Genomic DNA, 56618 nt, shown 5'->3' with positions numbered 1-56618 from the left:
AGTCATAGATGCACCGGAAATATTTCTGCGGCCATTCACCGCTATTGCCCAGATCTTCAAAACCCGACAATTCCATGACATTCAGGCCAAGATCCTGGATGACCTTGTTCTGATAACCGATGCAGATGCCGGAAAAGCGCTCCACGAAGCCGCCCAGGATCGCGTCGAGCCGCGCCGCAATCTGTTCCTGCGTCAGGCGGGGTTTCAGCGGCGGCTTGTCCAGCCGTTCGATGGCGAAGCGCGCATCCACGTCGACGCCCCAGTCATAGGCGAACTGGCGGATCATGATGTCGCCCGCCTGAGCATCGAGATAGCGCCAGTCGCCGGTCCAGTCCTTTGGCCGTTCGGTGCTGAATATCACTTCGAAATAGCCGTCCTTGCCCAGCGTCAGGCCATCCGCGTCATAATTGTTGAAGCCGGGTTTCGGGTCTTGCGTGCCGAACATGCCCCGTCCGACCGCGAAACCCATCACCTTGTTGGTGCCGCGATAGCCGCTGATCCTGTAAACGCCATCGCCGCTGACAGGCGCGATATGGTAAATCGCGTCAGGATTGGGTTGCAGCAGGAAGATGCTGTTTTCAAAAGGCATCCAGTCGGGATGTTCGGGCGTCGACTGAAAATACCAGATATAGGATTGCGCGATGTTCATCACCAACTGGCGATAGAGTTCGGCGCGAATCTGGTCGTCCTGCGGAAAACCCGTGCGTTCGTTGAGCTTGCCCGCCGGTTTCAGCAGATCGACATAGGCACTCCAGTCCTTGAGCGCGGCTGCGGGGGCGGCGCCGCTGTTCATGACTGCACCTGTTGCCGATGCCGGCAACAGGCCGCCGACCGTCGTCCAGACGGCGGTGCCCAGAAGGCCCCGGCGCGACAGTATAAAGTCGTTCCTATCCTCACCCGACACTCTCCTTCTCCATATCGTCCATTTCCCCGGCGCGGTTCATTCCGGCCCGATTTCTCAGCTTGCGTGCCTGCGTCCGCCCGATACCTCGATTCCGCGGCCGGTGATCATCGATGCATCGTCGCTGGACAGGAACAGCACGGCATTGGCGATTTCGCGCGGATCGACGGCGCGGCGGATCACCTGATTTTCACCCGCAATCTCGGCCTGTTCCTCGGCCGTGAACATGGACGCGATCTGCGGCGTGGCGGTCAGGCCCGGCAGCACGGCGTTCACGCGGATATTGTCGTCCGCATAGGCGCAGCTCGCATGATGGCTGAGATGGATGACGCCCGCCTTGGCCGCTGCGTAGGAACAGGGCGCGGACGGCGTGTAAAGCCGCGCCGCCATGGATGCGGTGTTGACGATGGTGCCGCCGCCATTGGCCTTCATCACCGGAATCTCATATTTCATCGCCAGGAAGGTGCTGGTCAGCGAAATGCCGATGGTCCAGTTCCAATCCTCCAGGCTCATTTCCTCGATGCTGCCGGGGCGCGACATGCCGATATTGTTGAAGGCATGCGCGATGGGGCCGTGCGCTTCGTTGGCGGCGGCAATCGCGGCCCTGACCGAAGCCTCGTCCGTGGCGTCGGTGGCGACGAATATCGCCGTGCCGCCCTTTGCGCGGATGGCGTCGCGCACTGCCTCCCCCTTGGCCGGGTCCAGTTCGGCGATCGTCACCTTCGCGCCTTCTTCCGCAAAGGCATGCGCCGTCGCTTCGCCGATGCCCGATCCGGCGCCGGTGATGAAAACCGATCGCCCTTCGAAACGCCGCCTGTCGCTCATTCTCGCTCTCCTTTTATCTGTCGGTCAATGCGCCGGTTGATCGGTCAGGCAGCTGATGTCCTGCCCGTCCACCTCCGCCCAGAAGGGCGCCCAGCTATCGAAATGCTGCGGCAGGTCGGGCGGATTGTCATGCGCCGCCCAACCGGTGAAGGGCGCCGCGGGCCGTTCCTGCCAATCGGCCGAATACCAATGTTTTTCCCGCCGCCGGACGAAAAACCACTCGCCGTCGCGCCGTTCGTAGCTGTCGAAATAGGCGATCGCCATGACCACCCATTTGCCGTCATCCTCATGCTCGGCACGGCAATAGACCACGCCATGCGCATGATCGGCATCGTCGAATTCGACCCGATGCCCGCAAATCTGGTGGATGGAACGATAGAAAGTCCTGACCGCAGGCGTGATGATGGATTTAAGCACCTCCCGCCCGCTGCCGCGCCGTCCGCAATGTACATCGGGAATGAACAGGTCGACCCAGCCGTCCATGTCGCGACTGTCCACCGCAATCGCGTAGCGGATCGGAAGCTGCTGGATCGCCGCCAGCGATTCCAGCCGGTCGATCCGCGCTTCCAGTGCGTTCATGCCAGCCGCTCCAGATTGGCGGGATCGAACGACAGGAAGGGTTCGTCCCGCTTCGCCTTGCCGAACCAGTCGGGGTCGTTGAGGATCGCCCGGCCGACGCCCACCAGGTCGAACTCGCCCTTTTCGAACCGTTCGATCAGCAGCGGCAGGTTGTTCACCGACTGCTGGCTGTCATCGATATGCCTGGCCTTGCCCTTCGCCTTGTCCAGCGCAACGCCGCCCACGGTCATCGACGCCCTGCCGGTCAGCTTCTTCGCCCAGCCCGCCAGATTGAGCGGCGATCCTTCGAAAATCGGCGTGTCGAAATAGCGCTGGCTGGCGTCGAACAGGTCGACGCCCGCATCCGCCAGCGGGCCGAGCAACGCGCCCAGCCCGTCCGGCGTGTCGGCAAGCATCGCGCGATAATCCTGCATCTTGAACTGGGAAAAGCGCAGGACGATGGGCATGTCCTCGCCAATCTCGGCGCGGATCGCCTTGACCACGGCCACGCCGAAAGCGGCGCGTTCGCCCCACTGGTCTTCGCGCCGGTTGGTATAGTCCCACAGGAAACTGTCGATCAGATAGCCATGCGCGCCATGGATGGCGATGCCGTCCACGCCCAGCGCCACCGCGTTGCGCGCCGCCAGACGATAGGCCGCGATGACGTCCGCGATGTCGCCGTCGCTCATCTGCGGCACAGGGGTCAGGCTTTCCACCCGTCCTTCTTCCCGGAAGGAAATAATGCCGTCCGGCGGACCCCATATGCCCGAAGGCCGCATCGGATTGCCGGTGCCGGTGCCTGCATATTCGACATTCCACATCGGCCCCTGATGCCAGAGCTGGGGAATGATCCGCCCGCCCGCGTCATGTACGGCGTCGACCAGCTTGCGCCAACCGGCCAGCGCATCGGCCCCATCGATGCGCGGTATGTCCGGATGATCGGCGGCGGCATAATGCGGCAACGCCACCCCCTCGGTCAGGATCGCGCCCAGCCCGGTCGCGGCGCGGCGGCCATAATAGCTCGCCACTTCGTCCGTGGGCACGCCCATCGGCGAGCGGTACCGGGTCATCGGCGCCATCACCACGCGATTGGGCAGGGTCAGGCCGCGCAGGGTGAAGGGGCGCAGCAGAGGATCGATCAGGCTCATCTCACTCCCCCTTGAACAGGGGCTTGCGCTTCTCGATGAAGGCATTGCGCTTCTCGGCGGTATCGGCCGTCGACTGGCTCATGAAGATGGCGCGGTTCTCCATTTCGATCGCCGCCTCCAGGCTGGGCGCGTCGACATTGAACTGAAGCGAGCTTTTGGTGACGGCAATGCCGATCGGGCTGTTGACCATCACCGCCTCGGCCAGCCTGAGCGCCTCGTCCATCAGCGCATCGTCGTCGACGCAGCGCAGGATAAGGCCGATGCGCTCGGCTTCCTCCGCCATCACGGGGCGGCCGGTCAACATCAGTTCGGCGGCGCGCTGCAATCCCACCAGCCGGGGGAGCAGATAGGAAAAGCCCATTTCATGGCCCGTCCCCGCATTGTGGAAGGCGTTGACGAATTTGGCGGAGCGCGCCGCGACCGTCATGTCGGCGGCGATCGCGATGGGATAGCCCGCGCCCGCCGTCACGCCGTTCACCGCGCAGATCACAGGCTGCGGCAAAGCGCGCATCAACACGGGAATTTGCCCCAGCTTGGCCATGACGCGCTGCTGAAACTGGGCCTTGCCCAGCCCCTCCGCCACCCAGCCGGGCTTGCCCGCGCCCCTTATGTCATGCCCCGCGCAGAAACCGCGCCCCGCGCCGGTCAGCAGGACGACCCGCACATCATGGTCGTATCGGACGGCCTCCAGATGATCGACCAGTTCGGCATACATGGCGAAGGTCAGTGAATTGAGCGCATCGGGCCGGTTCAGCGTCAATCGGCAGACGCCTTCAAGCGGCGCGTCTCGCAAGATATCGCCCATCTGGCGTCTGTCCTTTTCTTTCATTCCGTTTCGCCGGATCATAGTCGACCGAAAAACGAGGGAAGCGGAACCCCTGACAGCCTTCGACGATGCGCATATCATGGTTGTGAACAGGCGTGCCCCGCACTTGTCATCATGCCCGCCGATGTCATGGCAACAGGGTATTTTCAGCAAGGTGATCCATGGCCAGACTTCCGCTTGAAAAGATCCGCGTGCTTGACCTGACCCGCGTTCTGGCGGGTCCGTTCGGGTCGCAGGCGCTGGCCGACATGGGCGCCGACGTCATCAAGGTCGAACGGCCGGTCGTGGGCGACGACGCCCGCATTTTCGGCGAACCCTATCTGCGCGACGCGGAGGGCAGGCCGACGCGGGAAAACGCCTTCTACATGTCGGTCAACCGCAACAAGCGTTCGGTCGCGCTCAACATCGCCAGCGCCAGGGGGCAGGAACTGATCCGCGAACTGGTAAAGTCCTGCGACGTGGTGATGGAAAATTACAAGGTCGGCGATCTCAAACGCTATGGCCTCGACTATGAAAGCCTGAAAGCGGTCAATCCGCGCATCATCTATTGCTCCGTCACGGGCTATGGCCAGAACGGGCCGCTGGCGAGCAAGCCGGGCTATGACGCCGTGTTCCAGGGCGAATGCGGCCTGATGAGCGTCACCGGCGTGCCGGAGGGAAAGCCGGGCGCGGGACCGATGAAGGTCGGCCCCAGCATCATCGACCTGTTCACCGGGCTGAACGTCGCCAACGCGATATTGGCCGCCCTGTATCACCGCGACGCCGCTGGCGGCGAAGGCCAATATATCGACATCGCCCTGCTGGACTGCGGCGTGTCGGCGCTGTCCCATTATGCGCAAATCTACCTGACGTCGGGCGAAGTGCCGGTGCGGCGGGGCACGCAGGGCAATGGCGGCATGCCGACCAGCATGTTCCCGTGCAGCGACGGCGCGATCATGATCACGTCGGGCAATGACAAGCAATATATCGCGCTGTGCGATGCGGTCGGCCACCCCGAATTGAAGGATGATCCGCGCTTCTACACCAATGTCGAGCGCGTGAAGAACCGCGACGAGATCACCGAGGTGTTCAACGCGATCTTCCGGGCGAACAGCGTCGATTACTGGCTGGACAAGCTGGGGGCCGCCGGCATCCCCAGCGGGCCGATCAACGATCTGGAACAGGTGTTCGCCTATCCGCAGGCCGTCCACCGGGGCCTGCGCGTGCGGGCGCCGCATCCGTTGAAACCCGATCTGGACGTGATCCGCAGCCCGCTCAATTTTTCGGAAACGCCGATCACCGATTATCGCGCTCCGCCGATGCTGGGGGAACATACGCGCGACGTGCTGGCGCGGGAACTGGGGCTGGACGCGGCGGCGATCGACCGTCTGGCCGAAGACGGGATCATCTGAACCATAGCACGGCGGCCCATCCATGAAGGGGGCCGCCGCGCAATATCCGTCAGATATAGCCGCGCCGCGCGCGATAGGCGGCAAACCGCTGCTCCATCCCCTCGCGGGTCAGGCCGAAATCCTCCGGCTTATGCTTCGGCCCCTTGCCCGGCTTATGGGGATGCGCATCCAGCCAGGCCTGCATCGCACCCTCCGTCCCGGCCGTCAGCGTCAGGCCGAGCTGGTCGTAGATGGAGCGGATCGTCGCCATCTGGTCGCGGGTGAAGTCGCGAAATTCGACATCGATGAACGTCGCGTCGCTCCTGGCGCGCACCGACTCGGCGCGTTCCAGCGCCTGCGCCCACATCTCCGCCTCGCGCCGTCCAACCTGCGCCCGATCGGCCTTGTCGCCGCAGAAGGCACGACGTGCCGAGAAGATGAGGTTGCTGACCGAAGGGGTCGAATCCACCGGATCGCGATGGGTCTGGATGATCTTCGCGTCGGGAAAGACGTTCAGCACTTCCTGCAGCGAAAAGAGGTCGGTCGGGTTCTTCAGCAGCCAGCGGCGATCGTCGCCCGCGCCGATCAGGCGCAGCACGTCGGCCAGCCAGCGATAGCTGCCGGTATCGTCGCGGCCGCGATACCAGCGATCATAATTGGGCACCTCCCACATGGACGGCCACATGTTGCTGGCAAAACCGGAACCCAGGATGAAGAGGGATTCCTCGATCCCCTCCGCCGTCATCATATGGTCGTCGGCGGATTCCGGCGATGCCTGAAGATAGGCGTCCAGCGATGCCTTTTCCGTCCTGTATTCGGGAATCTCGTCCCATTTTTCGCGGGGCGGACGCGGCATGGGATAGACGGTCAGCCAATGTTCCGGTCCCTGGAACTGCGGGTCCAGCGACATCAGCAGGTGCAGCGCGGTCGTGCCGGAACGGACAAGACCGGCGATGATGATCGGCTCCGCAATCGGCCTTTCCAGCACCTCTGGCCGTTCCCTCAGGCCCTTCACGGCCAGGGCCCGCGTGTCGAGCGACTGGCCGATGCGCCATGCGGTCGCCTGCACGCAGGCCGGATCGAGGTCGAGGGCGCGAATGTCCGACAGCAGCAGGTCCAGCCCCTCGCGAAAAGCCGGATCGCCGAAATCGTTCAGGCCCGTGCGCGCCGTCGATGCGGCCAGCAGGGCGTCGAGGGTCAATATCCGCTGGTCTTGTGCGATAGCTTGCATGCTCATCAGTCGGCGCTCCACGGATCGACATGGACTTTGGTTTCGTTGGCGCCCGCGCGCAATTGTTCGAACAGATCGGGGAAGGCGTTCAGGCCGACGGTCTTCGACACCATCAGGCGCGGTTCGACATGACCGGCGTCGAGCGCATTGGCGCTATGTTCGAATTCCCGCAGATCATAGGCGAAGGAGAATTTGATCGTAACCTGCTTCCATGTGGCGAGGGAGGGCAGGATGGGGTCGGGCGAGGTGCAGAAACCCAGCGAGACGACCGTGCCGCCGGGCGCCACCAGTTCGACCGCCTTCTGCGTCATGCCGACCGCGCCGACGCATTCCAGCACGATGTCGGGCATGCCGCCCAGCGCGGCGGAGACGCGCTCCACCTCCCCTTCGCCCAGCGCCTCGAAGCTGTTGGCACCCATCTGAATCGCCAGATCGGCGCGCCGCGCCGAACGGGAAATGGCCACGATCTTGCCGGCGCCCAGCAGCCGCGCCCAATAAATGGCGGCAAGGCCGATCGATCCCGCGCCCAGCACCGCGACCTTCGCCCCCGGCGGCATCTGCGCCAGCCGCACGCCCCGCAGGCCCACGGCCAGCGGTTCGACCAGCGCGCCATCGGCAGGCGTCAACGTGTCGGGCAGCACGACCGAACTGGCTGCCGCGATCCGCATATATTCGCCAAAGCCGCCGACCAGGCCCTGCATCTGCGCGCATGCCATCGGATAGCCGGCCAGGCAGGGCGCGCACCGGCCGCAGCCCGCCACCGGCATGGCGGTGACGAACTGCCCGACCTTCAGATTTTCGACCCCCTTGCCCAGAGCGACGACCTCCCCGCAATATTCGTGGCCGATCACGCTGTTGACGGGGAAATCATTGCCGTGCCCGGACGTCATGTGCAGGTCCGTGCCGCACACGCCGCAGCGCGTGACCTTGATCACCGCTTCGCCCGCGCCCGGCTGGGGATCGTCCAAGGTCTCCACGACCAGCGGCGTCCCCGCGCCCTTGAATACCGCAGCCCTCATCGCTCTCTCCTAAATCTCATTGCATGTTATTATAGCTACTATTAAGTACCTAAATTGACAAGTTGGCGGGACTGACATGGTCGGCCTGCGGCCGAAACTGCCCATTGCGGCAAGAGGTGTGAAGAGCGGCGGCGAGGGATCGCAGACATGATGTCCGTGCCGGTGAACCGGATAAACGCTTTCCCATCGCGCCGGGCCGGTTCAAAGGGAAATACCATGGTCCACGTCACCTTCATCACCCCTTCCGGGGTCGCGACCACGCTGGACGGCGATGTCGGCCAGTCGGTGATGGACATCGGCAAGCGCGCGGGCGTGGAGAATATCATCGGCGAATGCGGCGGCAGCGCCGCCTGCGCGACCTGCCATGTGCATGTCGATCCGGCGTGGATCGATCTGGTCGGTCCCCCATCCGACGACGAATGGGACATGCTCGATTTCGCCCATGGCAAGCGGGCGGATTCCCGGCTCTCCTGCCAGATCCGCTTGCGCCCGGCGCTGGACGGCCTGATCGTCCATACGCCCGAACGGCAGGGTTGATGGCATCGTAACGCTCTAAGCGAAGCGTCAGCCCAGCGCCCTGAGCGCAGCGACCGCCGCCGCTTCTCCCTCGACGCCCGGCCCCTTCGGCATCAGTTCCGCCTCGACCAGCCCGTCCCAGCCGATCCTTCGCAGCGCGGCCATGATCGGCGCGAAATCGATCACGCCCGCGCCGGGTTCCACGCGGCCGGGCATGTCGGCGATCTGCACCGCCCGCAGGATATCCGCCTGCGCCAGAATCGCCGCCGCCATGTCGTCGCCAGCGCAATGGCAATGGCAACTGTCGAGGATCAGCCCCACGCCCGCCGACCGGGCAATGGCGGCAACCCCGGCCACGCCTTCCACCAGGGCCAGCGGCACCCGCTCCCGACTCACCATCTCGACCGCCAGCGCCACGCCCCGCTCCGCCGCCAGCGTCGCGGCGGCAGCGAGATTATCGACCGCCCGCGCAAGCTGCTCCGCCAACGGCGCGCCGCAATCCAGCAGGATCGCGTTGATGCTGCCGCCGCCCACATGCTCCGCCGCCGCCAGACTGGCCGCCATCGCCGCTTCCATGTCGGAAACCGGCGCGCCCCAGAAGAAGGGCGGCTCTACCCCCGGCATATCATGGGTGAAGCTGCCCATCTCCATCCCATGATCGCGCAGCGCCAGACCCATGCGCTGCCGCACCTCCGGCGCGCGCGCTTTCAGGCCATTATCGGTGATGCCCGCAAAGCCCAACCGCGCCGCGCAGTCTATCTGCGCGACCGGATCGACCGAACCAGCCGTCGCCGCCAGCAACGGCGCGTCAGGATCGGCTATGCCAAGATGCGCCGCGAACCGCATGGATGCGCCTGTCAGCCCCCCGTCCATAGCTTCAAAACGGCGTCCGCATCCGTGCCAAGCGGCGGGTTCACATCGCCGATCCTGCCCGGCGTTGCCGACAGGCGCGGCGTCGGCGCGGCCAGCGCCAGATCGCCCAGCACCTCATCCGCCACATGGACCAGACTCCCGCGAGAACGCACATGCGGATCGGCCAGCATATCGTCGATGCTGTTGACCGGCGTCACCGGAATGCGCCGGACAGCGAGTTGCTCGACCAGCGCCGCCTGCGGCACGGTGGCGATCCAGGCCGCGACGCGCGCATCCTGATCGTCGCCTTCCCCGCCCGCCAGCGCCACCAGATCGGCGGCGTGCCGCGCCGTGCTGGCGGAGATGGCGACATATCGGCCGTCAGCGGTGCGATAGACATTGCGCAACACGCCGGGCAACCGCGACCCGCATCGTTCGGGCGAACGGCCCGGCTCCCATCTTTGCGCCGCATGGGCGACGATCTGTAGGATGGGTTCGTATAGGCTGGCGTCCACCTGCTGCCCCTGCCCATTGCGGTCGCGCCAGTAGAGGGCGGACAGGGTGCCGATCACCGCGCTCATCGCGCCCACGGCGTCGCCCAGCGCGACCGAAGGCAGCATCGGCGGTCCGTTGCTGGTCCCCATCAGCGCGGTCAGGCCGCCAAAACCCTCGCCAATCGTCCCCGAACCCGGCCGATCCCTATAAGGGCCGGTTCCGCCGAAGCAGGACACGGAAAGCATGACGAGGCGCGGGTTGATCGCGGACAGAATATCCCACCCGATGCCGCGCTTCGCCAGCACGGCGGCGGGATAATTTTCCACCAGCACATCGGCCTGCGCCACCAGTGCCTTAAGTCGCCCGATCCCCTCTTCCGAACGCAAATCCAACGCCAGGCAACGCTTCCCGCGCGCGACGACCGGCCACATCTTGCTGTCGCGAAACGGATCACCCTCCGGCGGCTCGATCTTCAGCACGTCGGCGCCGAAATCGGCCATGATCGTCGCGGCCAGCGGCGCGGCATAGAGCGACGCCATATCGATGACCTTCAACCCCGCCAGCGCGCCGGGCGGGATCGCTCCCTTCCCCTGTCCGTTCATGCGTCAATGCGCTCCTGTCTGCGGCGCCAGGTCGGGAAAGACGACGAGCCGATATTCGAACTCTCTGTGCAGCGCAGGTCGTCGATGGCCATGTCATGCGCCTCTATGACGACGCTGTCGACCGGCGTGCCGGCGGGTGGATCGACATACCATGTCGTCGGGGCCGGCGCGTTGCGGTCGATATAGTTGATCCGTCCCATCACGGTCATGGCGTCCTCTCCCCTTCCCATTCAGGCTGGCCCATTCAGGCTGGCGCATTCGCCAGGAAATTTTCCCGCAATCGCCGCTTCATGATCTTGCCCGTCTCCTCGCGGGGCAGATATCCGCTCACAACCACATGACGCGGCACCTTGTACCCCGCGATCCGCTCGCGCAGGAATGCCTTCACCGCATCGGGGGTCAGCGCCGCGTCGGCCTGGACATGCGCGACCAGCGCCTCGCCAAATTCAGGGTCGGGCACGCCGAACACGGCGCAGTCCCCCACCCCCGGATGTTCCAGCAGGGCCGCCTCGACCTCAGCCGGGTAGATGTTGACCCCACCGGATATCACCATGTCGACGCGCCGGTCGCACAGGAACAGATAGCCCTCTTCATCCAGCCAGCCTATGTCGCCGCAAGTGATCAGTCCGTCATGTTCCACCGCGGCCCGCTTTCCGGGATCGCCGTGAAAGGTGAAGTCGGGCGTGCCATGGATGCGCAGATAGACGTCGCCCGTCAGTCCCGGCCCGGCCCATTGGCCGCCTTCATCCCGAATACGGACTTCCCCGGTCAGCACCGGCCGCCCGACGCTGCCGGGTCTGGCCAGCCATTCTTCAGGACTTATCTTGGTGACGACGCCGGTTTCGGTCGATCCATAGGTTTCGTACAGGACCGGCCCCCACCAGTTCAGCATCGCCCTTTTGACTTCGGGCGCGCAGGGTGCGCCGGAATGGACGACATGCCGAAGGGTGGAAAGATCGTATCGCGCCTTCACCTCTTCGGGCAGGCGCAGCAGCCTGACGAACAATGTGGGCACCAGCGCACTGTGGGTGACGCCATGCTTCTGGATAAGGCGCAGGCACTCTTCGGGATCGAAGCGCTCCATCACCACCACCGTGCCTCCCGCGCCGAAGGTCGCCATCAGGATCGCCTGGCTGAACAGATGATAGAGCGGCCCCGTCACCAGCGCGACGTTGCCCGGCGCGGTATCGTGAATGACGGACAGGACGCGCGCGCGCTGCGCCGATTCCTCGCCGGTCGCGGGCAGGCGCTTGACCGCCTTGGGCTTGCCGGTGGTGCCTGACGTATAGACCATGGAGGAACCCAGGCCGTTGCCATTGCCCGCATAGGAGGGATGCGCGGCGATCCAGCCGTCATAATCCTGCCGCTCGCCCGTTCCACCGATGGCGATGACGGGCAAATCATCCGGAATCTGGCCCCTTATGCCGTCGAGCAGGTCGGCATGGCCGATCAGCAGCCGGGGGGCGGCGTCGCGCAGCACATAGCCTATCTCCGCCCCATGCCAGTGCCAGTTGATCGGCACGCCATAGGCGTCCAGCTTGCGCACCGCCAGATTGGCCTCCAGCACGGCGAAATCGTTGCGCAGCAGCAGCGCCACCGCGTCGCCCGCACCGACGCCCGCCGCCGCCATCGCGCTCGCCAGCCGCGCCGCCCGGTCGAGCAGTTCGGCCCGCCCGCGAACGCGATCACCGATGATCATGTCACCTCTCATGCCGTCACTTCTCATACCGTCACTGGCCGCGTGACGGTAAGGCAGGTCCCCCAGCTATGCAGCATGGCGGCATGCAGCCCGCCTTCGCCCCCCGCGACCATGACCAGCACGTCGTCGGGCATCGGCACCAGATGGACGCGGCCATCGGGCTTGATCCGGCCCAGATTGGCGATGGGATCGCGATATTCAGGCCGGAACCAGTCGATCGGCAGGGCGCATTTGTCCCAGAGATAGGCCTGCACATCCTCGATCCGGGGATAAGTCTTCGCGATCACCTCCGCCCAGATCGGATTGATCGCGCACAACGTCTCGGCAAAGGCGGAGGACGGCAGGAAGCCGTTCGCCCCCGGATAGGCCATGGACTTGGCGATCATGTCCAGAAAGCCGTCGGCGCTGTTCGCCACCACATCGCAGATATTGGCCGTGCCCATCGCGCCATAGGCCGTGACGGCATCGCCCGGCACGCCGCGCCGTTCCGCCAGCGGCGCCCAGGGGGAGCGTTCCTCCCACTCGCCGAAGACGATGCCCGCGACGCGCCCCGGCGTGCCATAGACGCTTTGGGAGGTCGAACCGATCAACTGGCCCGCGACATTGCGCATGATCAGCCGGATGGCCCGGCCGATGGCCACGGCCGGGCTGGCCACCCCGCCCAGGCAACCGGCCTGATAGGGAATGTCCAGCCGGTTGCGGATCGGCCCGTTGACGATCAGCGCGGGCACCACCGACCCGGTGGTGGCGTTCAGGCCCGCAAGGTCGAATTTGGAATCCGCCATCGCCCCGATCGCCGCGCACAGCAGCGGCATGGCATCGCCCGTGCAGCCCGCCATGACCGCATTGATCGCGATCTTTTCCACCGTGCATTCGGCGCGCAACGGCGGCAGCACGGCGATCAGCTCGTCGGGAAAGCGCCCGCCCGCGATCAGGAAATCCTGCACCCGCTCCTGCGTCGGCGGGATCAGCGGCAGCCCGTCGCCCCAGCCCTGCGCCATGGCGAAATTGTTGAAGGCGACGATGTCGTCGTCGACCTCATGCCGCCGACTGCTCAGCCAGTCCGCTTCGCACCCCGAAATTCCGCAGGAACGATCGATAGTGGTTTCTTGCAATGTCATGGACCTGCTCTTTTGGAAGAATGTCGAGAGGATAGGGAAGGACGTGAAGCCGCAGGCCGGAACGGCCGCCGCGCTTCGCCAGATTATTGGCCAGCCCTTCGAAATGGGCGGTGGCGACCGCGATGGTCGGTATGCCGGTGGCGGCCGCCGTCAGCGCGTCGGCGATGGTCCAACTGGTGCAGGAGCCGCAATTGCCCAGGCCCACAATGGCCATGTCGCTTTGCGCCAGCAGCGCGCCATATTCGCGGTCGGCCTGTTCGCCTTCCTCACCGGTGCGGCCGCAACTGCGCCAGAAGGTCACCTCCGCCCCCTCCGCCCGCAGCGCTTCGGCCCAGATTTCACTGACCCAATCCCAACTGCGCCACAGCATGTCGATGCGGATCGCAATCTTCCTGCCCGCCAGTTCGCCCGCGTCGGGGCCGGGATCGGCAATGTCGTGCGCCAGCGATGCGCCAGGGTCGAGAATTATCGTCATATCGTCACCTCGCGACTCTATTTGCATGTTGCATGCAACATTGCAATGTTCTTTTACGCCTAGAAGCGATAGGTCGGCTCGGCAATTCCTCTGAAACCCGTCTCGATCGCGAACACGCCTCCCGCCTGCTCGCCCAGCGGCTGGTCGCCGGGAAGGTGCCGGTGCCCGGCCGAGGTGAGGTAAAGCGTCCCCAGGTCGGGCCCGCCAAAGGCAAGCTTGGTGGGTTGCAGCACGGGCACCGGGATTTCCCCGTCAAGCCTGCCGTCCGGCGTGTAGCGCGCCACGGCTCCCTTCATCAGTAGGCAGACCCAGTAACCGCCTGTCGCATCCACTTCCGCGCCGTCGAAAATCCCGTCATCGCGGTCCCGCTCCACGAAGACGCGGCGGTTGGACGGGGTGCCGGTCGCAATGTCATAATCGAAGGCGTAAACCACCCCCGCCGGGGAATCCGCCAGATACATGGTGCGCCCGTCCGGGCTGAACGCCATGCCATTGCTGCAGGTGATATCCCCGATCACTTCGGTCAGCCCGGAACCATCCAGCCGGTAGACGGCCGCGCCTCCTGGCACTTTGGTCTGAAAATAGGAAAGGTCGACCGATCCGATCAGATAACGGCCCTGCCGGTCGCACCGCCCGTCATTATAGCGGTGGGTTTCGACAGGATAGGGCGGCGGCGCGGCGATGGGATGGAGCGCGCCGCTGGCCCGGTCGAAATCGAACAGCCCGGTACGCAGCGCCACGACGATCCGCTCTCCCGCGCCGCGCAGCGCGAAACTGCTGACATGGGCGGGCATCCGCCAGCTTTCGTTGATCCCGCCGACCGGGTCGAAGCCGTTCAGCCGGTGCGCTTCCTGATCCACCCAGAACAGCTTTCGTTCAGCGACGGACCAGACTGGGGTTTCCCCCGATTCCGCCTTGATATCCAGCACGCAGCGCACCGATGCATCCATCCCTCGCACCTTCTTTCTCCTTCGTCAGATGCCCGGCACCAGCGCATGTGCAGGTCCGGCCATGCGATCAGCGGTCATAAAATGCGCGGCCCCCGTCCACATGCAGCGTGCGGCTGGTGATATATCCCGCGCCCTCGCTGCCCAGGAAGACGATCAGCCCGCCGACATCCTGTTCCCCATTGCCCATGCGGCGCATCGGGATCATCGAAAGCTGATGTTCGCGTTCGGCCTCGCTCAGGCTCTGCCACCATGTATCGAACAGCGGCGTCGCTACCATGGGGCAGACGGTGTTGACGGTGATCCCATATCGGCCCCAGCCGGTCGCCGCCGTCTTGGTCAGGCCGCGCACGCCCTCCTTGGCGATGGCATAGGCGCCGACTTCCGGCAGGCCCATGGTCGCCCCGCCCAAACCGAAATTCACGATCCGCCCGCCCCGCTCCTTCATCGTCGGAAAACAGGCTTGCATCATATAGAGCGACCCGTGGATCGAGGATCGCAGGACAAGGTCCAGATTGGCGTCGTCCACCTCCTCGATGGGCCGGTTGTCGGTCGAAACGGCATTGTTGACCAGCAGCCAGATGGGGCCGAGTTCCGCCTGCGTCCGCGCCACGGCGGCGTCGACCTGCGCCCGGTCGGTGATGTCGCACGGCGCGACGATGGCGCGGCCCCCGGCCTCCTCGATCTGCGCCCGCGTGCGCTCCAATGTTTCCGCCGTGCGGCCCACCAGCGCCACCGCCGCGCCAGCCTTCGCAACCGCGAGCGCGATGCCCACGCCCATGCCCGACCCGCTGCCGGTTATCAGCGCGACCTTCCCTTCCAGCGGCCTTTCCATATCTCGTCCTTCTGCCAGTTCAGAACAGGCCGGCCTTGCCGCCCGTCCATGGGATGTGCGCGAAATAGCGCTCGGTCTGCGCCCAAAGCGTGGGGATGATGGTGGGTTTGCTCAGGTCGCGGATCAGGTCGATGTTCGCGGCTATGCTTTCCGGCGTGATCGCGGGATCGAACAGCCCGTCATTGTCGAAAATGCCCAGCCGCGCGACGCGCCCGCCGCCCACATTGAACACCTCCCCGCTGAAATCCAGTTCCTCGCTGCTGAGATAGGCGATCAGCGCAGATACTTTCTCCGGCTGGAAATGGGTGCGATACCAAAGCGCCAGATCCTCCTGCGACGTTTCCGTCAGGCGGGACGCGCCGGTGGGGAAGACGCCGTTCACCAATATATTATGCGCCCGCCCGTCAAACGCGGCATCATGGGTCAACCCCAACAGCCCGGCCTTGCCCGCCGCATATGGCCCCAAATGTCCCGCGCCCAGAACAGCCGACGACATGATGTTGACGATCCGCCCGAACCCCTGGTCGCGCATCAACGGCCAGACGCGGCGCAACAGCATATAGGGACCGATGAAGTTGGTCCGCAGCACGCCCTCTATCTCTTCATCGGTGAACGCATCGGGTTCGCCGATCAGCGATCCCCCCGCATTGTTGATCAGAATATCGACGCGCCCGAACGCATCCAGCGCATGGTCGACAATGGCGCGCGCGGCGTCGCCCGTTCCCACCATTTCCGCGTCCGCCACGGCTTCGCCCCCGGCCGCCCTGATTTCATCCACCACGGCCTGCGCATGGGATATGGTGCCCGGCTCCAGGGTAGACTGCGCGCCGCCATAATCGTTGACGACGACCTTCGCCCCCCTCGCCGCCAGCAGAAGGGCATGGGTCCGCCCCATGCCGCGCCCGGCGCCGGTGACGATCGCGATGCGCCCATCCAGCCGAATCATCCTGCCATCCTCCTTTCCCTCGGACGGCATTTATACATGCAACATGCAGATCATCGATGCCGCGCATGGCCTGCGCGCCAGACATCACCTATCCATTATGTGGGATGATCGACCGGGCAGGCTCAGTCCTGCGCGACCGAGCGCAGTTGGAATGCGCGGGTACGCTCTATATGCGCCCGCATATGCCGTTCGGCGGCATCGGGATTGCCGGCTTCGATCGCGTCGATGATCGCCTTGTGATCCCGCAGGACGGCCCGGCCGCTCCAACCGCTGGAGCGCGAAAGCCGGCTGTTCAACACGCGCAATTGCTGGTCGATCTGCACCAGTTGGCGCGCCAGCCGCATATTGCCCGCGCCATCGCGGATCACGCCGTGAAAGGCCGCGTCCAGCTCGACATGCGCCGCCAGATCGCTGTTTTCCACCACGGTCTGATGCTGCGCGAACAGCGTCCGGAGCCGCGCCACGCCTTCCGCGTCCATCCGCTCCGCCGCGCGGCGCACGGTCATGATCTCCAGCCCCTCGCGAATATCCAGCAGATCGAGAATATCGGGCGTGCCCCCCGCGATCACCGCCACGCCGGTCTTGGCGCGGGGTTCGACCAGCCCTTCACGCTCCAGCGCGATCAAGCCTTCGCGCGCGGGCGTGCGGCTGACTCCCAACTGCCGGGCGATTTCAGGCACGCTCAAATGGGTGCCGGGCGCCAGCAGGCCCGTCAGGATTGCGTTGCGCAGCCGCTCCGTGACCATTTCGGTCAACGCCTCCGGCCGGGTCAGCGGCTCGAAATGCCCCGACGCCTCCAGTTCCGCGCCGCCATATGCCTGTTCATTCTGCATGCAACGCTCCATGCCCTCAATCGACGCCCGTTTCAACGCAATCCGCGCCGCAGGCTTCAGATAGGCGATGGCGTCCTGCACCCTGTCGGATTCTTTTGTTTGCTGCAACGCGGCATGGTAGCGCGCGCGGGCAAACAGATAAGAGGCATATATGAAATATATTTTTGCTCTGGCGGCTGCCCTGTCCTTCTCCAGCCTGGCGGTCGCGCAGGACGCCCCCGTCATCAAGGCCCGCACCATGGTCAAGACGGCAGACGGCGTCCGCATCGGCTTCATCGACCGCGTCTATGCGAATGCCGAAGGCGCCGCGACATCCGTGCAGATCATCTACCGGGGCCGTTTCGTGTCGATTCCCGCGGCAACCCTATCGAGCGGTGAAAAGGGCCTGGTCACCAGCCTGACCGCCGACGACCTCAAGAAGCTCTAAGGACCGGCATTCCCCCGCACCCGCGGGCAACCGGATTTAAAGATGGCATGGCCCGTCATGCGCGCCATGCCATCGCCTGCCTTATTTCGCCCCGGTCATCGTGCGCGGCACAGCGCCAAAAAACGCCTTGCCCCCCTCATCCAGACGAATGAATTCCGACCACATGCCCAGGTCGCACCGCGTGTCGGCATAGCTATAGTCCAGCACCCCCGCCATCGATCCGGCCATCGGCACATCATATCCCATGCCCTTCAGCCGATCGAGCATCGCCTGATGGTCATCGATCAGATAGCCGAAATGATGCAGCCGGATCGGCCCCTCGGCAGTGGGCACATGATCGTCATAGATGGTTTTCTGCATGGGGTCCGGCTCGATGATCTCCGTCATCACATCGTCGATCCAGGCCAGCGCAATGCGCCGCGTCGGCGCCGCCTGTCCGTTGATCGCGGGGGGTTCGTTCACAGCGAACTCGACCGGGCCGAACTTCTCGCGAAACGTGGCGACGGCCGCATCCACGTCCCGCGTCACGTAACCGAACTGGAAAAAGCCCTTGAAAAAATTCTGCACCCTACCCTCCGCATCAGATGTTCTTCTTGTCATTATAGATACGCAAAAGAACCTATAATGACAAGCAAACGGGCAGCCTGCCATCGCCAGCGGATCACGCCTGACCCATGGCCGCAAGGATCGCCATGCCCTCCATCGCCAGCCCCTGATCCAGCTCCGCCGCCAATCGCGCCTTGATATCGCGGCTAAGCAGGACACGGGTATAGCGATTGGCGATGGCCGGGCGGGCCGCGATCGTGCGCGCCAGTTCCCGCGCGCGCGGCATCAGCGCGTCAGGCGCCAGCACCTCCCCCACCAGCCCCAGCGCCAGCGCTTCGGCCGCGCCGATTTCCTGCCCCGTCATCAGGAAATAGCGCCCACGGTTCGGCCCCAGCAGCATCGGCCAGATGCTGTGCACGCCGTCGCCCGGCACCACACCGGCCAGCGCATGCGGCTCGTCGGCAAAGACAGCCCCTTCCGCCGCCAGCACGACATCGGCGAGCAGCGCGATCTCCGCATGGATGAAGGCCGGTCCATTGACGGCGGCCACCACCGGAATCTCGATCGCCAGCAGGTTGTTGAGCAGCGCCCTGCCCTCTCGGAAGATCACGTCCCATGTCGCGGCGCTCATCTGCGGCGCCTCGCCATCCATGTCGAATTCCGCGCAGAAACTGTCGCCCGTACCGGTTATCAGCAGCAGGCGGGCGTCGGGATCGGCGGCGACTTGCGCGAAGGCGATGCCCAATTCCTTGTGCAACCCGCCCCAGAGCGCCCATTTGGCCGGGCCGCCACGATGGTGGATGCGCAATTCCACGATCCCCTCATCCTGCGTCATTATGATATTTTCGAACGCTTCGCCCATCTCTCTTTCCCTCGTCCCAATCCATGCTATCAAGCACACACTTGATAGCTGGCATCGAAGCCATGGCAAGCGGGAAAGGCGATTGGAAGGATGACGAAGGTCAACGACGCGGTGCAGGAAGTGCTGGACCGGCTTGTCGCGGAGGGCAAGGAAATCGGCATTCAGGTCAGCGCCTGGCTGGGTGAGGATCAGATTGTCGACTGCTGGTCGGGCGTCGCCGATCCCACAACGGGCAGGCCGGTCGACGGCGACACGCTGTTCAACGTCTATTCCGTGTCGAAGGCGGTGACCGCCACCGCCCTGCATATCCAGGCGGAACGCGGCCTGGTCGAATATGATGCGCCGGTCGCGGCCTATTGGCCCGAATTCGCGCAGGCCGGGAAGGGCGACGTCACCGTCCGCCACGTCCTGTCCCATGTGTCCGGCGTGCTGCGCATGCCGCCTGACGTGACGCCCGAACTGATGACCGACTGGGACTGGATGTGCCGCCGCATCGCGGAGATGGAGGGGGTCTATCCCGCAGGCAGCCGTTCCTCCTACCAATCCATGACCTTCGGCTGGATGGTGGGCGAAGTGGTGCGCCGGACCGATCCCGAACGCCGCCCCTTCGGCCAGTTCGTCAAGGAGGAGATTGCCGACCTGCTGGGCGCCACCGACCTGTGGATGGGCATCCCCGATGCCGTCGAGCCGCGCATCGCGAAGCTGGACGCCGCCGCAGTCTATGTCGCCCCCGACAATAATATGATGCGGCAGGCCCAGCCCCTGATCGTCGACCTGATGCCCGATCCGTTCGAACGCCCCTATGTGCGCCGCGCCTGCATCCCGGCCGTCGGCGGCATCTTCAGCGCGCGCAGCAACGCCCGCTTCTGGGCGATGCTGGCCAATGGCGGGCAGTTCAACGGCGTCCGCCTGCTGTCGGAGGAGCGCGTCGCCAGCTTCGCCGCCCCCCGCCCCCATTTCGAGGATGCCGATCCCGTCTTCTTCGGCATGGTCGTGCCCATCGCCTGGTCCGGCTTCTGGCTGGGCGGCGCGGAAAACCCGCCCGTATCCGCCCCGCGCAACATGCGCGCGCTCTGCCATCCGGGCATGGGCGGCAATATCGGCTGGGCCGACCCGGACAGCAAATTGGCGGTCGGCATCTGCCACAATCGCATGTTCGACACGATCGACATAGCGGAAGACAGCCGCACCATCATCGGCGACGTCATCCGGGCGACCCTGTGATGACCTATGATTATATCATCGTCGGCGGCGGTTCGGCCGGTTGCGTGCTGGCCGACCGCCTGTCGGAAAATCCGTCGAACAGCGTTTTGCTGCTGGAGGCGGGACCGGACGACCGCAACCCCTTCATCCACATGCCGCGCGGCGCCGCCAAGCTCTACACCGACCCCCGCCATGTCTGGTATTTCCAGACCGAAGGACATGAAGCCATTCCGTCCGAAACCTGGATACGCGGCAAGATGCTGGGCGGCTCCTCCTCGGTCAACGGCATGATGTATTTTCGCGGCCAGCCCGAAGATTATGACGGGTGGGAAGCGCTGGGCGCGAAAGGCTGGGGCTGGAACAGGATCGGCCCGGCCTTCCGCGCCATGGAAGGCCATGAACTGGGCAGCGACGGCGTGCGCGGGGGAGAGGGTCCGCTACGCATCTCCGTGGAACCGATGCGCGACCCGCTGACCGAAGCCTTCATCGCGGCGGGCGAGCAGATGGGCGTGCCCCGCGTCGCCGATCTCAACCGGTCGGGCCGCGCTGGCGTCGGCTACACCCCGCGCACCATCTGGAAGGGCAAGCGGCAGAGCGCGGCGCAGACTTTCCTGAAGCGGGCGCGCGGCAGGGCCAATCTGCGCATCGTCACCGGCGCGATCGTCGACAAGGTCCTGTTCACCGGCCGCCGCGCAACCGGCGTTCGCGCCAATGTAAACGGCGCCATCCGGGACTTCTCCAGCGGCCGCGACATCATCGTCAGCGCCGGCGCGCTGATGTCGCCGCAAATCCTCCAGCGCTCCGGCATCGGCGCCGCCGCATTGCTGCGTGGCCTGGGCATCCCCGTCGTCGCCGACAGTCCCGGCGTGGGCGAACATATGCTGGAACATCGCCTGCTCTCCATGGTCTACGACCTTGCCGTACCGCACAGCCAGAACAAGGATCTGGCGGGCCTGAAACTGGTCGGCAACGTGCTGCGCTATTACCTCACCCGCACCGGGCCGATGGCGGCGGGCTATGGCAATGTCGGCGCCTTCGCGACCGTGTTGCCGGAATCGGAGACGCCGGACATCGAAATCCTGCTGTCCCCCGCCGTCGCCGCGCCGGACGAAAGGGGCAATATGGCCATCGATCCGGCGCACAGCATCACCCTGTTCGGCTACCCCCTGCGCTCCCGCAGCGAGGGGTCGGTACGGATTACCGCGTCCGATCCGCTAGCCCCCGCCCGGATCAGCGCGGGCTACCTGACCGATCCCTATGATTGCGCGGTCACGGTGGCGATGCACCGCTATCTGCGCGACTGGATGGCCCGGCCCGCCATCGCGCCGATGATCGCGGGGGAGCGCGAACCGACCCGCTCGCTCCAGACCGACGATGAAATATTGTCGGCCTTCCGCCAGATCGGCCAGGCGGGCTATCATGCCTGCGGAACCTGCCGCATGGGCGATTTCGACGATGCGGTGCTGGACGAAAAACTGCGCGTGAAGGGCGTGGACGGCTTGCGCGTCATGGATGGATCGATCATGCCTACGATGGTTTCGGCCAATACCAACGGACCGATCATGGCGTCGGCGTGGAATGCGGCCGATATAATCTTGGCCGATATAAATCTTGGAGGGTCGCAATCGCTAAAATCCTGACAGCCGAAACGGTCGCCGCCGAAGATGACGGGCGCGTGCGGCGGCGGCGGCGCACGCGCGAGGATGTGGTCCAGCGCATCTGCGACGCGGCGCGGCAATTATTCGCCGAACGCGGCTATGGCGGCACCACGACGCGGGAAATCGCGCGTCTGGCCGATGTCAGCGAAACTCTGCTGTTCCGCTATTATGGCGACAAGGCCGGGCTGTTCAACGCAGTGGTGATCGCGCCGTTCGACACGCTGATGGCCGACTTCGTGGAACTGCATCCCGATCCCACCGCAGCCTTCCCCCGGCAGGCGGAGACGCGCCGTTTTACCCGGCAGGTCTATGAATTGTTCGAAGGCAATGAGGCGATGTTCCGCGCCCTTCTGGCCGGACCGCCAACCGGCGGCGAGGAAGCGGCGCCGGGTCTACGCGGCCTTGCGCCCTTTTTCGAACAGTCGGTCGATCAGGTCCGCCAACGCTATGCGCTGGCGGGGATCGAACCGCCCTTCGACCTCGGCATCGGCGTGCGCCTGGGGTTCGGCATGATCGCCGCCAGTGTGATTTTGCGCGACGCTCTCTTCCCCGACCCGCCCGGCCGCGAAGCCGTGCTGGACGTGCTGGAACAGTTGATCGCCCAGTCTCTGGTGGGGCCGCCGATCGATTGACAGCAGCGGCGGGCAGATTTATGTAGCATATGCTGTATAGGAGATATTCCAGCCATGGAAACCGCCGTCAGAATTCAGGAATATGACGATCCGAGCTACGATCCGTTCGGCGCGGACGACCTCAATTTCGGGGATATGCTCGATCCCTATCCGGAGATCGCGAAATGGCGGGCGCAGGCCCCGGTGCTGGAGGGCGACTATCGCCCCAAAATGGGCCTGCAATCCGCCACCTATCCGGATCGCAAGATGTTCACGGTGGTCGGTTCGGACGAGATATTGACGGTCCTGACCGACACCGACCGCTTTTCCAACCATGGCTATAAATTCAACATCGGCGAGACGTTTGGCCAGGGCAGCATCAGCGTCATGGACAATCCCGAACATGGCCGCTGGCGGAAAATCTTCCAGAAGATCTTCCTGCCCCAATATGTGAAGCTATGGGGTGAAACCATCGTCGATCCGGTGGTTCACAAGTTGATGGACAAGTTCGTGGGCACCGGCCGCGCCGACCTTATCGAACAATTCACCCTGCTCTATCCTTTCGAGGTGATATACCAGCAGCTCGACCTACCGGAATCGGATGTAAACACATTTCAGCGACTGGCCATTGGCCAGACCGACTATATGCACATCGACAAGGCGCAGGAGGCATCACGCAAGCTGGGCGAATATTTCACCGCCCTGGTGGATGAACGGCGGCGCAATCCCGGCGACGATCTGGTCAGCCTGCTCGCCAATACCGAAGTGGATGGCGATTATCTGCCGCCTCTGGTGCTGATCTCCTTCCTGCGGCAATTGATGAACGCGGCGGGCGACACCACCTATCGCGGCACCAGCGTGCTGTTGACGGCGCTGCTGGAAAATCCCGACCAGCTCGACGCGATCCGGGCGGACCGCAAGCTCATTCCCGTCGCGATCGAGGAAGCACTGCGCTGGGACGGCCCCGTGGCCGTGCAGCTTCGCATGGCGAAACAGGATGTCGTGCTCGGCGGACTGGAAATCCCGGCCGGATCGCTGCTCGACGTGGTGGCGGGCGCGGCCAATCGCGACCCGGCGATCTTCCCCGATCCCGACAGGTTCGACATTTTCCGGGAACGCAAGGCCCATTTCTCCTTCTCTCGCGGGCCGCATATCTGCGTGGGCCAGCATCTGGCGCGGGTGGAGATGACCCGCGCGCTGCATGCGGTGCTGGACAACCTGCCCAACCTGCGCTTCGACCCCGACAGGCCGCGCCCGGAAATTCGCGGTACGATGATGCGCGTGCCCAAGCATCTCCATGTCCGCTTCGGCGACTGACATTCACTATCCAGGAACCCTATATGCCCAATATAATTGTCACGACCCGCGACGGCGCGGAAAGGGAAATTGCCGCCGAAACCGGGCTGTCCCTGATGGAAGCGATCCGCGATGCCGGTATCGACGAGATGCTGGCGCTTTGCGGCGGATGCTGCTCCTGCGCGACCTGCCATGTGAAGGTCGATCCGGCCTTCGCCGCCCTGTTGCCCACGGTCAGCGAGGATGAAAGCGATCTGCTCGACAGTTCGGAACATCGCGACGCCTATTCGCGCCTGTCATGCCAGATTCCGCTGACGGCCGAACTGGATGGCCTGCGCATCGCGATCGCGCCGGAGGATTGAGGGGGGCCGCAAGGCCGGGATTTGCGCTGCATATCACGCCTGTGAAATCTTGGCCTGCGGTCGGGCGCGGTGCTTGTCGCGTCCCTTCCCGGCAGGCAGCTTATTGGGGAGAGGAAAGAAAATGAGCGCTGACGTGACAAGCATGACAGAAGGCGGGCTGGCCCCGCGTCCGGACCATGTCCCGGCCGATCTGGTGCGCGATTTCAACATTTATGACGTCCCCGGCGCGGCCGAGGATGTGCAGGCGGCCTATGCCGCGATCCAGCAGGCCAATCCCGATATCTTCTGGACCCCGCATAATGGCGGCCACTGGGTCGCGACGCGGGGCGAAGACATTTTGGCGATGCAGCGCGACTATCATCATTTTTCGCACAAGCACATCGTCCTGCCGCCCATGCCGGAGGGTACGCAGCGCCAGATCCCGCTGGAAATGGACCCGCCCGAACATGCGCGGTACCGCCGTCCCCTGATGCAATCGCTGATGCCCGCGGTCGTCGGGGAACTGGAGAGCAAGGTGCGCGATGTCGCGGTGGAGGCGATCGAGCGCGTCCTGCCGCAGGGCGAATGCGAATTTATCGAGGATTTCGCCAAGATTCTGCCCATCCACGTCTTCCTCGAACTGGTCGACCTTCCCCTTTCCGACAAGCATCGCCTGCTCCCCATTGCGGAGCGTTCGGTGCGCGGCCGCACCGCCGAAATCCGGTTGCAGGCGCAACAGGAAATGGGCGGCTATCTACTTGGCGAGATTCGCGCCCGCCGTGAAAATCCCGGACAGGATCTGCTCAGCAAGCTCGTCAACGTAAATGTCGGCGACGGCCGCATTTCCGAAATGGAGGCGGTCAGCTACGCAACGCTGGTGTTATTCGGCGGGCTGGACACCGTCGCCGGGATGATCGGTTTCATCGCCCGCTTCCTGGCGATGAATCCCGGCCATAGACGGCAACTGGTCGAACGGCTGGACGACGAAGCCTTCGTCAAACATGCGATAGAGGAAATGATCCGTCGCCATGGCCTTGCCAACACTGCCCGCGTGATCGCCGAAGACTTCGAATATGGCGGCGTATATTTCCGGGCGGGCGACCGCATCCTCCCCGCCAATCTTTGGGTGGGACTGGACGACCGGATCAATGAAAATCCGCTGGTGGTGGATTTCGACCGGGACAGGCCGGTGCACGCGGCGTTCGGCAACGGTCCCCACGCCTGCCCCGGCGCGGTCCTGGCCCGCCGCGAAATCCGCATCTTCCTCCAGGAATGGCTGAGCCGCATCCCCGATTTCCACATCAAACCAGACACGAAGCCGGTGCTGGCGACGGGCATGGTCAACGGCGTGCTCCGCCTCGACCTGTGCTGGCCCTGAACCAGCGCCCGTCGCCTGCATGCCGGATGAAGGACGGCGCGAACCATGCCTCGCAAGCCTGTTGACCAACTCAACGCGGGCCGTTCCTTCTACGCCCGCCGCATGCCCGGCACGGAAAGCGAGCATTTCGGCCCGCTCTGGCATTTCTTCACGGTCGGGCATCTGGTCACGACCGATCTGGACAGCATCGCCGGCAAGCTGGGGTGCAGTTTCGCCGATCTGGACCTTCTCGGCACGCTGGCGATCGATCAGGAAAGGCCGCACCGCGCCACCGATCTGGCGTCCACCCTCTATGTCTCCGACGCCGTAGTTTCGACCAGGATCGCGCGCCTGGAAAAGGACGGCCTGCTGGAAAGGCGCCGCAACGCCGAAGACCGGCGCGCCTTCGACCTGTTCCTGACACCCAGGGGTCACGCCCTTATCGAACGCGCCATCGTCGATATCGCCGCGCAATCGAAGCTGGTCCGCTTCTTCCGCCAACTCAGCGCCGCCGACCGGCAGACGCTGTCCCGCCTGCTGGGCGACCTGCACCAGCGCTTCGACCGCGAATTTATCGGCGGCCCCTACAGCGATCGCTAGGACCAAAGCCCGGCCCACCGGACCGGGCGCATTCCATCAGATCAGCCCCTGACGCCGCGCCGCGTCGGCAACGGCGGTGAACTCGTCATAGACGGTCAGTGGCTCATGCGCGACCGCGCCGTCCGTGATGGCGTTCCAATGCGCCGCGACATCCTCCACGCTGGGCGGCGTGGAACCCATCGGCGCGACCCAGCCGTCCGCGGCGCAGATGCGCACCTTGGCGTAGCGGCCGCTATTCTGCGAATAAATGCCATGGGTCGATGTGCATTGCTCGCTGACCAGATAGACGGCGAGCGGCGTATTGAACGGCACTTCGACGCGCCCGTCGCTCGCGGCATAATCAGCGTTCTGCACCGCTTGCGCGAAGGCGGGGATTTCCATGAAACCGGCATCCATCTCCGCCGCCAGCCGGGACTGCGCCGTGGGCATCAGCAGGTTCGACGTGATGCCATAGGCCGACCCTTCAATGGCGACGATATGGCTAAGGCCCATAAGCCCGCCCTTGGCCGCCGCATAATTGGCCTGCCACGCATGGCCGAACATGGCGGAGGCCGAACCTGTGAAAAGAAACCGGCCATAACCGTTCCGGCGCATCGCCCTATAGGCAGGCTGGGCGACATAGATCGCCCCCTTCAGATGCACGTCGATGATCACATCGATCTGCTCGTCGGTCAGATCCTCGAACCGGCCATTGCGCAGAAAGCCCGCATTGTTGATGCAGATATCGACTTTCCCGAAGGCGTCGAGGGCGGTCTGGACGATGCCCGCACCCCCCTGACGGGTCGACACGCTGTCATAATTGGCGACGGCCTCCCCGCCATTGTCGCGAATTTCCTGCACCACCAGGTCGGCCGCATTATGCGACCGGCCCTGCCCCGATCCGCTGCCGCCCAGATCGTTGACCACGACCTTCGCCCCGCGCCGGGCAAGCTCCAACGCATAGTCCTTGCCCAGGCCATTGCCCGCCCCGGTGATGATCGCCACGCGGCCGTCGAAACTTATCTCGGTCATATGATCCTCTTCATCCATTCTGTTCTGGCCCGGCGCGTTCCCCACCGATGAGCAGCCGCGAGCGAAAGCGGACCCGATCCTATCCGCTCGCCGGACGGACGCCACCTGGCGGAAAAAAGATCGGCTATTCGATGAATGAGCACGGGATGCTCAGTTCACGCCCTGCACCTGCCCGCCATCGACGCGAATATTGGCGCCGGTCATGTAACCCGCATGCTGACTGGCGATCATGCAAACGGCATGGGCGATCTCCTCGACCCGGCCGATCCGCCCGACCGGGATCGGCGTCAATTCGCGCGCGGCGCGGATTTCCGCCTCCTCCAGCGAAATATCCCCCCACCCCATGTTGCGCTTCAGATTGCCCAACCAGGCCTCGACTGCCGGAGTCAGGATCATGCCCGGACTGACGCTGTTCGCGGTGACGCCGCATGGCCCCAATGCCTTCGCCAGACTGACGGTCATGTTCAGCATCGCCGCCTTCGCCGCGCCATAGTCGGGACCGAAGGCGATGGGCTGCGTGGCCGCCGCGCTGGCGACATTGATGACGCGGCCCCACCCCTTGGCCTGCATCGTGGGCAGCAGGCGCCGGATCATGCGCGCGGCGGCGATGGCGTTGAGCTGATAGGTTCCTTCCCAGCCCGTTTCATCCACCTCCGTCCAATGCATGGCCGACGTGCCGACGGCCCCGCCCGCATTGTTCACCAATATGTCGACATCCCCGGCCGCCGCCGCCACCGCATCGGCGCCCGCATTGGTCGAAAGATCGCCGATCGCCACGCTGGCGCCGCCGCCGATCGATGCAGCCACCGCGCGCGTCTTGTCCGCGTCGCGGCCATGCACCACGACGGTGCAGCCCTCCGCCGCCAGAAGCCGCGCTATCCCCGCGCCAATGCCCGAACTGCTGCCCGTCACCAGCGCCCGCCTGCCTGCCAGCCCAAGGTCCATGCCGTCTCTCCCTATGCTTTCACGATATGCTCGATGGCGGTCATGGTGGCGTAATCGCTGACGAACTCAGCGACGTCCGCCCCTATGACCGCAATGTCCTCCGCGCTTCTGAACAGCCCGTCGCGCAGCGCCGCCTCGCTTGGAAAATGAAGATGCGCCATGCCGAACCACGGGGCCGCAGGCGAAAGGCGATCCTGCACATAGCGATTCATGCCGACATGAATCTCGCAGGCCAGCGGGATATGCTCGTCCCAGTGCCGCTCCACCTCCGTGCGCGGCAGGCCATCGATGGCGCGAATGAAGGAAAGCTGCGAAAGGCCCGGCGTGACGCCGACCGACAGCGGTTCCGCCGCAGGCTTGCCCACAACCTGCGTGGAGGATCGAACCTCCGCCTGATCCCAATCGGCGCGGAAGCTGTCCGCATCGACCGCAGCGTCGGACCAGAGTTCGATCACCGCATCGTAAACCGGCGGCACTGGAGCGGGCAGGCCGACATGCACGACAATCCGTTCGGCCGCCATGGCCCAGGGCTGGATCATCGCCCATCGCGCCGGAGATTGCGCCGTTCGCGGCCCGCGCAAAAGAATGACGCTTTTCATCTTCCCTCTCCCTCATCGCTCTTGCGCAACCGAATCGCATTAATTAAAATAAACGGTATAGTTTTATTTTATCGGAGCAAGCGTGCCGGACGAAGCCATCGCAAAACCACGCCGGGGCAGGCCGACAAATGCCGACGCCCCCGTGCGCGAGGCTGAATTGATCGACGCTGCGGCGCGCGCCTTTCTGAAGCATGGCTATGCCGGGGCCAGCATGGATCATATCGCCATGGCCGCCAGGGTCAGCAAGGCGACCATCTACGCCCGCTTCGGCAACAAGACGGCCTTGTTCGAGGCGGTCGCCCTCCACACCGTCTCTTCCATGCGCAGCGATGTCCGCAACATCGCGACCGAAGGGCGGGAGCCTGCCAATGTGCTGACGGATTTTGCCCTGCGCATCGCCGGCGAAGTGGCGGAGGCGGAACGGATCGCCCTGCTCCGGCTCGCCATCGCGGCGAAGGAGCGTTTCCCTGACATAGCCCGACGCCTGCACAGCCATATCGCCGATACGGTCGCGCCGATCACCGCCTATCTCACCCAGTTGCGGGGGGCGGGGTACAGGATCGACGATCCCGCGCTGCTGGCGCAGCATTTCATCAATCTCGCCAATGGCGGGCTGCGGTTCCTGCTGACCGACGACTTCGCGGAAGAGGCGTTTCGCCGGACATGGGCCAGCGGCGTGGTGGCGCTGTTCCTGCGCGGGATGGAAGGGTGAATAACGGTATGCGCGCCGTTTCATGGGGCTGAGCATCAAGGATGCGTTGCATATGCCCTCCCCGCGCCTGCCCGATTGCTGGCCGCTGATTTTTCTGGAACGCCGGACGGCAACAGGGCGAGACGCCACGCAGCCCGGACGATCGAGGAGATGAGCAATGAGGCGCTGGCTGATCACGGGCATTTCAAGCGGCATCGGCGCGGCGCTGGCAAAGGCCGCACTGGCGCGGGGCGACCATGTCGTCGGCTCCGCCCGCACGGAAGAAGCAAGCGCCGCATTCGAGGCAGGGGGTGCGGGACGCGCCACAGGCATCGTCGCGGACATGAGCGACCCCGCGCAAGTCGCCGCGCTGGCCGACCGGGCGCTGGCCGCCGGGCCGGTCGACATAGTGGTCAACAATGCCGGGCAAAGCCTGTTCGGCGCGGCCGAAGAAGTCGATCTGGACGATGCGCGCAACCTGTTCGAGGTGAATTTCTTCGGCCCCTGGGCGCTGACCCAGGCGCTGCTGCCGCATTTCCGTTCCCGTGGATCGGGCACGATCGTGCAGCTATCGTCCGGCTGCGGCCTCAATGGCACGCCGGGCCTCAGCGCCTATTGCGCCAGCAAATTCGCGTTGGAAGGGTTGACCGAAACGCTGGCGCTGGAGGTCGCGGCCTTCGGCATCCGCGCCATGCTGGTGGAACCGGGCGCAATCGCCACCCGCTTCATCAGCCACGGCACGCAGGAGGCGCAGGTCCGCATTGCCGATTACGACTTCCTGTCGGGTCAGGGCAAGGCGGTGCTGGACGGCTATTATGCCACCGCCGCCAGCCCGCCGGAATTGGTCGCGGACGCCATATTGACGGCGCTGGATGGCGAAACGCTGCCCCTGCGCCTGCCAGTAGGCGACGATATGCGCGGCGCGCTGGCGCACAAGGCTGCGGCGTTCGCCGCTCTGGCCGACAGATGAGGGGACGTGGGGAAAGCCGCGCCGCTTATTCAGGGCCTGAACTGAATCCCCACCCTAGGCAGCGTGGACAAATTCGAGACTCGCCGGACTGAGTGATTTGGGTGGAAAACGGACCTATCCTATTCCTCCCCATCGATAGATGGGGAGGGGGACCGGCCGAAGGCTGGTGGAGGGGAAGGGGGCACGACCTCCGAATTTCCCCTCCACCACTCGCTTCGCGAGCGGTCCCCCTCCCCACGCTGCGCGTAGGGAGGAATTTAGCGACCGCCATTGGCCATTTCCCGACATCTCGAATTTGTCCACACACCCTAATTCGTCAGAATGACCTTGCCATTCAATCCACCCGCCTCGACCAATCGCTGCGCTTCCGCCGCCTGGTCGAGCGGCAGGATGCAGGCGATAGGCACCGCGACTTTGCCCGCCGCGACGGCGGCGGCAAGGCGCGCGGCGTCGGGACCGCTGGGGATGACGGCGAAGAATTCCGGCGCGGCAGGCAATCCGTCGCCGGGGATCGGCGTCGTGGCGGCTGTCAGCAACCGGCCGCCGCGCCTCAGGTGACGGCACAGCCTCCCCACCGCCGCGCCGCCCACCGTGTCGATGACATGATCGAAGGACGCCCCGTTCCAATCCTCCTCGCCCAAGGCGATCACCTCCTCAGCGCCCAGAGCGCGAACGGCATCGCGATGCGCCGCCCGGACGGCGGCGATGACATGGACGCCCCGCTCCTTCGCCGCGAACAGCGCGAAACGGCCGACAGCGCCAAGCGCGCCCGTCAGCAGCAGCCTCTGGCCCGCCTGAAGATCCAGACCCCGTTCCACCATTTGCAACCCCGTCAGGCCAGCGGTAGGAATCGCGGCGGCGGTCGGCAGATCAAGGCCATCGGGCACCCGCGCCAGATGATCGGCGGCCACCGCGACCATCTCCGCATAGCCGCCCTTGCGGAACGGGTCGAGCATGCCGAAAACCCGCTCGCCCGGCGCAAAACCCTCGCCGTCCACGACTTCGCCCGCCACGTCATAGCCCAGAATATGGGGGAAACCGACCGGCGCGAAACTCTCGAACATGCCCGCGCGCCATTTGCCGTCAGCCGGATTGACGGCCGCCGCCGCGACCCGCACCAGCACTTCCCCCGGCTGCGGCCGGGGCGGCGGTAGATCGGCCGGCTCCAACACGTCCGGGCCGCCATGGCGGTTGATGACGATCGCCTTCATCACTCCAACTCCTTTTCGGGCGATCTTGTGGCGAAACCGGGCCTCATCGCAAAGCGCGCCACCCGAAATCATCACGTCGGTGATTAGGGCCTCAGGGTGCGAGCGGCTACTCTCCCCGGCAAAATCGAAGGGAGATTGGACTATGCAAAGACTGAAGGGCAAGGTCGCCGTCGTGACCGGCGCGGGCCGCAACATCGGCCGGGCCGAAGCGATGCTGCTGGCGGAGCAGGGCGCGAAGGTCGTCGTCAACGATCTGGGCGGCGGCCCCTATGGGACGGAGGGCGCCGATGCATCGCTTGCCGAAGCCGTCGCGCAGGAAATCCGCGATGCAGGCGGCGAAGCGATCGGCCAATGTTCCAGCGTCGCGACACGCGAAGGCGGGGAGGCGGCGGTCCAGGCCGCCATCGACACGTTCGGGCGGATCGACATTCTCGTCAACAATGCGGGCATCGTCCGCCCGTCCCGCATAGACCGGATGACGGATCAGGACTGGAACCTCTGCATGGACGTCAGCCTGACCTCCAGCTTCTACACCTGCCGGGCGGCGGCGGCGCATATGATCGCCCGGCGTTCCGGCGCGATCGTCAATACGGGGTCGCCGTCAGGCTTCGGCCATTGGGGCATGGCCAATTATTCGGCGGCGAAGGAAGGTCTTCTGGGCTTCACCCGCACCATAGCGCGGGATCTGGGCGAATTCGGCATCCGAGCCAACCTGATCCGCCCGGTATCCCACCTGACGGGCACGCATACGCCCGAAATAGACGAGACCATCGCTGAATCGGCGCGGCTGGGCATTCCCCTGCTGTGGAACAAGCCAATGGCCCAGCCGCGCATGACCGCCCTGCCCGCCCATGTCGCGGCGCTGGTCGTCTGGCTATGCACCGATGCCGCGAGTCATGTCAGCGGCCGCGACTTCTACATTCAGGGTGATGAAGTGGCCCTGATCCCCGAACCCGAAGCGATCCGCACCAGCATCCATCCCGACGGATGGACGCTGGACGCATTCGACGAGCAGGCGAACCGCGACTATCTGTTCGGATCGATCCAGAATCGCTTCGTGCGGACAGCCTAGGGTGTCTGGACCGGACTGAGTGATTTGGGTGGAAAGCCGACCTACCCTATTCCTCCCCATCGATAGATGGGGAGGGGGACTGCCGCTGAAAGCGGTGGTGGAGGGGAAGATACGCAGGTCACGCCATTTCCCCTCCACCATGCTTCGCATGGTCCCCCTCCCCACGCTTCGCGTAGGGAGGATTAAGAGCGTCCGCTAATACCCATCCCCCGACATTCCAAATTCATCCCCACACACCCTAAAGCGGACCAACCGGCGGGGCGACATGATCGACCGCCGCCCAGCCGAAACGCGGCGCGGTGGCGACGTTATTCTCCTCCACCTGCCATTCCACCGGATTCACCATCCAGTAGAACAGCCCATAGACGATATGGGCGCGGATGGCCCGCCACGCCTCCTCCCCGGACGGCGGATTGGCCACTCCATGACGGCCCAGCGCGGCAAGATAGCCCGCAACCAGCCCCTTCTCCCAAGCCCGCCGATCCAGCGGATCAAGCGCGGAAATGTAGAAATAGGCCACATCATGCGCCCAATGGCCACGGCGCGTCGTCTGCCAGTCCAGAAAACCGGGCCGCCCCTCACGGCTAAGGTACATATTGCCCAGATGCGCATCGCCATGGATCACGCAGCGCGGCCCCTGCTCCCCGAAACGGCGCAGTTCCTGCAACGCCGCATGAACCCGCTCCCGGTCACGACACAGCGCCGGAATGCCGAGCGACCGCGGCAATCCCATATAATGCGCCCATGTCTCAGGCTGGAGCTGCCCCCGCCCGAAATCGCCCCATGCCTCATCCGGCAACGGATCATGGCGCATCAGCCAGCCCAGTTCGCCATCGTCCGCCAACGCCGGACTGTCCCACCAGCGCGCATGCAGCGCGGCCAGGTCGTCAAGGAAGGCCGCCGCCTGATCGCGGGTCAGCGGCTGCTGCACGCGGCAGATATGGGCGCCCGCCGGCCGCAAATCCTCCATCACGACCATCCCCTGATCGTCATTCGCCGCCGCGTAGAGGATTTGCGGCAAACCCAATGTCAGACGCGGCGCCAACTCCGCGAAAAAGCGCGCCTCCGTCTGGTAGCAGAATTTCACCAGTTCCCGATGCTCGGCAAGGCCCGCCTTGATGCACAGACCCTGCGGCAGGCCATGCGCCCGCCCCGCCTCGTCATAGGTCGCCGTCACCATCATCTTGGTGCCCGTACCCCAGAGAATCTCGTTGATCTCAAGCCGCTCCACCCGCGTTCCGGGATAGCGCGGCGCCAGCACATCGCCCAGCCATTGGGCGGTGACATCCTCCGGGACCAGCGGCAACCAGGGTTCGTTCACGCCGCCGCCTCCATCTGCAATTTCCGCCCCAGCCCATAATCGCCCATGATGGTCGTGCGCTGCATGATCCGCACCTCGTCGGGCGCCGCGCCGGTCACGCAATGGACCATGCGCCAATTGTCCCAAAGCAGCATCTCGGACGGCTGCCAGCCATGATAATAGGCCGGACAATCGACCAGATGGTCGACCAGCCGTTGCAGCAAGGCATGGCCTTCCTCATCGTCATGGCCCAGAATATGCAGCGCGCCGAAGGGCGAGATGTTCAGCACCTTGCGCCCGGTATCCGGCTGGGTGAAGACCATCGGATGCACGACCGGCGGGAAGTCGCTGTCCAGGCGCGGCCCCACCGACTTTTCGAAATCGCCCACCCGGATCGTGCGCACCCGGCTCCGGGTGCCATAGCGCGAATAGCCCGGATTGACGGTCAACTGATAGACGATCTCCAGATGCTCGATCCGGGCCTTCAGTTCCTCCGGCAACAGGGCATAGGCCTGGACCTGATCGATGAAGCCCGTCTGGCCGCCCCAACTGGAAATCCGTTGCGCGGTCAGCACTCCGCCATGATTGATCCGGTCGGTGAAGACCAGATCCGAATGCCATGGCAGGAAGGCGATGGATGGCTTCCCGTCGACCTCGAACAATCCTTCCTTATGCTGGTCGGACACCAGCGTGATGAGTTCCGGCATGCCCTCCGTCACCAGTTCGCGCACCGGATGCACCTCCAGCTCCCCGAAGACGCGGCTGAGCGCGATTTGAAATTCCGGGGTCACTTCGCTCCCGCGAAAAACCATCAGCCCGTCATTAAGCCAATAGTCGCGCAATTCCCGGCGCACCGCCTCCCGCTCTATATCGCCGGGCGTCAGCCCGATGACTTCGCGGCCAAAGCCCAGCCCTTCGCGAAGGGGATTGATCCGATATGCCATGCTTGCCTCTCCTATATTCATTCTTTCATGATCTTGCCGCGCGGCGCGGCGACATTCCCCGCCTGCCCCGATCCACAATGTTCATGCCGTGAAGGCCAGCGGCAGGCCCGGCCGGGGCCACCGCCCCCGCAGCAACCGGCCCGTCCCGGCTGCCGTGATCCAGGCGTCCCTGCCGTCCTCGCCGCCAAAGGCTATATTCGTGACCATCGCGTCATCGACCGGCACCTGATCGTACGCGCCGGTAGCGGGATCGACGATGGTGATCCCGCCCCGAATGATGGACCCGATGCAGACAAGCCCATTGGCCTCCACCGCCAGGCTGTCGAACAGGATATGGCCGGATGCCGTGGCCACGACTTCGCCCGGCGCGCCGGGATAGTCGCGCAGCCGTCCCGCTCCCGTGATTTCCGCGCGCCACAAGCGGCTGCTCAAAGTGTCGGTCCAATAAAGCCAGCGGCCGTCCGGCGACAGGCCGATGCCATTGGGCGAAAGCAGGCCGGATCGAACCCGGCAAATGGCGCTGCCGTCGGCAAGCGCATGATAGATCCCGCCATAGCGCTTGGCGTCCGGCGTGCTCGTGCCATGATCCGTGAACCAGAATCCGCCGTCCGCGCCGAAGACGATGTCGTTGGGGGCGAGCAGCCGCTTGCCGTCGGCATGGGTATAGAGGCTGGTCGCCGCGCCGCTGTCCAGGTCCACGCGCTGGATGGAACCGCCCACATAGCGTTCGGGCGCAAGGGCGACGGACAACTGCCCGTCTGTCAGCGCGCAGTCGAAACCGCCGCCATTATTGCAGATATAGACCGCGCCGTCCGGGCCGATCGCCGCGCCGTTGGGACCACCGCCCAGATCGGCGACCAGAGCGATCCTTCCATCAGGCCAGACGCGGCTGAGATGCCCGGTCCCCACTTCCACCACCAGCGCCGTGCCGTCGGAAAGCGCAACCGGTCCTTCCGGGATCAACAGGCCGCTTGCCGCTACATTCATGCGCCTCTTCCCACTGCCGCCTTTGCACGGTCAGGTAGAGAGGATCGCCCCCGTTCCGGCAATATTTTCACGCGGGCAGGACCAATGCATCACAAGTCCGTAGGGCGCGCGCCGGACCTCAATGCTGCGGACGGATGAAAGTGGCGGTGCCGTGGTCGGACGCGACATAAACGGGGTCGCCGATCTTCACCAGTTGCGGAATTTCCTCCAGCGCCAGCGGCATGCCGGTCAGCCGCCCCCGCGTAATCCGGCAGAATGTGTCATCGTCGATGCGGAAGGTGCGCCGCTCACCGGCGTCCGTGGCGATGGTAATGGCGCAGGCATCAAGCGCCGCGACCGTCCCCACGGTCGGGATATTGCCCGATTTCGGCATGCCGCGAATGTCCATCGACAGGCGGAAATAGCGGTCCGACCGATTGGCAAGCCCGCTATGGGGCGTTTCCAGGCTGAACACCAGCAGGTCGCCGGGTTGATAGAGGGCGCGACACCATGCTTCGACTGGGATCACATCGTCGCCTATGCCCTGGGGCGGCCGGGGGAAATCATCCATGCGGGGCCGGTGCAGCCCCTCCGCCACGGCCAGACCGCCCGTTTCCTCATCGATGGGCGCCAGCGGCATCCAGCAGATTTTCAGCGGCAGCCCCTTATTGTTGGGACCGTCGCAATGGACGAAGTTGAAGCGCGTGCTGTCCCGGCCGGTCCCCGGCGGCAGGGCGTGATATTCGGTATTGGGCACCCAAAAGACCTCCTCACCGAATAATTGCTCGAAAAAGGCGCGGATCGCGGGTTCCGCCACGAACTGGTCGCGCGGATAGCGCGCCAGCAGCGGATCGGTCCTTGGGGTGCCATCGTTGCGGATCGGAAAATCGTCGAGCGGCGCGCCATTATGCACGGCGGCATCCTCGCATGTCGGGTCGATGACCCCCAGATCGCGCAGCACCTCCAGATAGACGGCCCGCAACCGGCCGACCGCATCCTTGTCCAGCACGTCGCGGAAAAACCAGTAGCCGTCCCGCTCCCACGCCGCGTCCAGCGCCGCGCGGTCGCCCAACAGATGATTGGCGGTCTTCAATTCCCGCATCGGCGGCGTGTCGGGCGAGGTGGAAGTAATCATGTCGGCCATGTCCGGTCTTTCCATTAGCGTCCGTGAACAGGCTGCCCCGTCTGGCGGCGGGGCAGCCTTAATCCCTGTCAGAAGTTGTAACGCAGGGTCACGCCATAGGTGCGCGGCATGCCCGGCGTGTGGCTGGTGTAGCCCAGGCTGTCCAGGTTGATCAGCAGGAAGTCATATTTCTTCTTGGTGAGATTGTTGACATAGAGCGACAGATCGAAGCCCGATCCCATGACCCTGTTCCAGCTTGCGTCCAGATTCACCAGATTATAGCCCTGCGCATCCGTATAGCCGGGCACGACCGTATCGTTACCGACATAGTCGTCGGTATGATAATAGCTGATGCCGACCGACGCATCGCCCTCGGAACTATCCAACGGAGCAATGAAGCGCGCGCCGAGCGTGTAGACATTGCGCGGGGCGCGAGCGAACGGATCGTTGCTGTGATCGGTGCCGTCGGGATAGATGAATTTGGTGAACTGCGCGTTGGTGTAGGCATAGTTGGCGGTGAATTCCAGCATCGGGACAGGACGGAACAATATGTCCGCCTCTATGCCCCAGATGCGCGCCTTGCCCGCATTGGTCGTGACCGTGGTCGGCGGCACGGCCAGCGGATCGGTCAACAGCCGCTGGATGTCGTTATATTTGGCGTAATAGGCGGCCAGATTGGTGCGCAGGAACATGTTGCCCATGCGCCAGTCGGCCTTCGCGCCCAGTTCGATATCGTCCACGGTTTCCGGCTTGAAAGTCCGGCGCAGACCGGCCTCGGTTCCGGCGCGGGCGCCGAACCCGCCGGTGCGATAGCCATGCCGGTGAGCCAGGTAGATCAGCTTGTCCTGCGCGATCTTATATTCCAGGCTAAGGTTGTAGGTGACTTCGGAAAAGCTGTCGCCCACGTTCAATTCGCACTGCGACAGTGGCACCGCAGTCTCCGGCGTGGCTGGATTATTGTCGAGGTCGCGGGTGAAGCGGCACGATGTGGCCGTGCGGTTGCGGATCGTCGCTTCGCGCTTGTCATAATTGTAACGGACGCCCGCCGTCAGGCTGATGCTGTCGCTGAAACGATAGCTGCCCTGCGCGAACACCGCGAAGCTGCGGTTGCGCCCGGCGACATCAGTATTGCTGAAGGCGGCGGTGGGATAGCCGAAAATATCCTCAGGCTCGATGAGTCCCGGATCGACGGCGCCAACGGTCGAAAGACCCTGGTTGCGGCCCTTTTCCCAGAAATAATAAAGGCCAGTAATCCAGTTGAAATTGCCGGTTTCGCCCAGCAGTTGCAATTCTTCGGAAAATTGCGCGGTCCGGTCTATCCGCTGCTGCGGATGCTGGGAATTCATGCTTCCGTCCATATCGTCGAAGATATTGTCCTTGATGTGACGATATCCGACAATATTCTTGATGGTCAGCGCATCGTTGAGCGGAATTGTCGTGGTATTGGCGATGTCGTGCGTCTCAACCTTGGTGAAGATATTCGACCCGTTGGCGATGCGATACGGTCCCCGTGCCTGCTGTTCGGTCAGCAATTCCTCCAGCGGACGATAGCCACGCGCAGCGCGCACCGACGCACCGTTCAGCGACCCGGTGGAGCGCACCTTGTAGAGGAAGCTCGCCGTGCCGCCGTCATCTTCATGGAAATAATTATAGACGGTCAGCGATTCCACGCCGCTGTCATTCTTCATCAGCACGGATGCGCGCACGCCCTCCTGCGCGGTGTCGTTGACATTGCGGCCCAATATCTCGTCATAGACGAAACCGTCGTCCCGCTGGCGCTGCCCGGCGACGCGCACCAGGATGTTGGGCGACAGCGGCACGTTCAGCATGCCTTCCACGATGAACGTGTCCAGATTGCCGTAGGTGACGCCCACGCGCCCTTCGAAATTGTCGGTCGGCCGGTTGGGGCGGATGATGATCGCGCCGCCAGTCGTGTTGCGGCCGAACAGCGTCCCCTGCGGCCCGCGCAGCACTTCCACCGATCCGATGTCGAACAGCGCGCCGTTGACGCCCTGCGTGCGCGCCAGCACGATATCGCCCATATAGGTGGAGACAGACTGGTCCGCCAGCAGCGTCAGTTCCTGCTGGCTCAGGCCGCGGATCGCAAAATTGGGCAGCGAACGGCTGCCGCCCTGACCGGGGACGGACACCAGGCTGGGAACGACGCGGCTCAGGCCCGCGACGTTGGAGATATTGGCGCGCTCCAGCACGGCGCCCGACACGGCGCTGACGGACAGCGGTACATCCTGCAACCGCTCTTCGCGGCGGCGGGCGGTGACGACGATATCGTCGCCAAGCCCGCTCTGCGCGCGCTGCGGTTCCTGTTCGGGCGCGCCCTGCGCCGACGCCATCGTCGGCGCCGCCCAAAGCAGGCATGCGCAGGACGACATCCAGAAACTTGAAATCTTCATGAAAACCTCCCCTGAAACATTGATGTTCGCTATTATTGCCAAGTCGTCACAACAGGCCGCGCTCTTCCGAAGTCGGCAGACCTTCGGGCGACACCCCGGCCTCGCGCATCGCGGTGATCACCGCCGTCTGCGCGGACGCAATGCAGGGAAACCCCACATAGGGCGTCAGTTGCACCAGCAACCCTTCCAGCTCCGCCACCGTCAGGCCGTTGGCCAGGCCGATCTTCACATGGTTCTTCAGTTCCAGCGACTGACGCGACGCGATCAGGGCCGAAATGACGGCGATGCTCTTTTCCTTGCGGCTGATGCCTTCATGCCGCCAGGCATCGTGAAACGCCCATCCCGCCGCCATGCGGGTAATGTCCGACCCGAAACGGTTCGATGTCGCGGCTTCGTTGAACGCGCCGCCGAAATGTTCGCCCATCACGCCAGTGATGAAGGCGACACCCGACTTCTGCTTTTCATCCAGTTCGCTCATCACATCTTTCCTTCCATTGCCTGGTCAGTCGCCGCGATTTCCGCTTCGGCCAGGAAGTGCGCGGGAATAGGACCGATCTGGGTCACGCCGCCGTCCACCGGCAACAGGACGCCGGTGATGAAGCGCGCATCGTCGCTGGCCAGAAAGGCGACGGCGCGGGCGATGTCCCAGGCGTCGCCCTCCACGCCCAGCGGCCCGATGGCCCGGCGCAGCGTGCGCAGCCCCTGCGGCAGCACATGCATGGCGTGCGGCGTCATGATATGGCCCGGCGCGACCGTATTGGCGCGAATGCCGTCGCGGCCATGCATGACCGCGATTTCGGCGGCAAGCTGCGCCATCGCCGCCTTGGACGGGCCATAGGCGATGGAACCATGCGCGCGCATCCCGGCGATGGAGGAGATGTTGACGATCGAACCCCCGCCCGCCGCCTTCATCGCGGGCACGGCATGGCGGATCATCAGCATCGCGCTTTTCAGGTTCACGTCGATGACCTGCGTCCAGCCGCTCTCGTCCGCCGCGTCCAGCGCCACCGGATCGGATATGCCGACATTATTGACCAATATGTCCAGCCGCCCGGTGGTCGCGACCGTCTGCTCGACGAAATGGCGGCAATCCGCATTGTCGGTGACGTCGCCCACCAGAGAGAAGGCCTTGCCCCCCGCCGCCTCGATCCGGCGGCGCGTTTCCTCGACGCAGTCCCCGTCCCGGTCTACCAGCGCGACATGAGCGCCCTCGGCCGCCAACAGCATCGCGATGGCGCGGCCGGTGCCGACACCGTCGCCATGCGTCCCCGCGCCCGTGACGATGGCCGAACGTCCTTTGAGGCGCGAATAATATTCGGTGGGTTGCGGCATGGATCAGTTCCAGCCCCGGCCGGACATGCCGCCCGCCAAAAGACGTGAAAATGCCGCCCCGGACGCGCCTGTCGCGCACCCGGCCATTTGCCCGATCATGGTTCAAACTCTCCCAACGGCCGACTGTTCGGCCTCTTTTCTATGCATGTATCATGCGATTCTCCTCGCCTTGCCGTCAGGTGTGATTTTGACATCATGAGGGGGTTGAATTACCATCCCTCATGGCCCGCGATGTTGCAGTGATCGGATTTGACGGCGCATGCCTTGCCAGCATCGGCCTGTTCCTGGACCTGTTCGGCCAGATGCGCCTGCGCGTGGCCAGCCAGTTCCGGTCAAGGGACGATATCGGCATGCACACCCGCGCCAAATTGCTGGGGCCGACCCCCCGGCCCATCCAGGTTCTGGGCGGGTGGAAATTGCAGGTGGAAGACGGGCTGGACGCAACGCCCCATCTCTACATCCACGTCCCCGACTTCTATTGCGCGGAGGAAGCGACGCCTGAATATCTCGCCAGGCTTCAGCCCGTGATCGACTGGCTGCGCGCCCAGCATGCGGGGGGCGCGCAGCTATCCGCGACCGGCCGGGGCATGGAATTGCTGGCGGAGGCCGGGCTGATCGGCAACGGCCCCGTCCCGGTGGCGCGCGGCGCGGCGGCCGACTTTCGCGGGCGCTATCCCCATATCCGGGTCAACACGACGGAACCGATCACGGAAGTCGGCCGCATAATGATGGCGCGGGGCATGACGCAAGAAATGAGCCTGCTCACCCGCCTGATCGGCAGGATGCTGTCGCCCACCATGGCGGGCACGCTCGCGGACGCGATGGGCATGGAAACGGACCGGCCCGGACTGTCGGACGATCCACTGGTCGCCGCCGCGCAGATGTGGCTTTCCGAACGGGCGTCGCGGGGGCTGCACATCGGCGCCCTGGCGGCGCATCTGGCGGTCAGCCCGCAAACCCTTATCCGGCGGTTCCGCGCAAAGCTCGACATGACGCCGCGCGACTATCTGCGGCTGGTGCGCATGCGCAGCGCGCAATCGCAACTACGCGACACCAGCCGCCCCATTTCGCAGATCGCGACCCTGATCGGCTATAATGATCTCAAATCCTTCCAACAGGCTTTCCGCCAGCATGCGGGCATGAGCGCCAGCCGCTATCGCGCCTTCATCCAGCAGGAAGGCGGCGATGCATCGTCCCCTACGTCCGGCCCGGCCGGGTCGGATTTCGGCATGCCGCTGATATTATGCTGACGGTCCGCCCATGAAAAAGGGGAATGGCGCTGGCCGCCATTCCCCCTGCCGGATCAGAACTGGACCCGGAATTCGCCGCCCATCGTCCTGGGCGGTTGCAGATAGGTGGCCGCCTGCGGATAGGGCTGCGCGGCGCTCAGCCCATTGCCCGCCGGGAATAGCTGGCCCAGATCGACATGGTTGAGCAGGTTCTTGACCCAGAAGGCCAGCTCCCCCTTCACCCCGTTGCCCAGCGGAATTTCGGAAATGCCCGTGCGCATGTTGATGCGGTTGGTGAACACCCCCGGATTGTAGCGCGGCGATGGCGAAGCGGCGGTCCCGGTCGCATTGACCACCGTCAGCAGTTTGTAGGGCGCGCAACAGGTCATTTTCGAACTGCGCGTCCAGTCGAAATGAATGTTGAAGACGCCCGGATCGATCGGCTGGCTGAAGTCCACCGAAACGGAACCGGCATGTTTGGCCGCGCCCACCCCCAGCAGTTGGAGGAAGGACGCGCCCGGATGCGCGGCGATATCCGCCGGCGATACCAGCAGGGCGCCCGCGCAATTGCCCGCTGGGGCCGCCGCGCACGGACCGGACGGCAGGATGCTGGTGCCGTTCGGCTTGAACGTGGTCAGCGTCACCGGATCGATGCCGATCAGCCGCTTGTTGCTGTCGACATAGGTGTAGTTGCCCGCGATGGTCAGTCCCGGCACGATCCGGGCGCTCAATTCCACTTCCAGACCTTTCGCCTTGTAGGGAACGCTGACGTTGAACGTATCCGAAATGCTGGGGTTGGTCGCGGGGCTGGTCTGGATCGACTGTTGCTGGTCGTCGACCTTATATTTGAACGCCGCGATATTGAAGGTGACGCGCCGGTCGAACCACTGCGATTTCAAGCCGATTTCCCAGGACTTCAGCACTTCGGTATCATAAGCGGTGAAAACCTGCGACCGGACGTTGGCACCCCCATCGCGGAAGCCGGATGCGTAGCGGACATAGGTGTTGATGTCCTCCGTCAACTTGACCTTCGCCGTGAAGGCGGGATCGACGCGCTTTTCCTTGGCCTCGTTGCGCAATTGGGCAGGCAGTACCACCCCGTTGAAGATGTCGCGCCGGGCGGCTTTGGTGTCGTCGCTGTAGCGAAGGCCCGCCGTCAGTTCCAGCCGTTCATCCAGCACGGGCGGCGTCCAGCTTGCCTGACCATAGGCGGCATAGGCGTTGGTCTTCGAAAATTGCCGGATGAAGCCGCCATTGGGCGCGAACGGGCTGTAATAGGGGGCGCGGCTGGGGCCGCCGCCCGGCGTGCAGGGCGCACCGGCTATGCCCGCCGGGCAGTTGGTGGAAAAGCCGGAGTCCCGTTCGTCGCGCACATCTTCGTAGAAATAGATGCCGCCGACCGTGATGTTGAAATTGGTCGTGGTGTAGATCGCCTGCAATTCCTGGCTGAAGACTTTGGAATCCAGATAATTGCTGGCCCATGCCTGGACGGGCGACGTCCCCAGCGACGTGACCGCACCGCCATAATTGATGGACCGGCGCAATCCGGTGATGGACTTCAGCGTCAGACTGTCGCTGGCGCCATAGGTCAGGTTCAATACATGCCCGCGATTCTTGGTGATGAAATAGAGCGACGGAATCGCAAAGGGAGCGCGGTCGGGATATTTGTTCAGATCCAGCGGGAATTGCTGATATCGGCCGCCATCGGTCGTGAATATCGTGGCGGGACCGGTGGGCGGCACGGTGATGCCCCCATTGGGATTCTCGATCGTCCCGACATTGGGCGACACCAGGATTTGCGGAAACGCCTGGTCGTCCTTTGCCCAGACATTGTCATAGGCATAGAAGATATTGAGATCGCCGAAATCCCGCTCGACCGCCACGCGGCCGCCATAGGTCTTCAACTGTCGGAAATCCTTGTCATAATCCCCGGTCTTCCAATGGAAGGATGAATAGGGACTGGATACGGGCGTGATATTTTGCAGGAGTGCGCTCTTGACGTTCCGGAAATATCCACCCCTCTTGCGATACATGCCCGACAACTGGATGCGGAATCCCGCCAGTTCGGGCAGGTCCAGGCGGCCCTTGACTTCATAGGCGTCGAAATTGCCGATCCCGGCGCGGAAATCTCCGCCCAACACGCCGCTCGGACGGCGGGCGATGACCTGCACCACGCCCGCTTCCGCATTGCGGCCGAACAACTGCCCCTGCGGCCCGCGCAGCACTTCGATGCGTTCGGGCGTGATCAGGTCCAGCGCCCCGCCCTGGGCGCGCGGAATGTTGATGCCGTCGATATAGAAGGCGACCGCATTATCCTGCGTGCCCTGCGATGCGTCCGACGTGCCATAGCCGCGCATTTGCAGCGCAACCCCGGTTTCCGTACCGTTCAGCGGATAGGAGGTCAGGCCCGCAATCTTGCCGGGCCCCAGATCGTTGAGATTTTCGATACCCCGGCTGCGCAGCGTTTCGCCGCTCAACGCCGTGACGGCCAGCGGCACTTCCTGCAGCCGCTGCTCGCGCCGCGTGGCGGTCACGACGATATCGGCATTCCCCGCATTCGGCCGCGCCGCGTCGTCCTGCGCCTGCGCAAGAGAGGGCGTGGACAATGCGGACAGGGCCGCGCTGGCGAATAAAAGCTGCTTTTTCATACCCATCTCTCCCTTTATTTTATTCTATGATCGCGTGTCGCGGACGCCGCTCCCCCATGGGCGGAGACCACGCCAAGAAAGGGCGGGCGATCTCAGGCGATGGTCGCCATGCGGGGCGATAAGGGCCTTCCCGCATCGCGGGCGGCGATGCAGGCGGATTAAATCCGTAAAAATGGCCAATCGTCGCGCAGATCGCATCGTTGTCCTCCCCTTCGGACAGCATATCCGCCGGTTCTGACCGGTTTGGATATCGGCGCTTCCTGCCGTCTGTCCTTGTTCCGGCGATATTTCACCGGATGAATGAGAGGCTAATCTTCGCGCATATTGCATGCAAGTGCGCGGACATAGATCGTATCCGTGATGTTTCCGCCGACATGTCGCGACATATTAGATGGGGCCGACCAATATGGCGATCCGTTCAGTCGACCGCGAAGCGGCGATCGTAGCTCGCCTGCCGCCGTGCGATCTGGGCGCGGCGTTGCTCAGGCGTCACCCGCACCACGCCGGGCGGCAAGGCATCGTCCAGCGCCGCCAGCGCCACCTTGCGGCTTTCGATCGCCGGTTGCCCTGCCTCCGGATCGGGAAACCCCTGCCAGCGGTGCAGGATCAGCACGTCATGCAGGCCGCATGGGTCCAGCCAGTTATACACGCCCGGATCGGCGATGGACAGAATATAGGTAAAGCGCCCATCCGCATCCGGCACCATCTGCGCATTGGTCAGGCTGATCTGCCTGTCGCGATTGGGCAGGCTGCGCAACCACAGGTCATGCAGCACGATATCGCGATATGTCGCGCCCGCCGAATTGGCGGTGATGATCACCGCCTCATCCTCGCGCAGCGTGAAATGGCCCAGGCTGCCCTGCTGCGTCACCAGTCCGCCGACCGACCCCGCTCCCTCCGGCGGCGTCATCATTTGCGGCCCGTTGAAGAAGAGGCGCTGCGCATAATAGGCGTAGAAGACATCGGAAAGAATGTTGCTTATGGCCGTCGCGGCCAGTTCATCGTCCGTCAGCGGTCCCCGCGTCGGCGCATCGATCCGGCGGACCCGCACCGCATCGGGATACTGCCTTTCCCAATCGCCCATGGAATCGCGTATGAAGAGATAAAGCGTGCCCGGCGGTATCTGGAGGTGGTTCGGCCGTCCCCCGGCAGGCATATCGTCCAGCGTCAGCGTATAGCGGCCATCCTCGCCCACATCCATATCAAGTTGTTCCAGCGAGGCCAAAGTCGCCGACGTAGTGCTGTTGCCGACCAACTGAAAGGTGACATAAGTCGACGGCTCGACCTGTCGTTGCCCCGTCACTTCATAACGGCCGCCCGCCGCGACCGGAACGATGCGATAGGCGTTGTTGGGATTGTCTCCGCCCCATTTCGCGCCCGGCACCTTATGGCCGAACCATTCGGTCCCTTCGCTATACACGCGCAGCACGCGGGGAAAATTGGCATCCGTATTGGCCGCGACCAGCGTGCATTTGAAACAATAATCGGACACATGATCATCGAACAGCGCCATCTGGTCGGCGGGCATCAGCCTGTCCGCGACCCGCCGCCACATAATCTCCGCGCGGGCGCGAGCGGCCTTCACGTCGGGCCGCTCGAACAGCCGCATCGCCAGCTTTTCCAGGTCGCGCTGATCGACATTCGCAACCGGATTGGTGGCGGACAGGAAATAGTCGCCAGGTTCGAGGGGCATCATCATCTCCCATGCAGGCCGAACATCGCCGGTTTCAGATCGACCGTGAAATAGAACGATCGTTCTTCATAATGGCGATATTCGGCAATTTATGCTGGATATGATGCACTCGGTAAATTAGTTTCGTCAAGCGCGGGGATTTTGCGGCTCCAGATCCGCACGCGGGGCGGGCATGCGCACCAGCGGGTAGAAGATTTCCTCTGCCCAATGCGGCTGCGCGCCCGGCACGCCGTAACGCCAGGGGCGCCCCTCCGGAATGTGCAGCGTGCCGAACATCCAGTCTATGAAGGCGAACGTGACGGCATAATTTCGGTAAGACGCGCCATCCTTCCCATATCCATGATGGCTGTGGTGCATGCCGGGACTGATCAACAGATGTTCGACGGCCCGGAATGCGCGGCCGAAACGCGGATGGCGGCGGATGGCGTCGTCCCAGCGGAAATGACTGTGGGTGATGAGGTTCCAGCAGAAGATGGTGAGCACCACCAGCCCCGCGGCCGCGCCCTGCCCCAGATAGACCGCGAACCCCGTCAGCCAGGCGGTCGGCACGACGAACGACCAGAACAGATTGACGCGCTGCGTCACCAGCACGTTCATATACCGGCCCGCATGATGGGTTCTGTGGATCTTCCAAAGCCAGCGAAGCGCGGGCCTCCGCTGCCCCTCATGCGCCCAACGATGCCCCCAGTAAAAGGCGAACTCCACCAGCAGGAACAGGCCGATATAGGAAGGCAGCAACGGAAGATGCGCCAGCGCGCCCTTCCCCTGCGGCAGCAACAGCGCCGCCGCGCCCGCGATCAGCAGCCCCGCCAATGTCCGCGTGACCAGCGGATTGAGCAGCGCGCACAGCCCGATCACCCATATATCCTCGCGGCGGTAAATGCCGCGATGACGACCCATGACAATTTCCGTCAGCAGGATGATCGCCGTGACGGCAAGCACCGGACCATAATAGGACATCGTTCCTCTCCCTCTTCGAACGATTTTTTAAGCTGGCGTCGGTCAGGCTTCCAGTTCATTGATAGTGCGATTTTAATGAGTTTCATGCATGGACCTTCGCAAGCTTCGTCACATCGCGACACTTGGCCGGGAACGCCATTACGGCCTCGCCGCCGATCGCCTGGGCCTGACCCAATCAGCCCTGACGCGCAGCATTCAGTCGGCCGAGGCGGAATTGGGCTTGCGCCTGTTCGATCGCGGGCGCGACGGCGTGCATCCCACCCGCGCTGGCGAAGCCCTGTTGGCCGATGCGATGCCGCTGCTCCGGCAGATGGAGACGCTGGAACGCAACATGGCCCTGCTTTCCGATCGCGGATCGGGGGAAGTGCGCTGCGGCTTCGGCCCCCTTGCCGCCGCGCTGGTGCTTGAGGACATGCTGTCCCACGCGGCGCGCGATCATGGCGCGCTGCGGGTGCGGACGAAGCTGGGCGACGTGGCCGAACTCCAGGCCCTGCTGCGGGAGGGCGAACTGGACTTCGCGGTGCTGGCCCATATCCTTGTCGAAGACCGCCCCGACCTCAGCTTCCGGCGCATCGGCCAGACCCGGCTGGGCGCATTGGTGCGCCGCCATCATCCCCTTGCGGACCGCACGGTGGATGAAGGGGCGATCGCCGCCTTTCCCATCATCGGCGGGACAGGGGGCAGCCCCATCTACGCCCCCACGATCAGTTGCGACAATTTCGAAATCGCAGGATCGGTCACGCTCGCCAGCGACGCCATCTGGATAACGGCAGAGGCCCTGGCGGACGATCGTTATGCGCTGGTCCACGGCCTGCCCATCGCGCAGCCGCTGGACCTGGTGGTCGCATCCCTCGCCCGGCGCACATTATCGGCCCAGGCCCTGCTGCTCATCGACCTGATCATCGCAGCGTTGCGCCCGCGACGCGCCTAGCAGGGGGTTGCCCAGTCCACCCCGTTGCGCAGGAAATCCGCCACGGCGCGCACGGCCTGACGCTTCATCCGGTCCTGCGGAATGAAAAGCTGGATATCCACGCTTTCCCGGTTCCACTCCGTCAGCACCGGCTTCAACCGGCCCGACGCCAGCTCCGGCGCGACCAGCATTTCCAGCGTCTGCGCCACGCCCACCCCGGCGACGGCCGCCGCCGCGATGGCATCGCCGTGGTTGAATGTCGCCACGCTGGCCGGACGCAGCGACCGCCGCTCCTTCCCCCGCACGAAGCGCCATTGGCCGACCGGCCGGTCCACCGTCGCATAAAGCACGCAGTCATGATCGTGCAGATCGTCGGGCGTCCCCGGCTCACCCCGCCGCGCCAGATAATCGGGCGACGCCACCTGCACGAAACGGGTGCGGCCCAGATTGATGACCTCCCCCCTCCCCTCCGCCGGAACGCCCACGCGGATCAGCATATCGAACCCCTCCGGCCGAAACATCATGCTGCGGTCCCCGACGCTCAGCTCCAGCATGATGCGCGGATGCAGCGCGCGCAGTTGCGGCAGCGCGGGCACCACGAAACGCAGCCCGATCGCCCCCGGCGCATCCAGCGCGACCCTGCCGCTCGGCCCCATGTCGCTCATCCGCATCCGGCTTTCGGCCTGATCCACCGCCTCCAATATGGCCCGCGCCTCCTCCAGAAACACATGCCCCTGCGGCGTCAGCGCAAAACGGCGGGTCGTCCGGTGGATCAACCGCGTCCCCAGCCGATCCTCCAGCCTGGCCAGATGGGTGGAAACCATGGTGGGCGACATCGCCAGCCGCTCGGCGGCGCGGCTGAAGCTCCCCGAATCCACGATCGCCACGAACACTTCGAAACCCGTCAGCCGATCCATGACTATCTCATATTAGCGTATAATGCCTATCCAACTGTGATGATTATCCGGCCAAAGAGCAATGCTAGAAAGGATCGACCAGAAAAACGAAATTTGAGAGGGTGCATGGCCTATCCCCGCCTGTTCGAACCGTTCCGGATCGGCAATCTGACGCTGAAGAACCGTATCGCCATGGCCCCGATGGAAACCCATCTGGGCGAACCCGACGGCGGCGTGAACGAAGCGATCATCGCCTATTATCGCGAACGCGCGCGCGGCGGCGCGGGCCTTGTCATCACCGAATTCACCTGCGTCGATGGGGAAACCGGCTTCAGTTCCAACGTCCCGCAACTGCGGCTGGACAATGACCGGTTCAAGGCCGGACATGCCCGGCTGGTCGCCGCCATCCACGCCGCCGGGGCGAAGGCCGTCATCCAGATTTCCCATGCCGGGCGCCAGACCAAGGAAAGCGTGATCGGCCGCCAGCCGGTCTCATCCAGCCCGATCCCGCTGAACAGCATCTACATGAACGCCGTGCCCCGCCCGCTGGAGGATGCGGAGATCCGCCACATCATCGCCCGCTACGCCAACACGGCGCGGCTCGCCATGCTGGCGGGCTATGACGGGGTGATGCTGCACGGCGCGCACGGCTATCTGATCCAGCAATTTCTGTCTCCGCTGATGAACCATCGCGACGATGAATGGGGCGGCGATTTCGAACGGCGGCTGCGCTTCCCCACCGAGGTCATCAAGGCCGTCAAAGCCCAGATCGGGGACAAGCCGCTAATGTACCGCATGTCCGTGGTCGACGGCGTCGACGGCGGCATCACCATAGAGGATAGCGAGACGATCGCGCCCCGCCTGTGCGAGGCGGGGGTGGACGCCATCGACATCAGTTGGGGCTTTCTGGAAAGCGCCCACCTCATCCTGGAACCGATGTCCGTGGAGGAGGGGGATCGCCTGCCCTATGCCCGCCGCATCCGCCAGGCGACCGGCAGGCCGGTGATCACCGCCGGCGTGATGCGCTGGCCCGACAAATGCGAACAGGCGGTGATCGACGGCGACACCGACATCGTGTCGCTGGGCCGGGCGCTGCTGGCCGACCCGATGTGGCCGATCAAGGCGCAGCGCGGCATGGCCGACGACATCCGCCCCTGCACCTCCTGCAACTGGTGCATCCGCGAACTGGCGCAAAGCCGGTCTGTGGCCTGCGCGGAAAATCCACGCTGCGGCAAGGAGACGGAAGCGGAACTGGACCGTTTCGCCGATGGCCGCCGGGCGGTGGTCGTCGGCGCGGGACCGGGCGGCATGGCCGCCGCGCTGCTGCTCCATCAGGTCGGCTTCGCCGTCATCCTCTACGAAAAGCGCGAACGCCTCGGCGGCAATCTCATCACATCGGCGGTGCCGCCGGGGAAAGACAAGCTGTTCTGGTATCATAAATTCCTGCTGGGACGGATCGACCGCAGCGGTGTGGAGGTCCGCACCAGCACGCCTGCGACGCGCCATGCCATCGAAGCGGAGCGGCCCGATGTCGTCATCCTCGCCAACGGCTCCCGCCTCGCGCCGCTGGATCTTGCCGCGTGGGGCAATCTGCCGACCGCGCCCGCCTATGAGGTGCTGATGGGCGAAAGCGATGTCCCGCCCTCCACCCCCGAACGGCCCATCGTCATCTATGGCGGCGGCGAAACCGGGACGGAGACGGCGGAATTTCTCGCCCAAAACGGCCATCACGTCCTTCTCGTCACCCGGTCCGACGCCAAATTCCTCGCCCGCAATGCGGAGCTACTGTATCGCATCGCGCTGTTGCAGCGGCTTCACGCCAATCCCGCCATCCGCATCCTCGATCACACGAAGCTGCATGCCGTCGATGGCGAGCATGTCGCGCTTTCCAGCAAGGGATCACTGACGGAACAGCCAGCCGCCGCCCTGCTATTGGCCCATGGGCTGGTGCCCGACGGCGAACTGCCGGACGCGCTCGCCGGTCTCGACATCCCCATGATCCGCATCGGCGATGCCGCGCAGGTCGCGCGGATCGGCGAAGCGGTGCGCGACGCCTATCGCGCGGTGCAGGACCTGCGCCGCCTCATCCTGCAACCGGAGCCTATCGCATGTTGAACCAAGCCCCCGTGATCGAACGCCGCCCGCTCGACGCGCCCTTCGGCGTGGAAATCGCCGGCGCGGACCTGACCCGCGAGTTGGACGACGCCACGCGCAAGGCGATCCATGACGCATGGATCGACGCGGGCATCCTGTTGTTCCGCGATGTCCGCAACGACGACATGGCGCAGATGCGCCTCAGCACCATCTTCGGCGCGATGGAACCGGCCGCCACCGCCGACCTCAACGACCCCGTCAATCAGTTCATGATGACGCTGGCCTATGATCCGCAGGACCCGTCGGGGCGGCCCAACCCCTTTTACCGCGTCGACGGCATCGACCGGGCGGGCTGGCTGGGATGGCATTGGGACCAGAGTTTCATGCCGACCATCGTGCGCGGCGCGGTGCTGCGCATGACCGAACCGGCGCGCACCATGGGCGAGACCGGCTTCATCGACGCGATCCAGGCCTATGACCGACTGTCGCCGGACATGCAGGCGCGGATCGAGGGGCTGGAGGTCGTTTATGAATTCAACCCGGATTTCTGTTCGGGCCAGTTCGGCTTTCCCAAGGATATTGAGCGGCTGAATGTCGGTGCGACGGTGAAGGCGGGATCGCATTACGACTTCCCGCCGGTCGTCCATCCACTGGTGATCACGCAGATGGAAACGGGGCGCAAGGTGCTGAAACTGTCGCCCATGCACGCCCGCTATGTGTTGGGCATGGACAAGGAGGAGAGCGACGCGCTGCTGACCCAACTGGCGGAGCATCTGGGCGATCCGGCCCATGCCTATTTCCATCAATGGCAGGAAAATGACATGGTGGTGTGGGACAATTGGCGGATCGTGCATTCGGCCAATGGCGTGCCGCTGGATTGCAAGCGCACCGCCCGCCGCACGACCATTGCCGGGGATTACAAGGTCGGCCGCTATCTGGACCCGGCGCTGGACCGCGACCGGCAGGTCAAGCGGCTGGTGGATTGACGGCCGCCATGAACGCGCAGGTCCATCCCAGCATCTGTCGCCTCTGCACGGCCTATTGCCCGATACAGGTGACGGTGGAGGACGGTCGCGCCACCAAGGTCACGGGCAATCCGCGCGCGCCCCTCTATGGCGGCTATAGCTGCCCCAAGGGCCGCGCCCTGCCCGACCAGCATTATGGCGAACAGCGGCTGCTCCACAGCCTGAAGCGTGGACCGGACGGGTTTGGCGCGATCCCGTCCGACCGGGCGATGGACGAGATTGCCGAGCGGCTGGCGGCGATCATCGCCGAACATGGGCCCCGCTCCGTCGCCCTATATGTGGGCATGGGGCTGGTTCCCTTCGTCGCGTCCACTTCCATCGCGGCGGGGTGGCTGAACGGCATCGGATCATCGATGTTCTTCACCGCCGGGTCGATCGACAAGCCCGGCATACTGATCGCGCTGGCCCATCATGGCATGTGGCAGGCGGGCCAGCCGCAATTCGACACGGCGGACGCCTGGCTGCTGGTCGGCATCAATCCGGTGATCAGCAAATCGCCCGGCTTTCCGGGGCAGAATCCCGGCCGCGTGCTCAAGGATATGGAAAGGGCGCAGGCGAAGCTGATCGTCATCGATCCCCGCGTCACCGAAACGGCGAAGCGCGCCCATATCCATTTGCAGGCCCGGCCGGGCGAGGATGCCGCCATATTGGCCGGGATGATCCGCATCATCCTGACCGAGGGGCTGGAGGACAAGGATTTCGTGGCCGCCAATACGCAGGGCGTGGCCGGGCTGCGGGACGCGGTGGAACCCTTCACGCCCGCCTGTGTCGCCACGCGGGCCGACATTTCGGAAGACGACCTGCTGGCGGCGGCGCGCATCTTCGCCGCCGCGCGCAATGCCGGGGTAAGCTGCGGCACCGGTCCCAGCTTCGCGACCCATTCGACGCTGACGGAATATCTGGCGCTCTGCCTCGCCAGCCTCTGCGGCCATTGGGCGCGGGAGGGCGAGTTGCTGGCCAAGCCCAATGTGCTGCTGCCCGGCTATCAGGCACGCGCCCAGCCATGGCCGCCCTTCCGGGCATGGGGTTTCGAACCGCGCCTGCGCGTCCGGGGACTGGGCGGCTGCGCCAGCGGCCTGTCGGCGGCCGCGCTGGCGGACGAGATATTGCTGCCCGGCCCCGGTCAGGTGAAGGCGCTGATCGTGGCGGGCGGCAATCCGATGATGGCATGGCCGGACCAGAAGCGCGCCTTTGCCGCGCTGCAGAAGCTCGACCTGCTCGTCACCATGGATACGGAAATGACCGCCACGGCGGAACTTTCCGATTATGTGATCGCGCCCCGGCTGACGCTGGAAACGCCGATGACGACCTATATGCCCGAAAGCGTCAAATATTATGGAACGACGCGGGGCTTCCCCCAGCCCTATGCCGCCTATACGCCGTCGCTGGTGGAACCGCCCGCGGGCAGCGACGTCATGGAGGATTGGGAATTTTTCTGGGGTCTGGCCCAGCGCATGGGCACGCAGATCGACGTCACCATGCGCTATGGCAACGGCCCGCAGGCCGAAGCGCCGCCGATGACCTTCACGCTCGACCCCACCGGTCCCAAACCGACGACGGACGCATTGATCGAACTGTCATGCCAGGGCTCGCGCATATCGCTGGAACGGGTGAAGCAATATCCGGACGGCCAAATCTTCGAAAGCGACCAGCGCGTTCTGCCCCGCGCCTCCGGCAATGACGACCGCCTCGAACTCGCCGCACCGCCAATGCTGGATGAACTGGCGCAATTATTGGCGGAGGATAATCGCGCTATCGAAAGCGACTATCCTTTCCGGCTATTGCCCCGGCGCACCAACACCATCCTCAACAGCTTCGGCCGACGGATCGCCAGACTGGCCGGGGACGGCGTGAACCCTGCCTATATGCACCCGGACGACCTGACGATCCTGAACATCGCGGAGGGCGACTGCGTGACGATCCGCTCTCCGCACGGCGAAATCCAGGGCACCGTCGCGGCGGAAGCGGCGCTGCGGCCGGGCACCATATCCATGGCGCACGGCTTCGGCGCCAATCCCGGATCGGACGACCCCCTCCATCTGGGCGCGAACACGGGACGCCTGATTTCAGTGGAGGACGGTTACGATCCCGTGACCGGCCTGCCCCGCATGGGCGGCATCCCGGTGCGGATCATGCCGGCGGACAGGCCGTAAGCAGCCGGCGCGAAAGAATTTTCCAGCCATCATCCTGCCGAACCAGCAGATCGTCGTAAAAGCCCGAAAAGGCGATGACGGGGGCAGGCCCGGACTGATCCAGCACCAGAATATAGCTTTGCGCCGTCGCATGATCCCCCTCCACGGCGATGACATGGTTGGTGTTGATATGGCGGTAATTCAACACCGCATCGCCCGCGCCCTCATGATAGGCCCGCGCCGCCGCCTTGCCCTCAAACCGGCCGAAAGGGCCGCCGTCCCAGACCACATCCTCCGCGAAACACCCCACCCAACGCGCCGTGACACCGTTGTCAGTGGCAAAGCAATAGTCCGCCAAAAGTTGCCGGATATTCTCCAGATCATTCATGAAATTCCCTCCGCCAGATAGACGCATCAGTAACGCGGAACCGCATCGAAAATCGCCGCCCCCGCCTCCGTCCGCCACATATATTCCAGATAATGGCCGATCTCTTCCCGCCGATCGACATACAGATAATGCATCGACGCCCCGAACGCCCCCCGCACCGGAACCGACGCGCCGGACCGTTCGATCGCCGCCACCATGGCGCACCACTGCGCCTCCTCCGTGACAAGCATCCCGGCATGATGGAAGCTGAGGCTGCCGCCCCTGCCCCGAATACCTTGCCGATAGACGTCATCCGCGCCACCGGCGGGCTGGATGATCTCTATCTGCGTATCGCCCAGAAAGGCGAGCGCGAAATGGGCGGTCGCGATCCCTTGCCCCGTCTCGATCGCCATGTCGCGATTGATCTGAAAGGCGCCGATGCCAAAGCTTCCCATGGCCTTCCGGGCGGCGGCGTCGATATCGTCGGTCACATAGGCCATCTGGAAAAGGGCGAAGGGTGGCATGGTCATGACTTGACTCAGGCCGCGCCGGCAACCGCTGCACGCAAACCGTCGGGCGCCTTGTGCAACCGACCGCCCTTCATGATGACGCGCAGCTTCGCCGCATCCGCCACGATGGCGGCGTCCTGCGTGGGATCGCCGTTGCACAACAGCAGGTCGGCGGGAGCGCCCTCCACCAGAAGGCCCGTCCCCTTCCCCATGGCAAGGCCACCATGCCAGGTCGCGGCACGCAACGCCTCCACCGGCGTCAGTCCGATATAGTCGACGAGGTGCGCGACATCCTGAGCATTCAACCCGTTGGGCATGAAGGGCAGTCCATAGTCGCCGCCGATCAGCATGCGCACGCCGCGTTCGTGCAGCGCCTTGTGCGTGGCGATGTTGGCGTCCATCCCCTCACGCACCTTCATCCCGGCCAGCATTTCGTCCGACATGCCGCTATAATGGATGAGCCCGTGATAATAGCCGATGCTGGGAGTCACGAATATGCGGTCCTTCGCCCCCTCCAGCATGTCCAGCGCTTCCTCATCGCAGAAGTCGGCATGGTGGATGATCGTGACGCCGCAGCGCACCGCCCGCTTCACCGACTCCGCCGACCGGGCGTGGGCAGCGACGAGAAGCCCCAGTTCGCGGGCCATGGCGCACGCCATCGCCACCTCATCCTCCGCCATGGTCGTCACCCGGCCGTCCGGACGCGGAAAGAAATCGTCGCCGGAAATGTTGAGCTTCACTACATCCACGCCTTCGCGATAACAAAGGCGCACCGCCCTGCGGATTTCGTCCGGCCCGTCGCAGACCAATGCGGCGACCAGCCGTTGCTGATGCAATTGTCCGCTATCGTTGAGACCGCCGGTGGCGGTCAAAGTGGGCGTCGACGCCATCAGGCGAGGCCCGGCAATCAGCCCGGCATCGATCTCGTTGCGTATCACGATTTCCGACCGGATCCTGGGCGATCCCGCGCCGATGACGCCGGTAAAACCTGCATCGATCAGCCGCTTCGCATTATGCATGGTGATGAGGACCGTTTCTTCAGGCGGCGTGTCCTCGATATGATAGGCATAGGTGACGACGGGAAAGCTGAGATGCCCATGCGCCTCGATCATGCCGGGGATCATGGTGCCGCCGCTGGCGTCGATTTCCAGCGCCTCCCCGACAGCGCTCAGGCCGCCCCGATCAACCGCGCGGACGACGCCATCCTCCACAAGAAGATCGGCCTCGACGGCGGAATCGGCGCGTCCGTCCCAGACTTTGCCGCCGCGAAACATTATGCGTTCGCCCGTTGCCATATCCTCTGCCCTTCCCGCCTTCGCGCCGTGGCCCCACTGTAGGGCCTGCCTCGCCAAAACCCATGAGACGGTGGGCAATAAGAGTTGTGAAGAAGAGGCGATAATATCCAGCCGTTCGACAATGGCGGAGGCATGAACGCTTCATCGCGGACCTGATGGTGCGGTCCCGCCCCTTGCCCCATCCC

At 64.4% G+C, this 56618-nt stretch carries 55 protein-coding genes (1 of these 55 running past the window's edge); 18 read left to right on the top strand and 37 right to left on the bottom strand.

The window, feature by feature from the left end; translation table 11 throughout:
- The 5 genes in view from BV95_RS06145 to BV95_RS06125 are tightly spaced (at most 54 nt apart) and all read right to left on the bottom strand, a layout consistent with a single transcriptional unit that may run on beyond the window.
- Positions 1-904, bottom strand: partial view of a DUF1214 domain-containing protein gene (locus BV95_RS06145; RefSeq protein WP_051749635.1) — the 5' portion only. 407 nt of this gene lie to the left of the window's left edge; the window shows 904 of its 1311 coding nt (coding positions 1-904); it begins with the start codon at positions 902-904; the stop codon falls past the left edge of the window.
- Between the two features lie 54 nt (positions 905-958).
- Positions 959-1726 carry an SDR family NAD(P)-dependent oxidoreductase gene (locus BV95_RS06140; RefSeq protein WP_037448787.1) on the bottom strand — a complete coding sequence of 256 codons (768 nt, stop codon included), beginning with the start codon at positions 1724-1726 and terminating at the stop codon, positions 959-961.
- Positions 1727-1750: 24 nt separating this feature from the next.
- A complete protein-coding gene (locus BV95_RS06135; protein WP_037448785.1) occupies positions 1751-2305 on the bottom strand; it encodes a nuclear transport factor 2 family protein in 555 nt (184 codons plus the stop codon).
- A complete protein-coding gene (locus BV95_RS06130) occupies positions 2302-3432 on the bottom strand; it encodes an NADH:flavin oxidoreductase (RefSeq protein ID WP_037448782.1) in 1131 nt (376 codons plus the stop codon). The genes BV95_RS06135 and BV95_RS06130 overlap by 4 nt, the downstream gene beginning before the upstream one ends.
- A gap of 1 nt (position 3433) precedes the next feature.
- A complete protein-coding gene (locus tag BV95_RS06125) occupies positions 3434-4237 on the bottom strand; it encodes an enoyl-CoA hydratase/isomerase family protein (protein ID WP_037448956.1) in 804 nt (267 codons plus the stop codon).
- Between the two features lie 182 nt (positions 4238-4419).
- Here BV95_RS06125 and BV95_RS06120 point away from each other — a divergent pair, with 182 nt between their 5' ends.
- Complete coding sequence (locus BV95_RS06120; protein WP_037448780.1) at positions 4420-5649, top strand: CaiB/BaiF CoA transferase family protein; 1230 nt, start codon at positions 4420-4422, stop codon at positions 5647-5649.
- Positions 5650-5698: 49 nt separating this feature from the next.
- On the opposite strand, the gene BV95_RS06115 is transcribed toward BV95_RS06120, so the two are convergent.
- Positions 5699-6865 carry a sulfotransferase family protein gene (locus BV95_RS06115; RefSeq protein ID WP_037448778.1) on the bottom strand — a complete coding sequence of 389 codons (1167 nt, stop codon included), beginning with the start codon at positions 6863-6865 and terminating at the stop codon, positions 5699-5701.
- Positions 6865-7878 carry an alcohol dehydrogenase catalytic domain-containing protein gene (locus tag BV95_RS06110; protein WP_037448775.1) on the bottom strand — a complete coding sequence of 338 codons (1014 nt, stop codon included), beginning with the start codon at positions 7876-7878 and terminating at the stop codon, positions 6865-6867. Before BV95_RS06110 ends, BV95_RS06115 begins: the two co-directional genes overlap by 1 nt.
- 216 nt (positions 7879-8094) lie before the next feature.
- Here BV95_RS06110 and BV95_RS06105 point away from each other — a divergent pair, with 216 nt between their 5' ends.
- Positions 8095-8415 (top strand): 2Fe-2S iron-sulfur cluster-binding protein, encoded by a 321-nt coding sequence (locus BV95_RS06105; RefSeq protein ID WP_037448774.1) that lies wholly within the window; start codon positions 8095-8097, stop codon positions 8413-8415.
- A 27-nt stretch (positions 8416-8442) separates the two neighbouring features.
- Here BV95_RS06105 and BV95_RS06100 read toward each other — a convergent pair whose 3' ends face one another.
- The 10 genes from BV95_RS06100 to BV95_RS06055 form a co-directional block, all read right to left on the bottom strand.
- The gene (locus tag BV95_RS06100; protein WP_156028583.1) at positions 8443-9240 is read right to left on the bottom strand and encodes a TIM barrel protein; all 798 of its coding nucleotides are present in this window, start codon (positions 9238-9240) and stop codon (positions 8443-8445) included.
- 11 nt (positions 9241-9251) lie between these two features.
- Positions 9252-10343 carry a CaiB/BaiF CoA transferase family protein gene (locus BV95_RS06095; protein WP_051749634.1) on the bottom strand — a complete coding sequence of 364 codons (1092 nt, stop codon included), beginning with the start codon at positions 10341-10343 and terminating at the stop codon, positions 9252-9254.
- The gene (locus tag BV95_RS06090) at positions 10340-10552 is read right to left on the bottom strand and encodes a hypothetical protein (protein WP_037448771.1); all 213 of its coding nucleotides are present in this window, start codon (positions 10550-10552) and stop codon (positions 10340-10342) included. The genes BV95_RS06095 and BV95_RS06090 overlap by 4 nt, the downstream gene beginning before the upstream one ends.
- A 35-nt stretch (positions 10553-10587) precedes the next feature.
- The gene (locus BV95_RS06085) at positions 10588-12042 is read right to left on the bottom strand and encodes an AMP-binding protein (protein ID WP_234703105.1); all 1455 of its coding nucleotides are present in this window, start codon (positions 12040-12042) and stop codon (positions 10588-10590) included.
- A 23-nt stretch (positions 12043-12065) separates the two neighbouring features.
- Positions 12066-13163, bottom strand: coding sequence for a hypothetical protein (locus BV95_RS06080; protein ID WP_234703104.1), 1098 nt, complete (start codon positions 13161-13163; stop codon positions 12066-12068).
- Positions 13081-13638, bottom strand: a complete 558-nt coding sequence (locus tag BV95_RS06075; RefSeq protein WP_037448762.1) for a UGSC family (seleno)protein — start codon at positions 13636-13638, stop codon at positions 13081-13083. Before BV95_RS06075 ends, BV95_RS06080 begins: the two co-directional genes overlap by 83 nt.
- 59 nt (positions 13639-13697) lie before the next feature.
- Positions 13698-14588, bottom strand: a complete 891-nt coding sequence (locus BV95_RS06070) for an SMP-30/gluconolactonase/LRE family protein (RefSeq protein WP_037448760.1) — start codon at positions 14586-14588, stop codon at positions 13698-13700.
- A 67-nt stretch (positions 14589-14655) separates the two neighbouring features.
- Positions 14656-15420, bottom strand: a complete 765-nt coding sequence (locus BV95_RS06065) for an SDR family NAD(P)-dependent oxidoreductase (protein ID WP_037448758.1) — start codon at positions 15418-15420, stop codon at positions 14656-14658.
- A gap of 19 nt (positions 15421-15439) precedes the next feature.
- A complete protein-coding gene (locus BV95_RS06060; RefSeq protein ID WP_037448756.1) occupies positions 15440-16366 on the bottom strand; it encodes an SDR family NAD(P)-dependent oxidoreductase in 927 nt (308 codons plus the stop codon).
- Positions 16367-16488: 122 nt separating this feature from the next.
- A complete protein-coding gene (locus tag BV95_RS06055; protein ID WP_234703103.1) occupies positions 16489-17280 on the bottom strand; it encodes a GntR family transcriptional regulator in 792 nt (263 codons plus the stop codon).
- A gap of 70 nt (positions 17281-17350) precedes the next feature.
- On the opposite strand from BV95_RS06055, the gene BV95_RS06050 reads away from it, so the two are divergent.
- Positions 17351-17626, top strand: coding sequence for a hypothetical protein (locus BV95_RS06050; protein ID WP_037448753.1), 276 nt, complete (start codon positions 17351-17353; stop codon positions 17624-17626).
- Positions 17627-17707: 81 nt separating this feature from the next.
- Here the strand turns inward: BV95_RS06050 and BV95_RS06045 are convergent, their stop codons facing one another.
- Both BV95_RS06045 and BV95_RS06040 read right to left on the bottom strand, forming a co-directional pair.
- The gene (locus tag BV95_RS06045) at positions 17708-18193 is read right to left on the bottom strand and encodes a VOC family protein (protein ID WP_037448750.1); all 486 of its coding nucleotides are present in this window, start codon (positions 18191-18193) and stop codon (positions 17708-17710) included.
- Between the two features lie 94 nt (positions 18194-18287).
- On the bottom strand, positions 18288-19034 hold the full coding sequence (locus tag BV95_RS06040; protein WP_037448747.1) for an enoyl-CoA hydratase/isomerase family protein: 747 nt from the start codon (positions 19032-19034) through the stop codon (positions 18288-18290).
- 90 nt (positions 19035-19124) lie between these two features.
- Here BV95_RS06040 and BV95_RS06035 point away from each other — a divergent pair, with 90 nt between their 5' ends.
- The 7 genes from BV95_RS06035 to BV95_RS06005 all read left to right on the top strand — a co-directional run bounded on the left by BV95_RS06035 (position 19125) and on the right by BV95_RS06005 (position 26100).
- The gene (locus tag BV95_RS06035; protein WP_037448745.1) at positions 19125-20258 is read left to right on the top strand and encodes an EstA family serine hydrolase; all 1134 of its coding nucleotides are present in this window, start codon (positions 19125-19127) and stop codon (positions 20256-20258) included.
- The gene (locus tag BV95_RS06030; RefSeq protein WP_037448742.1) at positions 20258-21877 is read left to right on the top strand and encodes a GMC family oxidoreductase; all 1620 of its coding nucleotides are present in this window, start codon (positions 20258-20260) and stop codon (positions 21875-21877) included. Before BV95_RS06035 ends, BV95_RS06030 begins: the two co-directional genes overlap by 1 nt.
- Before the next feature lie 35 nt (positions 21878-21912).
- Positions 21913-22527 (top strand): TetR/AcrR family transcriptional regulator, encoded by a 615-nt coding sequence (locus BV95_RS06025; protein WP_013849396.1) that lies wholly within the window; start codon positions 21913-21915, stop codon positions 22525-22527.
- 54 nt (positions 22528-22581) lie between these two features.
- The gene (locus BV95_RS06020; protein ID WP_037448740.1) at positions 22582-23823 is read left to right on the top strand and encodes a cytochrome P450; all 1242 of its coding nucleotides are present in this window, start codon (positions 22582-22584) and stop codon (positions 23821-23823) included.
- Between the two features lie 23 nt (positions 23824-23846).
- The gene (locus BV95_RS06015) at positions 23847-24164 is read left to right on the top strand and encodes a 2Fe-2S iron-sulfur cluster-binding protein (RefSeq protein WP_037448739.1); all 318 of its coding nucleotides are present in this window, start codon (positions 23847-23849) and stop codon (positions 24162-24164) included.
- A gap of 142 nt (positions 24165-24306) precedes the next feature.
- On the top strand, positions 24307-25521 hold the full coding sequence (locus tag BV95_RS06010; protein ID WP_037448947.1) for a cytochrome P450: 1215 nt from the start codon (positions 24307-24309) through the stop codon (positions 25519-25521).
- Positions 25522-25566: 45 nt separating this feature from the next.
- A complete protein-coding gene (locus BV95_RS06005; protein WP_037448737.1) occupies positions 25567-26100 on the top strand; it encodes a MarR family winged helix-turn-helix transcriptional regulator in 534 nt (177 codons plus the stop codon).
- 36 nt (positions 26101-26136) lie between these two features.
- Here the strand turns inward: BV95_RS06005 and BV95_RS06000 are convergent, their stop codons facing one another.
- The 3 genes from BV95_RS06000 to BV95_RS05990 form a co-directional block, all read right to left on the bottom strand.
- Positions 26137-27111, bottom strand: coding sequence for an SDR family NAD(P)-dependent oxidoreductase (locus BV95_RS06000; protein WP_037448944.1), 975 nt, complete (start codon positions 27109-27111; stop codon positions 26137-26139).
- A 150-nt stretch (positions 27112-27261) separates the two neighbouring features.
- A complete protein-coding gene (locus BV95_RS05995; protein ID WP_037448734.1) occupies positions 27262-28056 on the bottom strand; it encodes an SDR family NAD(P)-dependent oxidoreductase in 795 nt (264 codons plus the stop codon).
- Between the two features lie 11 nt (positions 28057-28067).
- Positions 28068-28655: an EthD domain-containing protein gene (locus tag BV95_RS05990; protein WP_037448727.1), complete on the bottom strand. Its 588-nt coding sequence runs from the start codon at positions 28653-28655 to the stop codon at positions 28068-28070.
- 82 nt (positions 28656-28737) lie between these two features.
- Here BV95_RS05990 and BV95_RS05985 point away from each other — a divergent pair, with 82 nt between their 5' ends.
- Positions 28738-29367 carry a TetR/AcrR family transcriptional regulator gene (locus tag BV95_RS05985; protein WP_037448724.1) on the top strand — a complete coding sequence of 210 codons (630 nt, stop codon included), beginning with the start codon at positions 28738-28740 and terminating at the stop codon, positions 29365-29367.
- 157 nt (positions 29368-29524) lie between these two features.
- Positions 29525-30316, top strand: a complete 792-nt coding sequence (locus tag BV95_RS05980; RefSeq protein WP_037448722.1) for an SDR family oxidoreductase — start codon at positions 29525-29527, stop codon at positions 30314-30316.
- Positions 30317-30624: 308 nt separating this feature from the next.
- On the opposite strand, the gene BV95_RS05975 is transcribed toward BV95_RS05980, so the two are convergent.
- Positions 30625-31527: an NADP-dependent oxidoreductase gene (locus tag BV95_RS05975; RefSeq protein WP_037448720.1), complete on the bottom strand. Its 903-nt coding sequence runs from the start codon at positions 31525-31527 to the stop codon at positions 30625-30627.
- Positions 31528-31669: 142 nt separating this feature from the next.
- Between BV95_RS05975 and BV95_RS05970 the strand changes: the two genes are divergently transcribed.
- Positions 31670-32599 (top strand): SDR family NAD(P)-dependent oxidoreductase, encoded by a 930-nt coding sequence (locus BV95_RS05970; protein ID WP_037448718.1) that lies wholly within the window; start codon positions 31670-31672, stop codon positions 32597-32599.
- Positions 32600-32837: 238 nt separating this feature from the next.
- On the opposite strand, the gene BV95_RS05965 is transcribed toward BV95_RS05970, so the two are convergent.
- From BV95_RS05965 to BV95_RS05935, 7 genes are all read right to left on the bottom strand, one after another.
- Positions 32838-33920: a phosphotransferase family protein gene (locus tag BV95_RS05965; protein WP_037448715.1), complete on the bottom strand. Its 1083-nt coding sequence runs from the start codon at positions 33918-33920 to the stop codon at positions 32838-32840.
- Positions 33917-34843: a TauD/TfdA dioxygenase family protein gene (locus tag BV95_RS05960; RefSeq protein ID WP_037448712.1), complete on the bottom strand. Its 927-nt coding sequence runs from the start codon at positions 34841-34843 to the stop codon at positions 33917-33919. The genes BV95_RS05965 and BV95_RS05960 overlap by 4 nt, the downstream gene beginning before the upstream one ends.
- Positions 34844-34924: 81 nt before the next feature.
- The gene (locus tag BV95_RS05955) at positions 34925-35830 is read right to left on the bottom strand and encodes an SMP-30/gluconolactonase/LRE family protein (RefSeq protein WP_037448711.1); all 906 of its coding nucleotides are present in this window, start codon (positions 35828-35830) and stop codon (positions 34925-34927) included.
- A gap of 118 nt (positions 35831-35948) precedes the next feature.
- A complete protein-coding gene (locus BV95_RS05950) occupies positions 35949-36953 on the bottom strand; it encodes a phytanoyl-CoA dioxygenase family protein (protein ID WP_051749633.1) in 1005 nt (334 codons plus the stop codon).
- Positions 36954-37021: 68 nt separating this feature from the next.
- Positions 37022-39343: a TonB-dependent receptor gene (locus BV95_RS05945; protein ID WP_037448710.1), complete on the bottom strand. Its 2322-nt coding sequence runs from the start codon at positions 39341-39343 to the stop codon at positions 37022-37024.
- A gap of 46 nt (positions 39344-39389) precedes the next feature.
- On the bottom strand, positions 39390-39821 hold the full coding sequence (locus BV95_RS05940; protein WP_037448708.1) for a carboxymuconolactone decarboxylase family protein: 432 nt from the start codon (positions 39819-39821) through the stop codon (positions 39390-39392).
- A complete protein-coding gene (locus BV95_RS05935) occupies positions 39821-40675 on the bottom strand; it encodes an SDR family NAD(P)-dependent oxidoreductase (protein WP_037448706.1) in 855 nt (284 codons plus the stop codon). Before BV95_RS05935 ends, BV95_RS05940 begins: the two co-directional genes overlap by 1 nt.
- Positions 40676-40896: 221 nt before the next feature.
- Here BV95_RS05935 and BV95_RS05930 point away from each other — a divergent pair, with 221 nt between their 5' ends.
- Complete coding sequence (locus tag BV95_RS05930; protein WP_051749632.1) at positions 40897-41925, top strand: GlxA family transcriptional regulator; 1029 nt, start codon at positions 40897-40899, stop codon at positions 41923-41925.
- A 53-nt stretch (positions 41926-41978) separates the two neighbouring features.
- On the opposite strand, the gene BV95_RS05925 is transcribed toward BV95_RS05930, so the two are convergent.
- The 3 genes from BV95_RS05925 to BV95_RS05915 form a co-directional block, all read right to left on the bottom strand.
- Positions 41979-44552, bottom strand: coding sequence for a TonB-dependent receptor (locus BV95_RS05925; RefSeq protein ID WP_037448703.1), 2574 nt, complete (start codon positions 44550-44552; stop codon positions 41979-41981).
- 418 nt (positions 44553-44970) lie between these two features.
- Positions 44971-46245 (bottom strand): hypothetical protein, encoded by a 1275-nt coding sequence (locus BV95_RS05920; protein WP_156028579.1) that lies wholly within the window; start codon positions 46243-46245, stop codon positions 44971-44973.
- 126 nt (positions 46246-46371) lie between these two features.
- On the bottom strand, positions 46372-47205 hold the full coding sequence (locus BV95_RS05915) for a sterol desaturase family protein (protein ID WP_037448701.1): 834 nt from the start codon (positions 47203-47205) through the stop codon (positions 46372-46374).
- An 88-nt stretch (positions 47206-47293) separates the two neighbouring features.
- On the opposite strand from BV95_RS05915, the gene BV95_RS22645 reads away from it, so the two are divergent.
- A complete protein-coding gene (locus BV95_RS22645) occupies positions 47294-48136 on the top strand; it encodes a LysR family transcriptional regulator (RefSeq protein ID WP_051749630.1) in 843 nt (280 codons plus the stop codon).
- Here the strand turns inward: BV95_RS22645 and BV95_RS05905 are convergent.
- Positions 48133-49032 (bottom strand): LysR family transcriptional regulator, encoded by a 900-nt coding sequence (locus BV95_RS05905; RefSeq protein ID WP_037448699.1) that lies wholly within the window; start codon positions 49030-49032, stop codon positions 48133-48135. The two genes, BV95_RS22645 and BV95_RS05905, sit on opposite strands and share 4 nt — an antisense overlap.
- Positions 49033-49137: 105 nt before the next feature.
- Between BV95_RS05905 and BV95_RS05900 the strand changes: the two genes are divergently transcribed.
- Genes BV95_RS05900 through BV95_RS05890 form a run of 3 tightly spaced genes read left to right on the top strand, consistent with a single transcriptional unit; the run spans position 49138 to position 54283 of the window.
- The gene (locus BV95_RS05900) at positions 49138-51126 is read left to right on the top strand and encodes an oxidoreductase (protein WP_037448697.1); all 1989 of its coding nucleotides are present in this window, start codon (positions 49138-49140) and stop codon (positions 51124-51126) included.
- Entirely contained in the window at positions 51120-52091 is a 972-nt protein-coding gene (locus BV95_RS05895) for a TauD/TfdA dioxygenase family protein (protein ID WP_037448695.1), read from the top strand. The genes BV95_RS05900 and BV95_RS05895 overlap by 7 nt, the downstream gene beginning before the upstream one ends.
- A gap of 8 nt (positions 52092-52099) precedes the next feature.
- Complete coding sequence (locus tag BV95_RS05890; RefSeq protein ID WP_037448692.1) at positions 52100-54283, top strand: molybdopterin-containing oxidoreductase family protein; 2184 nt, start codon at positions 52100-52102, stop codon at positions 54281-54283.
- On the opposite strand, the gene BV95_RS22640 is transcribed toward BV95_RS05890, so the two are convergent.
- From BV95_RS22640 to BV95_RS05875, 3 genes are read right to left on the bottom strand one after another with little or no spacing between them, the layout of a single operon-like run.
- On the bottom strand, positions 54261-54650 hold the full coding sequence (locus BV95_RS22640; protein ID WP_051749629.1) for a nuclear transport factor 2 family protein: 390 nt from the start codon (positions 54648-54650) through the stop codon (positions 54261-54263). The two genes, BV95_RS05890 and BV95_RS22640, sit on opposite strands and share 23 nt — an antisense overlap.
- A gap of 26 nt (positions 54651-54676) precedes the next feature.
- Positions 54677-55159 carry a VOC family protein gene (locus BV95_RS05880; protein ID WP_234703102.1) on the bottom strand — a complete coding sequence of 161 codons (483 nt, stop codon included), beginning with the start codon at positions 55157-55159 and terminating at the stop codon, positions 54677-54679.
- Positions 55160-55167: 8 nt separating this feature from the next.
- Entirely contained in the window at positions 55168-56433 is a 1266-nt protein-coding gene (locus BV95_RS05875) for a metal-dependent hydrolase family protein (RefSeq protein WP_051749628.1), read from the bottom strand.
- Positions 56434-56618: the final 185 nt, after the last annotated feature.

This window comes from Sphingobium chlorophenolicum (assembly GCF_000722875.1).
GTDB lineage: Bacteria > Pseudomonadota > Alphaproteobacteria > Sphingomonadales > Sphingomonadaceae > Sphingobium > Sphingobium chlorophenolicum.
Note: the sequence above shows the minus strand (reverse complement) of the source record. Positions and strands in the feature narration are given on the sequence as shown.

Excerpts from the sequence above, each read along its gene's own strand:
- BV95_RS05880 (WP_234703102.1), bottom strand. The coding sequence starts at position 55,159 with ATGACCATGCCACCCTTCGCCCTTTTCCAGATGGCCTATGTGACCGAC.
- BV95_RS06125 (WP_037448956.1), bottom strand. The coding sequence starts at position 4,237 with ATGGGCGATATCTTGCGAGACGCGCCGCTTGAAGGCGTCTGCCGATTG.
- BV95_RS05905 (WP_037448699.1), bottom strand. The coding sequence starts at position 49,032 with ATGGATCGGCTGACGGGTTTCGAAGTGTTCGTGGCGATCGTGGATTCG.
- BV95_RS05960 (WP_037448712.1), bottom strand. The coding sequence starts at position 34,843 with ATGGCATATCGGATCAATCCCCTTCGCGAAGGGCTGGGCTTTGGCCGC.
- BV95_RS05920 (WP_156028579.1), bottom strand. The coding sequence starts at position 46,245 with ATGCCCCTCGAACCTGGCGACTATTTCCTGTCCGCCACCAATCCGGTT.
- BV95_RS06135 (WP_037448785.1), bottom strand. The coding sequence starts at position 2,305 with ATGAACGCACTGGAAGCGCGGATCGACCGGCTGGAATCGCTGGCGGCG.
- BV95_RS06040 (WP_037448747.1), bottom strand. The coding sequence starts at position 19,034 with ATGGGCGAAGCGTTCGAAAATATCATAATGACGCAGGATGAGGGGATC.
- BV95_RS06120 (WP_037448780.1), top strand. The coding sequence starts at position 4,420 with ATGGCCAGACTTCCGCTTGAAAAGATCCGCGTGCTTGACCTGACCCGC.
- BV95_RS06035 (WP_037448745.1), top strand. The coding sequence starts at position 19,125 with ATGACGAAGGTCAACGACGCGGTGCAGGAAGTGCTGGACCGGCTTGTC.
- BV95_RS06130 (WP_037448782.1), bottom strand. The coding sequence starts at position 3,432 with ATGAGCCTGATCGATCCTCTGCTGCGCCCCTTCACCCTGCGCGGCCTG.
- BV95_RS05930 (WP_051749632.1), top strand. The coding sequence starts at position 40,897 with ATGGCCCGCGATGTTGCAGTGATCGGATTTGACGGCGCATGCCTTGCC.
- BV95_RS05995 (WP_037448734.1), bottom strand. The coding sequence starts at position 28,056 with ATGGACCTTGGGCTGGCAGGCAGGCGGGCGCTGGTGACGGGCAGCAGT.
- BV95_RS05895 (WP_037448695.1), top strand. The coding sequence starts at position 51,120 with ATGTTGAACCAAGCCCCCGTGATCGAACGCCGCCCGCTCGACGCGCCC.
- BV95_RS06065 (WP_037448758.1), bottom strand. The coding sequence starts at position 15,420 with ATGGAAAGGCCGCTGGAAGGGAAGGTCGCGCTGATAACCGGCAGCGGG.
- BV95_RS05950 (WP_051749633.1), bottom strand. The coding sequence starts at position 36,953 with ATGGCCGACATGATTACTTCCACCTCGCCCGACACGCCGCCGATGCGG.
- BV95_RS06115 (WP_037448778.1), bottom strand. The coding sequence starts at position 6,865 with ATGAGCATGCAAGCTATCGCACAAGACCAGCGGATATTGACCCTCGAC.
- BV95_RS05975 (WP_037448720.1), bottom strand. The coding sequence starts at position 31,527 with ATGAAGGCGATCGTCATCAACCGCCATGGCGGCCCGGACGTGTTGGAG.
- BV95_RS06060 (WP_037448756.1), bottom strand. The coding sequence starts at position 16,366 with ATGATTCGGCTGGATGGGCGCATCGCGATCGTCACCGGCGCCGGGCGC.
- BV95_RS05955 (WP_037448711.1), bottom strand. The coding sequence starts at position 35,830 with ATGAATGTAGCGGCAAGCGGCCTGTTGATCCCGGAAGGACCGGTTGCG.
- BV95_RS06095 (WP_051749634.1), bottom strand. The coding sequence starts at position 10,343 with ATGAACGGACAGGGGAAGGGAGCGATCCCGCCCGGCGCGCTGGCGGGG.
- BV95_RS06030 (WP_037448742.1), top strand. The coding sequence starts at position 20,258 with ATGACCTATGATTATATCATCGTCGGCGGCGGTTCGGCCGGTTGCGTG.
- BV95_RS05935 (WP_037448706.1), bottom strand. The coding sequence starts at position 40,675 with ATGCCGCAACCCACCGAATATTATTCGCGCCTCAAAGGACGTTCGGCC.
- BV95_RS06140 (WP_037448787.1), bottom strand. The coding sequence starts at position 1,726 with ATGAGCGACAGGCGGCGTTTCGAAGGGCGATCGGTTTTCATCACCGGC.
- BV95_RS06110 (WP_037448775.1), bottom strand. The coding sequence starts at position 7,878 with ATGAGGGCTGCGGTATTCAAGGGCGCGGGGACGCCGCTGGTCGTGGAG.
- BV95_RS06010 (WP_037448947.1), top strand. The coding sequence starts at position 24,307 with ATGACAGAAGGCGGGCTGGCCCCGCGTCCGGACCATGTCCCGGCCGAT.
- BV95_RS05875 (WP_051749628.1), bottom strand. The coding sequence starts at position 56,433 with ATGGCAACGGGCGAACGCATAATGTTTCGCGGCGGCAAAGTCTGGGAC.
- BV95_RS06090 (WP_037448771.1), bottom strand. The coding sequence starts at position 10,552 with ATGACCGTGATGGGACGGATCAACTATATCGACCGCAACGCGCCGGCC.
- BV95_RS05990 (WP_037448727.1), bottom strand. The coding sequence starts at position 28,655 with ATGAAAAGCGTCATTCTTTTGCGCGGGCCGCGAACGGCGCAATCTCCG.
- BV95_RS05970 (WP_037448718.1), top strand. The coding sequence starts at position 31,670 with ATGCAAAGACTGAAGGGCAAGGTCGCCGTCGTGACCGGCGCGGGCCGC.
- BV95_RS22645 (WP_051749630.1), top strand. The coding sequence starts at position 47,294 with ATGGACCTTCGCAAGCTTCGTCACATCGCGACACTTGGCCGGGAACGC.
- BV95_RS05900 (WP_037448697.1), top strand. The coding sequence starts at position 49,138 with ATGGCCTATCCCCGCCTGTTCGAACCGTTCCGGATCGGCAATCTGACG.
- BV95_RS06015 (WP_037448739.1), top strand. The coding sequence starts at position 23,847 with ATGCCCAATATAATTGTCACGACCCGCGACGGCGCGGAAAGGGAAATT.
- BV95_RS06005 (WP_037448737.1), top strand. The coding sequence starts at position 25,567 with ATGCCTCGCAAGCCTGTTGACCAACTCAACGCGGGCCGTTCCTTCTAC.
- BV95_RS05940 (WP_037448708.1), bottom strand. The coding sequence starts at position 39,821 with ATGAGCGAACTGGATGAAAAGCAGAAGTCGGGTGTCGCCTTCATCACT.
- BV95_RS06080 (WP_234703104.1), bottom strand. The coding sequence starts at position 13,163 with ATGACATTGCAAGAAACCACTATCGATCGTTCCTGCGGAATTTCGGGG.
- BV95_RS06100 (WP_156028583.1), bottom strand. The coding sequence starts at position 9,240 with ATGCGGTTCGCGGCGCATCTTGGCATAGCCGATCCTGACGCGCCGTTG.
- BV95_RS06085 (WP_234703105.1), bottom strand. The coding sequence starts at position 12,042 with ATGATCATCGGTGATCGCGTTCGCGGGCGGGCCGAACTGCTCGACCGG.
- BV95_RS06075 (WP_037448762.1), bottom strand. The coding sequence starts at position 13,638 with ATGACGATAATTCTCGACCCTGGCGCATCGCTGGCGCACGACATTGCC.
- BV95_RS22640 (WP_051749629.1), bottom strand. The coding sequence starts at position 54,650 with ATGAATGATCTGGAGAATATCCGGCAACTTTTGGCGGACTATTGCTTT.
- BV95_RS06105 (WP_037448774.1), top strand. The coding sequence starts at position 8,095 with ATGGTCCACGTCACCTTCATCACCCCTTCCGGGGTCGCGACCACGCTG.
- BV95_RS05915 (WP_037448701.1), bottom strand. The coding sequence starts at position 47,205 with ATGTCCTATTATGGTCCGGTGCTTGCCGTCACGGCGATCATCCTGCTG.
- BV95_RS06000 (WP_037448944.1), bottom strand. The coding sequence starts at position 27,111 with ATGACCGAGATAAGTTTCGACGGCCGCGTGGCGATCATCACCGGGGCG.
- BV95_RS05945 (WP_037448710.1), bottom strand. The coding sequence starts at position 39,343 with ATGAAGATTTCAAGTTTCTGGATGTCGTCCTGCGCATGCCTGCTTTGG.
- BV95_RS05925 (WP_037448703.1), bottom strand. The coding sequence starts at position 44,552 with ATGAAAAAGCAGCTTTTATTCGCCAGCGCGGCCCTGTCCGCATTGTCC.
- BV95_RS05980 (WP_037448722.1), top strand. The coding sequence starts at position 29,525 with ATGAGGCGCTGGCTGATCACGGGCATTTCAAGCGGCATCGGCGCGGCG.
- BV95_RS06020 (WP_037448740.1), top strand. The coding sequence starts at position 22,582 with ATGGAAACCGCCGTCAGAATTCAGGAATATGACGATCCGAGCTACGAT.
- BV95_RS06050 (WP_037448753.1), top strand. The coding sequence starts at position 17,351 with ATGAAATATATTTTTGCTCTGGCGGCTGCCCTGTCCTTCTCCAGCCTG.
- BV95_RS06070 (WP_037448760.1), bottom strand. The coding sequence starts at position 14,588 with ATGGATGCATCGGTGCGCTGCGTGCTGGATATCAAGGCGGAATCGGGG.
- BV95_RS05890 (WP_037448692.1), top strand. The coding sequence starts at position 52,100 with ATGAACGCGCAGGTCCATCCCAGCATCTGTCGCCTCTGCACGGCCTAT.